This window comes from Microbacterium sp. CBA3102, assembly GCF_007954505.1.
Classification (GTDB): Bacteria; Actinomycetota; Actinomycetes; order Actinomycetales; family Microbacteriaceae; genus Microbacterium; species Microbacterium aurugineum.
The window spans coordinates 3577730-3632508 of record NZ_CP042412.1 but is presented as its reverse complement, the minus strand read 5'-3'; the positions used below and the strand labels follow the sequence as shown (position 1 = coordinate 3632508).

The 54779-nt window shown below is 68.7% G+C and carries 57 protein-coding genes and 1 tRNA gene (1 of these 58 cut by a window edge); 43 read left to right on the top strand and 15 right to left on the bottom strand.

Annotation, left to right across the window (positions count from 1 at the left end):
- Window positions 1-13 precede the first annotated feature (13 nt).
- The 5 genes from FGL91_RS17505 (at window position 14) to FGL91_RS17485 (ending at window position 5664) form a co-directional block, all read left to right on the top strand.
- Entirely contained in the window at window positions 14-1261 is a 1248-nt protein-coding gene (locus FGL91_RS17505) for a class I SAM-dependent RNA methyltransferase (RefSeq protein ID WP_153244491.1), read from the top strand.
- 41 nt (window positions 1262-1302) lie between these two features.
- Complete coding sequence (locus FGL91_RS17500; protein WP_131492669.1) at window positions 1303-1962, top strand: response regulator transcription factor; 660 nt, start codon at window positions 1303-1305, stop codon at window positions 1960-1962.
- Entirely contained in the window at window positions 1952-3187 is a 1236-nt protein-coding gene (locus FGL91_RS17495; protein WP_131492667.1) for an ATP-binding protein, read from the top strand. Before FGL91_RS17500 ends, FGL91_RS17495 begins: the two co-directional genes overlap by 11 nt.
- Window positions 3184-4191 carry a hypothetical protein gene (locus FGL91_RS17490; RefSeq protein WP_227991712.1) on the top strand — a complete coding sequence of 336 codons (1008 nt, stop codon included), beginning with the start codon at window positions 3184-3186 and terminating at the stop codon, window positions 4189-4191. Before FGL91_RS17495 ends, FGL91_RS17490 begins: the two co-directional genes overlap by 4 nt.
- A gap of 273 nt (window positions 4192-4464) precedes the next feature.
- The gene (locus FGL91_RS17485) at window positions 4465-5664 is read left to right on the top strand and encodes an ROK family transcriptional regulator (protein ID WP_153244784.1); all 1200 of its coding nucleotides are present in this window, start codon (window positions 4465-4467) and stop codon (window positions 5662-5664) included.
- 39 nt (window positions 5665-5703) lie between these two features.
- Here the strand turns inward: FGL91_RS17485 and FGL91_RS17480 are convergent, their stop codons facing one another.
- The 4 genes from FGL91_RS17480 to FGL91_RS17465 form a co-directional block, all read right to left on the bottom strand.
- Complete coding sequence (locus FGL91_RS17480; RefSeq protein WP_047523627.1) at window positions 5704-5898, bottom strand: acyl-CoA carboxylase subunit epsilon; 195 nt, start codon at window positions 5896-5898, stop codon at window positions 5704-5706.
- Between the two features lie 44 nt (window positions 5899-5942).
- The gene (locus FGL91_RS17475) at window positions 5943-7532 is read right to left on the bottom strand and encodes an acyl-CoA carboxylase subunit beta (RefSeq protein WP_372491404.1); all 1590 of its coding nucleotides are present in this window, start codon (window positions 7530-7532) and stop codon (window positions 5943-5945) included.
- Window positions 7533-7620: 88 nt separating this feature from the next.
- A complete protein-coding gene (locus FGL91_RS17470) occupies window positions 7621-8619 on the bottom strand; it encodes a hypothetical protein (protein WP_227991709.1) in 999 nt (332 codons plus the stop codon).
- Between the two features lie 83 nt (window positions 8620-8702).
- Window positions 8703-9395 carry an NTP transferase domain-containing protein gene (locus FGL91_RS17465; protein ID WP_047523569.1) on the bottom strand — a complete coding sequence of 231 codons (693 nt, stop codon included), beginning with the start codon at window positions 9393-9395 and terminating at the stop codon, window positions 8703-8705.
- A gap of 248 nt (window positions 9396-9643) precedes the next feature.
- Here FGL91_RS17465 and FGL91_RS19185 point away from each other — a divergent pair, with 248 nt between their 5' ends.
- From FGL91_RS19185 to FGL91_RS17450, 3 genes are read left to right on the top strand one after another with little or no spacing between them, the layout of a single operon-like run.
- Window positions 9644-11602 (top strand): ABC transporter ATP-binding protein, encoded by a 1959-nt coding sequence (locus FGL91_RS19185; protein ID WP_227991707.1) that lies wholly within the window; start codon window positions 9644-9646, stop codon window positions 11600-11602.
- The gene (locus tag FGL91_RS17455; RefSeq protein WP_153244489.1) at window positions 11578-13143 is read left to right on the top strand and encodes a hypothetical protein; all 1566 of its coding nucleotides are present in this window, start codon (window positions 11578-11580) and stop codon (window positions 13141-13143) included. The genes FGL91_RS19185 and FGL91_RS17455 overlap by 25 nt, the downstream gene beginning before the upstream one ends.
- Window positions 13144-13183: 40 nt before the next feature.
- Window positions 13184-13450 (top strand): DUF3039 domain-containing protein, encoded by a 267-nt coding sequence (locus tag FGL91_RS17450; RefSeq protein ID WP_026049764.1) that lies wholly within the window; start codon window positions 13184-13186, stop codon window positions 13448-13450.
- 2 nt (window positions 13451-13452) lie between these two features.
- Here the strand turns inward: FGL91_RS17450 and FGL91_RS17445 are convergent, their stop codons facing one another.
- Window positions 13453-14778, bottom strand: coding sequence for a nicotinate phosphoribosyltransferase (locus FGL91_RS17445; protein ID WP_153244488.1), 1326 nt, complete (start codon window positions 14776-14778; stop codon window positions 13453-13455).
- Between the two features lie 63 nt (window positions 14779-14841).
- Between FGL91_RS17445 and murI the strand changes: the two genes are divergently transcribed.
- From murI to FGL91_RS17420, 5 genes are all read left to right on the top strand, one after another.
- Window positions 14842-15672 carry a glutamate racemase gene (murI, locus tag FGL91_RS17440; RefSeq protein WP_153244487.1) on the top strand — a complete coding sequence of 277 codons (831 nt, stop codon included), beginning with the start codon at window positions 14842-14844 and terminating at the stop codon, window positions 15670-15672.
- A 53-nt stretch (window positions 15673-15725) separates the two neighbouring features.
- Window positions 15726-16469, top strand: coding sequence for a ribonuclease PH (gene rph, locus FGL91_RS17435; RefSeq protein ID WP_153244486.1), 744 nt, complete (start codon window positions 15726-15728; stop codon window positions 16467-16469).
- Window positions 16466-17059: an RdgB/HAM1 family non-canonical purine NTP pyrophosphatase gene (gene rdgB / locus FGL91_RS17430; RefSeq protein WP_153244485.1), complete on the top strand. Its 594-nt coding sequence runs from the start codon at window positions 16466-16468 to the stop codon at window positions 17057-17059. Before rph ends, rdgB begins: the two co-directional genes overlap by 4 nt.
- A gap of 62 nt (window positions 17060-17121) precedes the next feature.
- Entirely contained in the window at window positions 17122-17700 is a 579-nt protein-coding gene (locus tag FGL91_RS17425) for a dihydrofolate reductase family protein (RefSeq protein ID WP_153244484.1), read from the top strand.
- A gap of 85 nt (window positions 17701-17785) precedes the next feature.
- Window positions 17786-18706, top strand: a complete 921-nt coding sequence (locus FGL91_RS17420) for a cation diffusion facilitator family transporter (RefSeq protein ID WP_153244483.1) — start codon at window positions 17786-17788, stop codon at window positions 18704-18706.
- A gap of 22 nt (window positions 18707-18728) precedes the next feature.
- Here FGL91_RS17420 and ligD read toward each other — a convergent pair whose 3' ends face one another.
- Window positions 18729-20687 carry a non-homologous end-joining DNA ligase gene (ligD, locus tag FGL91_RS17415; RefSeq protein WP_153244482.1) on the bottom strand — a complete coding sequence of 653 codons (1959 nt, stop codon included), beginning with the start codon at window positions 20685-20687 and terminating at the stop codon, window positions 18729-18731.
- Between the two features lie 58 nt (window positions 20688-20745).
- Here ligD and FGL91_RS17410 point away from each other — a divergent pair, with 58 nt between their 5' ends.
- Complete coding sequence (locus FGL91_RS17410) at window positions 20746-21555, top strand: Ku protein (protein ID WP_047524296.1); 810 nt, start codon at window positions 20746-20748, stop codon at window positions 21553-21555.
- Between the two features lie 36 nt (window positions 21556-21591).
- On the opposite strand, the gene FGL91_RS17405 is transcribed toward FGL91_RS17410, so the two are convergent.
- Window positions 21592-22356 carry a DedA family protein gene (locus FGL91_RS17405; RefSeq protein WP_153244481.1) on the bottom strand — a complete coding sequence of 255 codons (765 nt, stop codon included), beginning with the start codon at window positions 22354-22356 and terminating at the stop codon, window positions 21592-21594.
- 97 nt (window positions 22357-22453) lie between these two features.
- Window positions 22454-22535, bottom strand: a tRNA-Leu gene (locus FGL91_RS17400).
- A 141-nt stretch (window positions 22536-22676) separates the two neighbouring features.
- Here FGL91_RS17400 and FGL91_RS17395 point away from each other — a divergent pair.
- The 3 genes from FGL91_RS17395 to FGL91_RS17385 are packed head-to-tail and all read left to right on the top strand — an operon-like array spanning window position 22677 to window position 25662.
- Entirely contained in the window at window positions 22677-23873 is a 1197-nt protein-coding gene (locus FGL91_RS17395; protein ID WP_153244480.1) for a CpaF family protein, read from the top strand.
- Window positions 23870-24727, top strand: a complete 858-nt coding sequence (locus tag FGL91_RS17390; protein ID WP_153244479.1) for a type II secretion system F family protein — start codon at window positions 23870-23872, stop codon at window positions 24725-24727. The genes FGL91_RS17395 and FGL91_RS17390 overlap by 4 nt, the downstream gene beginning before the upstream one ends.
- The gene (locus tag FGL91_RS17385) at window positions 24715-25662 is read left to right on the top strand and encodes a type II secretion system F family protein (RefSeq protein WP_227991705.1); all 948 of its coding nucleotides are present in this window, start codon (window positions 24715-24717) and stop codon (window positions 25660-25662) included. The genes FGL91_RS17390 and FGL91_RS17385 overlap by 13 nt, the downstream gene beginning before the upstream one ends.
- A 22-nt stretch (window positions 25663-25684) precedes the next feature.
- Here the strand turns inward: FGL91_RS17385 and FGL91_RS17380 are convergent, their stop codons facing one another.
- Complete coding sequence (locus FGL91_RS17380) at window positions 25685-26830, bottom strand: FAD-dependent oxidoreductase (RefSeq protein ID WP_153244477.1); 1146 nt, start codon at window positions 26828-26830, stop codon at window positions 25685-25687.
- A gap of 113 nt (window positions 26831-26943) precedes the next feature.
- On the opposite strand from FGL91_RS17380, the gene FGL91_RS17375 reads away from it, so the two are divergent.
- The 5 genes from FGL91_RS17375 (at window position 26944) to FGL91_RS17355 (ending at window position 28941) form a co-directional block, all read left to right on the top strand.
- Window positions 26944-27402 (top strand): GbsR/MarR family transcriptional regulator, encoded by a 459-nt coding sequence (locus FGL91_RS17375; protein WP_047524307.1) that lies wholly within the window; start codon window positions 26944-26946, stop codon window positions 27400-27402.
- 95 nt (window positions 27403-27497) lie between these two features.
- Window positions 27498-27677, top strand: a complete 180-nt coding sequence (locus FGL91_RS17370) for a hypothetical protein (protein ID WP_047524308.1) — start codon at window positions 27498-27500, stop codon at window positions 27675-27677.
- A 1-nt stretch (window position 27678) separates the two neighbouring features.
- Window positions 27679-28080 (top strand): TadE/TadG family type IV pilus assembly protein, encoded by a 402-nt coding sequence (locus FGL91_RS17365; protein ID WP_131492645.1) that lies wholly within the window; start codon window positions 27679-27681, stop codon window positions 28078-28080.
- A complete protein-coding gene (locus FGL91_RS17360) occupies window positions 28049-28504 on the top strand; it encodes a TadE family protein (RefSeq protein ID WP_153244476.1) in 456 nt (151 codons plus the stop codon). The genes FGL91_RS17365 and FGL91_RS17360 overlap by 32 nt, the downstream gene beginning before the upstream one ends.
- Complete coding sequence (locus FGL91_RS17355) at window positions 28501-28941, top strand: pilus assembly protein TadG-related protein (RefSeq protein ID WP_153244475.1); 441 nt, start codon at window positions 28501-28503, stop codon at window positions 28939-28941. Before FGL91_RS17360 ends, FGL91_RS17355 begins: the two co-directional genes overlap by 4 nt.
- Before the next feature lie 18 nt (window positions 28942-28959).
- Here FGL91_RS17355 and FGL91_RS17350 read toward each other — a convergent pair whose 3' ends face one another.
- Window positions 28960-30234 (bottom strand): MFS transporter, encoded by a 1275-nt coding sequence (locus tag FGL91_RS17350; RefSeq protein WP_153244782.1) that lies wholly within the window; start codon window positions 30232-30234, stop codon window positions 28960-28962.
- A gap of 119 nt (window positions 30235-30353) precedes the next feature.
- On the opposite strand from FGL91_RS17350, the gene prfB reads away from it, so the two are divergent.
- A complete protein-coding gene (prfB, locus tag FGL91_RS17345) occupies window positions 30354-31463 on the top strand; it encodes a peptide chain release factor 2 (protein WP_047524313.1) in 1110 nt (369 codons plus the stop codon).
- 65 nt (window positions 31464-31528) lie between these two features.
- On the opposite strand, the gene FGL91_RS17340 is transcribed toward prfB, so the two are convergent.
- Both FGL91_RS17340 and FGL91_RS17335 read right to left on the bottom strand, forming a co-directional pair.
- The gene (locus tag FGL91_RS17340; RefSeq protein ID WP_153244474.1) at window positions 31529-32533 is read right to left on the bottom strand and encodes a DUF2510 domain-containing protein; all 1005 of its coding nucleotides are present in this window, start codon (window positions 32531-32533) and stop codon (window positions 31529-31531) included.
- A gap of 25 nt (window positions 32534-32558) precedes the next feature.
- On the bottom strand, window positions 32559-33443 hold the full coding sequence (locus FGL91_RS17335; RefSeq protein ID WP_153244473.1) for a DUF2510 domain-containing protein: 885 nt from the start codon (window positions 33441-33443) through the stop codon (window positions 32559-32561).
- A gap of 181 nt (window positions 33444-33624) precedes the next feature.
- Here FGL91_RS17335 and ftsE point away from each other — a divergent pair, with 181 nt between their 5' ends.
- From ftsE to smpB, 3 genes are all read left to right on the top strand, one after another.
- Window positions 33625-34731 (top strand): cell division ATP-binding protein FtsE, encoded by a 1107-nt coding sequence (gene ftsE / locus FGL91_RS17330; RefSeq protein WP_153244472.1) that lies wholly within the window; start codon window positions 33625-33627, stop codon window positions 34729-34731.
- Complete coding sequence (gene ftsX / locus FGL91_RS17325) at window positions 34728-35642, top strand: permease-like cell division protein FtsX (protein WP_153244471.1); 915 nt, start codon at window positions 34728-34730, stop codon at window positions 35640-35642. The genes ftsE and ftsX overlap by 4 nt, the downstream gene beginning before the upstream one ends.
- Before the next feature lie 63 nt (window positions 35643-35705).
- Window positions 35706-36182 carry an SsrA-binding protein SmpB gene (smpB, locus tag FGL91_RS17320; RefSeq protein ID WP_047524317.1) on the top strand — a complete coding sequence of 159 codons (477 nt, stop codon included), beginning with the start codon at window positions 35706-35708 and terminating at the stop codon, window positions 36180-36182.
- A 10-nt stretch (window positions 36183-36192) separates the two neighbouring features.
- On the opposite strand, the gene FGL91_RS17315 is transcribed toward smpB, so the two are convergent.
- Window positions 36193-38058 (bottom strand): S9 family peptidase, encoded by a 1866-nt coding sequence (locus FGL91_RS17315; protein WP_153244470.1) that lies wholly within the window; start codon window positions 38056-38058, stop codon window positions 36193-36195.
- Window positions 38059-38248: 190 nt separating this feature from the next.
- Here FGL91_RS17315 and FGL91_RS17310 point away from each other — a divergent pair, with 190 nt between their 5' ends.
- Window positions 38249-39196: a methylenetetrahydrofolate reductase gene (locus FGL91_RS17310; RefSeq protein WP_153244469.1), complete on the top strand. Its 948-nt coding sequence runs from the start codon at window positions 38249-38251 to the stop codon at window positions 39194-39196.
- A 21-nt stretch (window positions 39197-39217) separates the two neighbouring features.
- The gene (metE, locus tag FGL91_RS17305; protein ID WP_153244468.1) at window positions 39218-41527 is read left to right on the top strand and encodes a 5-methyltetrahydropteroyltriglutamate--homocysteine S-methyltransferase; all 2310 of its coding nucleotides are present in this window, start codon (window positions 39218-39220) and stop codon (window positions 41525-41527) included.
- A gap of 145 nt (window positions 41528-41672) precedes the next feature.
- Here the strand turns inward: metE and lexA are convergent, their stop codons facing one another.
- Window positions 41673-42359 carry a transcriptional repressor LexA gene (gene lexA / locus FGL91_RS17300; RefSeq protein WP_047524321.1) on the bottom strand — a complete coding sequence of 229 codons (687 nt, stop codon included), beginning with the start codon at window positions 42357-42359 and terminating at the stop codon, window positions 41673-41675.
- A 287-nt stretch (window positions 42360-42646) separates the two neighbouring features.
- On the opposite strand from lexA, the gene FGL91_RS17295 reads away from it, so the two are divergent.
- The 6 genes from FGL91_RS17295 (at window position 42647) to FGL91_RS17270 (ending at window position 47031) form a co-directional block, all read left to right on the top strand.
- Complete coding sequence (locus FGL91_RS17295) at window positions 42647-43015, top strand: LysM peptidoglycan-binding domain-containing protein (RefSeq protein ID WP_153244467.1); 369 nt, start codon at window positions 42647-42649, stop codon at window positions 43013-43015.
- Between the two features lie 44 nt (window positions 43016-43059).
- Entirely contained in the window at window positions 43060-44154 is a 1095-nt protein-coding gene (locus tag FGL91_RS17290; protein WP_194239267.1) for a histidinol-phosphate transaminase, read from the top strand.
- Complete coding sequence (gene hisB, locus FGL91_RS17285) at window positions 44151-44768, top strand: imidazoleglycerol-phosphate dehydratase HisB (RefSeq protein ID WP_153244465.1); 618 nt, start codon at window positions 44151-44153, stop codon at window positions 44766-44768. Before FGL91_RS17290 ends, hisB begins: the two co-directional genes overlap by 4 nt.
- Window positions 44765-45400 carry an imidazole glycerol phosphate synthase subunit HisH gene (gene hisH, locus FGL91_RS17280; RefSeq protein ID WP_153244464.1) on the top strand — a complete coding sequence of 212 codons (636 nt, stop codon included), beginning with the start codon at window positions 44765-44767 and terminating at the stop codon, window positions 45398-45400. The genes hisB and hisH overlap by 4 nt, the downstream gene beginning before the upstream one ends.
- A 103-nt stretch (window positions 45401-45503) precedes the next feature.
- Window positions 45504-46250 carry a bifunctional 1-(5-phosphoribosyl)-5-((5-phosphoribosylamino)methylideneamino)imidazole-4-carboxamide isomerase/phosphoribosylanthranilate isomerase PriA gene (gene priA / locus FGL91_RS17275; protein WP_047524326.1) on the top strand — a complete coding sequence of 249 codons (747 nt, stop codon included), beginning with the start codon at window positions 45504-45506 and terminating at the stop codon, window positions 46248-46250.
- Window positions 46234-47031: an SseB family protein gene (locus FGL91_RS17270; RefSeq protein ID WP_153244463.1), complete on the top strand. Its 798-nt coding sequence runs from the start codon at window positions 46234-46236 to the stop codon at window positions 47029-47031. The genes priA and FGL91_RS17270 overlap by 17 nt, the downstream gene beginning before the upstream one ends.
- A gap of 28 nt (window positions 47032-47059) precedes the next feature.
- Here the strand turns inward: FGL91_RS17270 and FGL91_RS17265 are convergent, their stop codons facing one another.
- Window positions 47060-47458, bottom strand: a complete 399-nt coding sequence (locus FGL91_RS17265; protein WP_047524328.1) for a DUF1844 domain-containing protein — start codon at window positions 47456-47458, stop codon at window positions 47060-47062.
- A gap of 232 nt (window positions 47459-47690) precedes the next feature.
- Here FGL91_RS17265 and infC point away from each other — a divergent pair, with 232 nt between their 5' ends.
- The 9 genes from infC to FGL91_RS17220 form a co-directional block, all read left to right on the top strand.
- Window positions 47691-48335, top strand: coding sequence for a translation initiation factor IF-3 (infC, locus tag FGL91_RS17260; RefSeq protein ID WP_081997100.1), 645 nt, complete (start codon window positions 47691-47693; stop codon window positions 48333-48335).
- A gap of 73 nt (window positions 48336-48408) precedes the next feature.
- Window positions 48409-48603: a 50S ribosomal protein L35 gene (gene rpmI / locus FGL91_RS17255; protein ID WP_017828564.1), complete on the top strand. Its 195-nt coding sequence runs from the start codon at window positions 48409-48411 to the stop codon at window positions 48601-48603.
- Between the two features lie 33 nt (window positions 48604-48636).
- On the top strand, window positions 48637-49023 hold the full coding sequence (gene rplT, locus FGL91_RS17250; protein ID WP_047524330.1) for a 50S ribosomal protein L20: 387 nt from the start codon (window positions 48637-48639) through the stop codon (window positions 49021-49023).
- Between the two features lie 117 nt (window positions 49024-49140).
- Window positions 49141-49953, top strand: coding sequence for a TrmH family RNA methyltransferase (locus tag FGL91_RS17245; protein ID WP_153244462.1), 813 nt, complete (start codon window positions 49141-49143; stop codon window positions 49951-49953).
- A 34-nt stretch (window positions 49954-49987) separates the two neighbouring features.
- Entirely contained in the window at window positions 49988-50659 is a 672-nt protein-coding gene (locus FGL91_RS17240; protein ID WP_047524331.1) for a response regulator transcription factor, read from the top strand.
- A 3-nt stretch (window positions 50660-50662) separates the two neighbouring features.
- Window positions 50663-52039, top strand: a complete 1377-nt coding sequence (locus tag FGL91_RS17235) for a sensor histidine kinase (RefSeq protein ID WP_153244461.1) — start codon at window positions 50663-50665, stop codon at window positions 52037-52039.
- A complete protein-coding gene (locus FGL91_RS17230; RefSeq protein ID WP_227991703.1) occupies window positions 52036-53001 on the top strand; it encodes a TAXI family TRAP transporter solute-binding subunit in 966 nt (321 codons plus the stop codon). The genes FGL91_RS17235 and FGL91_RS17230 overlap by 4 nt, the downstream gene beginning before the upstream one ends.
- 256 nt (window positions 53002-53257) lie before the next feature.
- A complete protein-coding gene (locus FGL91_RS17225; protein WP_194239376.1) occupies window positions 53258-54004 on the top strand; it encodes an amino acid ABC transporter ATP-binding protein in 747 nt (248 codons plus the stop codon).
- Between the two features lie 56 nt (window positions 54005-54060).
- Window positions 54061-54779, top strand: partial view of a glutamate ABC transporter substrate-binding protein gene (locus FGL91_RS17220; RefSeq protein WP_047524335.1) — the 5' portion only. The gene runs 187 nt beyond the window's last position; only the first 719 of its 906 coding nucleotides appear in the window; the start codon lies at window positions 54061-54063; the stop codon falls past the right edge of the window.

Here is a 54779-nt window from a genome sequence, read left to right as displayed (position 1 = left end):
GTATCCTCGAAGGATGACTTCCTCCGCAGCCGACGTGCTCGAGCTCGACATCACCGGCATCGCACACGGGGGCACCTTCATCGCCCGCCACGAGGGGCGCGTGGTCTTCGTCTCGGACGCGGTCCCCGGGGAGCGCGTCCGTGCGCGACTGATCGCCCCGCAGGACGGGGCCGATGCCTCGACCCGCAGCTTCTGGCGAGCGGAGACGATCGAGGTGCTGGAGGCGTCAGAGCATCGGCGACCGCACATCTGGGCCGAGGCCGACGTCTCGAGGGATCCCGCGGACCGCCCCGGCGGAGCCGACCTCGGGCACATCGCGCTCGACCACCAGCGCGTGCTCAAGCGCCAGGTGCTGACCGAGGCGCTCGACCGTTTCGCCGGGGAGGGACTCGTCGCCCCGGAGATCGAGGCCGTCGAATCCGGAGACGGCACCGGGTGGCGCACGCGCGTGACCCTGCACGTCGACGACACGGGCGCGGTGGGGCCGTTCGCCGCACGCAGCCACCGGGTCATCCCCGTGTCTTCCCACCCGCTCGCTCGCCCGGCGATCGCGGAGGCCGCGCTCGCGCTCCGCGGTGAGGCTCCCGGTCGGATCGAGCTCGTCGAGCCCGCCGACGGTCGCGTGCGCATCATCCGCCGCGAGGAGACGGCGCGTCCGGCCAAGGTCGCGCGAGGCTTCCGGCGCCGTCCGACTCCCGAGACGATCCAGGAACTCGTCGGAGACCGGCCCTTCCAGCTGGACGCGACGGGATTCTGGCAGGTCCATCCGCGGGCGGCCTCCGTGCTCGACGCCGCGGTGTACGGCATCCTCGACGGACACGTCGACGAGGCGAAGACGCACTACGACCTGTACGGCGGCGTCGGTCTCTTCGCCGCGACACTCGCCGATCTCGGCGGCACCGACATCGTCACGGTGGAGTCGAGCGCACGGGCCACTGCGCACGCGGCTGCCAACCTCGCGCCGCTCGAGGTCACCGCGGTCACCGCGCGGGTCGACCGCTTTTTGTCCACGCGCCGGAGCAGCGGTCGCACGGGGGCTGTGATCCTCGACCCGCCTCGCGCAGGAGCGGGCCGTCAGGTCGTCGAGGCCGTGCATGCGCTCGCGCCGGAGGCCGTCGCCTACGTCGCCTGCGATCCGGTCGCCCTCTCCCGTGATCTCGGGACCTTCCGGGCGCTGGGGTGGAACGTCGATCGTCTTCGAGGTTTCGATCTGTTCCCGCACTCGCACCACTTCGAGGTCGTCGCGCTGCTGACGCGCTGAGCCGTCGGCGACCGTCTGCGCGGACTCACTAGGCTGGGTGGATGAGCAGGGTCGCACTCATCGACGATCACGAGTCCGTTCGCCTCGGCCTCGAGGCCGCGTGCGCGCGCGACTCGCAGACGGTGGTGTTCTCGGGGAGCACGGTCGTGTCGTACCTGGAATGGCGGGCCTCGGCGTCTGCCGCTCCTGCCGACGTCGTGGTCCTCGACCTCACCCTGGGCGACGGCAGCACCGTGACCGAGAACGTGTCATCGCTCGTGAACGACGGGGCGAGCGTGGTCATCCACAGCGTCGCCGACCGTCCCGCGGCTGTGCGTGAGGCTCTGTCCGCCGGGGCCGCAGGGGTCGTCAGCAAGTCGTCCGCTCTCGATGACGTGATGGACGCGATCCGGACCGTCGCTCAGGGCGAAGCGCTCAACAACGTCGAATGGGCCAGCGCCGTCGACGGTGACCGGGCCTTCGCCGACGCGCAGCTCTCCAGCCGCGAGCGCGAGGTGCTCCGGTTGTATGCCACGGGCCTTCCGTTGAAGGCGGTCGCCGAGCGGCTCGGCGTCGCCTACTCGACTGCCAAGGAGAACATCACGCGCGTACGCGTCAAGTACGTCGAGGTCGGTCGGCCCGCACCAACGAAGGTCGATCTCCTCCGTCGAGCGATGGAGGACGGCATCGTCGCGGCAGACGGGGCGTCGAGTGCCCGCTGATCCGCTCAGCATCCGCGATGCCTGGAGCAAGATCCCGTCTCCGGGCAGCACGGAGACCGAGTTCGAGCGATTCACGGGCAAACGCATGGAGCGGATCCTCGCGATCGTCGTCGCGATCGGATCCTCCGCCTTGGGCGCCCAGGCGCTGTTCGCCGCGGTGAACACCCTGTCCCAGGCCGATGTGGTGCACATCGTGATGGTCGTCGTGGTGTTCGTCCCGCTCGCGGCGATGCTGGTCGCCTGCCTGGTCGGCCGCGGCGTGCGCACCTTCTCGGGCCTCTTCGCCGTGGTCTACCTGCTGGCGCTCGCCGCGTGGCCGACGGTCGTGGACCCCGCCGACAAGAGTGCCGGCGATCAGCCCTGGATCTTCTTCCTCGTGAACGTGGGGGTGGTCGCGGCGATGCTCGCGTTCCCCCTGCGGCTCCAGTTCGCGTGGGCGGCCGTGATGCCGTTCGTCTACGGTTACGTGCGTCTCGTGCAGGGCGAGTTCTCTCGGGAGTTCTGGGTCACGACCGCCTTCGATGTCTCCTTCACGCTCATCCTCGGCGTGGTGATCATCTCGCTCGGCTGGATGTTCCGCTCCGTCGCGGCCGGCGTCGACGAGGCACGAGGGCAAGCCGTCGCCTCCTACTCCACCGCAGCCGCTGCCGCCGCGGCCGAGGAGGAACGCGTGGCGATGTCGGCGCTCATGCATGACAGCGTCCTCGCGGCGTTGATCGCCGCCGAGCGGGCGGAGGGGGAGCGGGCGGAGGAGCTCGCGGTCGCGATGGCACGGGAGGCTCTCACACGTCTCGCGAACACGGAAGCCGCCGTGTCCCAGGAGGGCACCGACGAGCCCGTGGGGATCGCGCAGATCGTGGTCGAACTCCGCCGTTCGCTCTCGGAGCTCGGCGCCGACGCGATCGTCGAGGAGCGCGGCGGGATCGGAATGATCCCCGGACGGGCGGCGCGAGCCCTCGTGCTGGCCGCACGGCAGGCGATCGGGAACGCCGTGTCCCACGCGAACAGCCGCGGGTTGCACATCATCGTCGAGGCGTGTGGTGACCAAGGGATCTCCGTGACCGTGTCGGACACGGGGCCGGGTTTCGACATCACAGCGATCGGCGCCGACCGGCTCGGGATCCGCGCCTCCATCTTCGCCCGCATGGCCGGAGTCGCCGGCACCGCGGACATCCGATCCGATGAGCAGGGCACGACCGTCGTGCTGGGGTGGGAGCGCTCGTGAACCGGACCGTCCGCAGCGTCGCCACCTCGCTCGCCGTGGGGTTCGCGCTGTACTTCGCCGCGCGCGCGATCTGGTGGATCGAGCAGCCGACGGCGCCGTTGTTGATGATCGTCGCGATCGGCATCTACCTCGTGGCCGTGAACATCGCGATCCTGGGCGACGCGACGTCTGTGCGGATGCCTCTGTGGTCGGCGGTGCTGGCCCTGCTCGCGAGCGCCCTCATCCCCGCCCTGGTCACGTTCTCTCTGGAGCCCGCCGACCGCACCGCCCCTTTCGCCACCTGGTACATCGGCGGGCTCGGGCTCCTCGGTGTCGTGTGCATCGTCCGCCGTCGGTTCCTGATCGGCTGGCTGACGCTCGCGGTTCTCGTCGCGGCCTCCTCGGCATACCTCGGGGTCGGCGTGGCGCTCACCCTCGGCCTGGTCGGCTCGATCATGTGGATCGTCGTCGCCCGACTCCTCGTGATGTTCTGGGATCGCGCGGTGCGCGACACCGAACGGCTCGCCGAGATCCAGCAGGCGGTCTCGGCCTGGCACGCCACCCAGAGCGTGCGCCAGCGGGAGAGGCGTCTGCGCACGCAGTTCGCCCTGGCGGTCGCCGGGCCGGTGCTCGGTCGTGTCGTCGCCTCCCGTGGCGCCCTCGACGACCGGGAGCGACTCGAAGCGCGCCTCGCCGAGGGGCGGCTGCGCGACGAGCTGCGCGGAGCGGATCTGCTCAACGATGCCGTGCGCAACGCGATCGACGCCGCCCGTCTGCGCGGCGCCGTCGTCACGGTCTTCGACGAGGGCGGATTCGACGGCATCGACGAAACGCGACGCAGCGAGATCCGGGACGAGCTCGCCTCCGTGCTCATGCAGGCGCAGAGCGCGCGGCTCATCATCCGTTCGGCTCGCGATGCCCGTGTCGCGGTGACCGTCGTCGGACGTGCGGGGACGCGTGCCTCGGGCGACGATGACGCGGTCGACCTGTGGCATGAGATCGCTCGGGAGGCGGAAGCCGTCTGAAGACGCCGCGCTCCCGACGGGGTGAGGAGAGTGGGCGAGGGGCGGCGTTATCGCCAGCCCCTCGCCGTGCGGACAGTTACCCGAAAACCGTCCGCTGGTGGCCGATCAGCGTCTGTCTACCCTGGGACAGAGAGACCAGCCGAACGCGAAGCGTCTCCTCCAGTCTGGGGGTTCTTCCATTCGTTGTCTGTAGGTATTTTGGGGGACACGATTTCTCGCTCGATGAGGGATCATAGGACGATGGGAACGCGTCGGGGAACCAACCTTCCGCGGATGGGGGACTTCAATCAGTCCGTTGTCCTGGAGGCGATCCGACAGTCCGGGGAAGGGCTGAGCCGCATCGAACTCGCCTCCGCCACCGGGCTGTCCGCACAGACGGTGACGAACATCACCCGCCGACTCCTCGACGACGGATTCATCCGTGAGGCGGGGCGCACCATCAACGGTCCGGGCAAACCCCGCGTGACCCTGCGGCTCGTCCCGGACAGTCGCTTCGCGGTGGGGGTACACCTCGACCCCGCCATCATGACCTTCGTCCTGCTCGACCTGTCCGGCGCCGTCGTGCATCGGAAGAGCATACGCACCCCGGCGAAGGAACCGCGGTGGATCATCTCCGCCATGGCGGCCACCATCGACGCCTTGATCGCCGAGGCGGACGTGGACCGCGACCGGATCGCCGGAGTGGGAGTCGCCGCCCCCGGGCCTCTCGATGCGGAGAAGGGCACGGTGATCGACCCGCCGAAGCTGCTCGGCTGGCACCGGGTACGGCTGCGTGCGGTGCTCGCCGAAGCGACCGGTCTTCCCGTGCTGCTCGAGAAGGACACGACTGCCGCCGCGTCGGGCGAACTGTGGACGCGACGCGCGTCGGCCGACGATTCGTTCGTCTTCATCTATCTGGGTACCGGGATCGGGGCCGCCCTCGCCAGGGAGGGGGAGGTCGTGCCCGGGAGCACACGCAACATCGGAGAGGTCGGGCACGTGATCGTGGATCCTGACGGTCCGCGGTGCACCTGCGGTTCTCGGGGATGCGTCGAGGTCGTCTGCACGCCACAAGCCATCGTCGAACAGGCGGAGCGTGCGGGGGTGTTCCAGGACGATCGCGAGGCGAGCGATGTCGAGTCCGTCGACGAGCGCTTCGGGGAGCTCTGCGAGCGTGCCGGCCGCGGCGACGTCGCCGCTCTGGCCGTGCTGCGGCAGGCGGCTGTGCACATGTCCGTCCTGACCGCCGCGCTCGCGAACATGCTCGACGTGGACCGCGTCGTGTTCGGCGGCCCGTTCTGGTCGCGGCTCGCGGAGGTGTACCTCAGCGAGATCCCCGGTCGCCTCGATCGGGCGAGCGCGACACGGGCGGTGCGCAAGCTGCCCGTCGACGGGACGGTCGTCGGCGACGACGTGGGCGCGGTGGGCGCCGGCTGCGTGGTGCTCGACTCCGTGCTCAGTCCCCGCGCCTCGGGGCTCCTGCTCGACGGCTGAGCTCTCACCGCCTGACGCACGAGGCGCAGGCCGGGGGCGTCACCCGGAGAAGCGCCCCCACGGGATGTCACGGCGCAGCGGACGCCGGAGCGGACGCTGCGTGCGGGTCCAGGCGGACACGGTCGGCTCATCGGCCACGGCGTCCGCCGCTTCGGACGCATAGGCCTCGCTGATAACCGCGATGAGTGCGGCCAGCTCTTCTTCAGTGGCTGAACCGCGCGTGATCGTGAGCATCGATGCCGCCTGCTCCGATGCGTCGACCCCGGCCTCTCGTGCGGTCACAGCGGGATGTTCCCATGCTTCTTCGGCGGAAGCTCGGCGCGCTTGCCCCGCAGCGCACGCAGTGCCTTCGCGATCGACACGCGCGTGTTCGCCGGCTCGATGATGCCGTCGAGCTCTCCGCGCTCCGCCGCGAGGAACGGTGAGGCGACGTTGTACGTGTACTCGTTCGCCAGGCGGGTACGCACGGCGGCGACGTCTTCGCCGGCGTCCTCGGCCTTCTTGATCTCGCCGCGGTACAGGATGTTCACGGCACCCTGCCCGCCCATGACGGCGATCTCCGCCGTCGGCCAGGCGAGGTTCACGTCGGCGCCGAGCTGCTTCGATCCCATCACGATGTACGCGCCGCCGTAGGCCTTGCGCAGGATCACCGTGACGAGCGGGACCGTGGCCTCCGCGTAGGCGTAGAGGAGCTTCGCGCCGCGGCGGATGACACCCGTCCACTCCTGGTCGGTTCCCGGCAGGTAACCGGGGACGTCGACGAGGGTGACGATCGGGATGGAGAACGCGTCGCAGAACCGGACGAAGCGGCTCGCCTTCTCGCCGGCTTCGATGTTCAGCGTTCCGGCCATCTGCGACGGCTGATTCGCGATGATGCCGACGGAGCGGCCTTCGATGCGGCCGAACCCGATCACGATGTTCGGGGCGAACAGCGGCTGCACCTCGAGGAAGTCGCCCTCGTCGACCACATGCTCGATGACGGTGTGGATGTCGTACGGCTGGTTCGTGGAGTCGGGGACGATCGTGTTCAGCACACGGTCGGCGTCGGTGGTCTCGAACTCGAAGGTGCTCTCGTACGAGGGCAGCTCCGCCATGTTGTTGTCCGGAAGGAAGCTCAGCAGCGTGCGCGCGTAGTCGATCGCGTCGTCTTCGTCCTCGGCGAGGTAGTGCGCGACGCCCGAGCGCGTGTTGTGCGTGAGTGCGCCGCCGAGTTCCTCCATGCCGACGTCCTCGCCGGTCACGGTCTTGATCACGTCGGGACCGGTGACGAACATCTGGCTGGTCTTGTCGACCATGATCACGAAGTCCGTGAGCGCGGGGGAATACACGGCGCCACCGGCCGCGGGGCCCATGATGATGGAGATCTGAGGGATCACGCCGGAGGCGCGGGTGTTGAGGCGGAAGATCTCGCCGTACTTGCCCAGGGCGACGACGCCCTCCTGGATACGCGCACCGCCTGAGTCGAGGATGCCGATGCAGGGCATCCCGCCGGCGAGGGCGAACTCCATGATCTTCACGATCTTCTCGCCGGCGACTTCGCCGAGTGAGCCGCCGAAGGTCGAGAAGTCCTGCGAGTACACCGCGACGGTGCGCCCGTTGATCGTGCCGACACCGGTGACGACCGAGTCGCCGTAGGGGCGGGAGCGGTCCATGCCGAAGGCGGTGGTGCGGTGGCGCACGTACTCGTCGAACTCGACGAAGCTTCCGGGGTCGACGAGCAGTTCGATGCGCTCACGGGCGGTCATCTTGCCCTTGGCGTGCTGCTTCTCCTTCGCCTTGGCTTCTGCGTCGACGACGGCTTCGGTGTAGCGAGCGCGCAGATCCGCGATCTTGCCGGCGGTGGTAAAGAGGTCGGGCTTGTCCGTCACGGATTCCACCCTAGCGTCGGGTCGGCCCGGTCTGTTGGATGCTCGGCACAACGGGGCGGCCGATCCTTTGGCGACCTACGTGCAGTGCTCAGTGTGCGGCGTCCGCATCCGCTGCCGTCGGGGCGTCGTTCTCCCGCTTCACGTCGGTGGTTTTCGCGGGATCGTTCTCCTCCAACTCCGGGTCCGACTTCGGGGAACGGCCGAGGGAGAGGGCCTTGCGACCGACCCAGCCGACTCCGCGGACGGTCGTTCCTGCCGCACCGGCCACGGCGTTGCCGGCATACCGCGCGCCGCGGAGCATCCGCAGCTCGAGCTTCTCCGCTCCCGGCACCGGTTCGAGCTCGAGCGGCAGATCGATCGGAGCCGCACCGAAAGCCTTGTGCGAGGTCGTGAGCACGCGACGGCCGAGGATGTTGTTCCCTGCCCCGCCGATGGCTGCGCCGACGCCGAACGGGAGGGCCTTGCCGATCACGGAGGCGCCGCCCTTCGCGGCGAACTGCTTCACGAACATGCTCTTGAGCTGATCGACCAGGGGGCCGACGGCGGCGCGGGGGAGCGACTTCGTGACGAGTTCACCCCAGTACGACGATCTGCTCCCGCCGCGTCCGGCGACCTGCCCGGCGAGCTGACCGACCAGATCGACGCCCTCCTTGCCGAGCATCAAGGTCATCACCAGGGCGCGCGCACGGTCGGGGTTGGCGACCGCGATGCCGTGCACCTCAGCGACCGACTGCGCGAACAGGGCCGTCGACTCCACGAAGCCCACGGTCTCGACACCGGACAGCGCGAGAGTCACGCCGGTGCCGATGCCGGGAACGACGGCGGTCGCGCCCACCGCGGCGCCACCGGTGGTCACGGCGGCGAGATAGCGGCGTTCGAGGATCCGGATGATCTCGGTGGGCGTGGCCTGAGGGTTGCGAAGACGGATGCTGCGGATGTGCGCGAGCACGAGCGGGCGCTGGATCGAGAGCACGCGGTCGAGGCCGCGCACCATCATCGGGTGCTCGGAAGACCCGGAAGGGGGCACACCCTTGTCCCACGGAGCGTCATCCGGCAACGAGTGGATCTTGTGCACCTGGCGAGCCATGGAGCGATCTTACGAAGCTCGGCCGCGAAAACGCCGAAAGCCCGGTCCCTCGAGGGAACCGGGCTCTCGCACGACGGATCGGATCAGACGAAGAGGTTCGCCCGCTCGAGGTCTTCCGCGAAGTCGACCTCGACCGCGTACAGGTCGGAGACATCCATCGGCTCGAGCAGCAGGGCGTCTTCCGCGATGGCGAGCTCGAGGCCGCGCTCGAAGTAATCCTGGTCCTCGACGCGCTGCAGCTGGCGCATGAACGCCTTCTTGTGCGTGGACGAGATGTAGTTGATGCCGACCGCCTCACCGAGTCCGCCCTTGACGGTCTTGGAGAGCTCCTTGATGAAGCCTTCGGCCGTGACCGTGTACTTCACCTCTTCGTCGCTGACCTTCGAGGTGTTGACGGTCACGAACGACTGGTCGCGCTCGATGTAGGCGGCCGCACGGCCGAGGATCATCGGGTCGAAGACCACATCGCCGTTCATCCACAGCACGCCGCCCTTGCCGGTGGCGCCGAGAGCGCGCAGCAGGCTCTTCGACGTGTTCGTCTCGTCGTAGCGCTCGTTGTGGACGTAGTTGACCTGGGGGAAGGCTTCGATGATGGTCTCTGCGCGGTAGCCGACCACGGTCGTGATGCGCGCGTCGGACCCGAAGGCGGCGCGGATGTTGTCGTGCTGCTGGCCCATGATCGTGCGGCCGTCGCTCAGTTCGGTGAGCGGCTTCGGCAGCGCGCGGCCGAGGCGCGAGCCCATGCCGGCGGCGAGGATGACGGTCTGAAGAGTCACGAGTGCTCCTAAAGGAAGTTGTGTTCACGGTCGGTTCACCGACCAGACACTTCGTCGTGCCGCGTTCATGGTAGCGATTCAGGCTGGGAAGCTCGGGGTGCGAAGGCTCCCGTTGCCATTTCGTGACCGAGTACACACCGGACGCACAGGCTCGCACACGGAGCGCGATCGCCCCGGATCGCGGGGATCCGGCGGCGGTTTATTGCGCGGCGGCTTGGCTTGCGCCCACCCCTTGATACCGTAGGACGGTGACTTCCTCCCCTGACGACCGCACCGCCCAGGTGGACGATACCGAAGCCTTCCCCCGGGACACGTCGGTGAGCAGTTCGGCATCGTCCACGCAGGCCTCGGAGGCGCCGACGGATGCCGAGAAGCCCGCGCCCAAGAAGTCCGCGCCCACGAAAGCCGCGCCCAAGAAAGCTGCGGCCAAGAAGCCCGTGGCCACGGAGTCTGCCGCCAAGAAGCCTGCCGCCAAGAAGTCGGCGGCCACGAAGCCGACGACCGCACGTACCTCGGGGACGACGCCGACGAAGACCAGCACGACGAAGGCCGGCACGACGAAGACCGGCACGACTAAGGCCGGCACGACGAAGAAGCCCGCGACCTCGAAGACCGCCGCGAAGACTTCTGTGAAGGCTCCCGCGAAGTCCACGACGACGAAGGCTGCGGCGGAGAAGGCCGCACCGACTGCCGAGGTCGTGGTCGAGCCGTTGCCGAAGGCGATGGACGAGCAGCCCGCGAAGACGACCAGCACCGCGCGAACCGCAGCGGACGCGCGGAAGGCAGCGGCGAAGAACACCGCTTCGCGAGCTGCCGCGACGAAGTCCTCCGGATCGACGGCTGCCTCGGACCGCGCCGCGGCCGTGCGTGTCGCCGCACCGCGGGCCGCCGTCACTGGGACGAAGGCCGCTGCGCCGAAGGCTGCGGGAAAGACGCCCGCGACGAAGTCCACGGCCGCGAAGACGGCGGCGGCGAAGACCGCAGCCGCCAAGTCGGCCGCCACCAAGTCCACCGCCCGCGCGGCGACCGCGAAGACGGCTGCAGCGAAGACCACGGCAGCGAAGAAGTCGGCGGCGGCGAGGGCGGCTGCGGCGAAGGCGAAGGCCGAGGCCGATGACGTGAAGGCCGCGCAGGCCGATGCCGCGCTCGTGATCGAAGACTCGCCGGTGACCGAGTCTGCTCCGGTGACCGAGTCTGCTCCGTCGTCCGAGCTCGAGTCCGCCCCCGAGGCCGAATCGGCAACGACGGATGCCTCCGTGGCTGCGGTTCCAGCCGTGGACGACCAGGAGGCACCCGGAGCGGAGAGCGGTGAGGACGGTGCCGAGCAGACGCTCGTCGCCGAGGCCGACGCAGCCGACGAGGTGACGACGCTCGAAGTCGTCGAGGCTGTCGCCGACTCCGATGATGCGGTGGTCGACGCCCCGGGACGGACCGACGCGACGTCCGCCGGGGAAGCGGTCAGCGTCCGCGGCCTCGTCAAGCAGTTCGGAGACAACCGGGCGGTCGGCGGGATCGACCTCTCGGTGCCTGCGGGGTCGTTCTACGGAGTCGTCGGTCCCAACGGTGCGGGCAAGACGACCACGCTCTCGATCGTCGCAGGCCTCCTGCGGGCCGATGAAGGCAGCGTCACGATCTGCGGTGTCGACCAGGCCGCGCAGCCGCAGGCCGCGAAACGGCTCATGGGCGTGCTGCCCGACCGGCTGCGGACGTTCGACCGGCTCACCGGACGCCAGCTCCTCTACTACTACGGACTCCTTCGAGGGCTCTCCGCCGACGTGATCGAGAAGCGTGCGGCCGATCTCGCCCGCGCATTCGACCTCGGTGACGCTCTCAGCCGGGTCGTCTCGGACTACTCGGCAGGTATGACGAAGAAGATCATGCTCGCCGGCGCGATGATCCACTCGCCGCGCGTCCTGGTGCTGGATGAGCCGTTCGAGTCGGTCGACCCGGTCTCCTCCGCGGTCATCCTGGACATCCTGCGCGCCTACGTCTCGCACGGCGGGACCGTGATCCTCTCCAGTCATGGGATGGATCTGGTCGAGCGCGTCTGCTCCCGGGTGGCCATCATCGTCGGCGGTGAAGTGCTCGCCGAGGGCACGATCGACGAGGTGCGCGCGGGGCAGACGCTCGAAGCGCGCTTCGTCGAACTTGCCGGCTCCAGCGGTGAGGTGGAGGGGCTCGAGTGGCTGCACACGTTCTCCGACTGAGGCTCGCTCTCCTTCTCGGGTCGCTCCGCGGCGAGCGTCGGCTTCGGACGCTCCTCGTGTTCGCGGCCGTCATCGCCGTCACGACCGTGGTGTGCATCGCCGTGTTCACGCTGTCGGGTGCGCCCGTCCCGGTCGCGCAGGCGGTCACGGTGCTCGGTGGAGCCGCGCTGCTCCTGGGTTTCCTCGTGGGCCCGATCCTCGTCGGCGCGGTCGACCCGCTCGACCCGCGACGCTTCGCCGTGTTCGGTGTGGACGAGCGCCGGATGCCGTGGGTGCTCACGCTCGCCTCATTCGTCAGTGTGCCCAGTCTCGCCCTCGTCGCCGTCTACACGAGCGTCTGCATCGTCGCGATCGGAGACGGCACGCCCTGGCCCCTCGCGGTGCTGATGACGATCATCGGCATCCTCACGACCGTGCTCATATCGCGGATCGGCATGGCCATCAACGCCCTGCTGCTGCCGGAGCGTCGGTCCCGGGAGCTCACGGCGTTGTTCGCCCTCGCTCTGCTCGTGATCGCGTTCCCCGTGGCGGTGTTCCTCGGCTCCCTGCGCTGGGATGGGCTCGTGCCTGATTCCCTGTCGACGCTGTCGACCGTGCTCGGGTTCACCCCGTTCGCGGCGTCGCCCGCCTTCCTCTTCGCATCCGCGGCGGGCGAGACCGCGGCTGCCTGGGTCAGCGGCATCATCGCCGTCCTCACCGTCGGTCTCCTCTGGGCGGCCTGGACCTGGCTCGTGCGACGCCTGCTCACGACGACTGAGCGTCCCGTCGCCTCGCGAGAGCGCACCGGACTCGGCTGGTTCGGGCTGCTGCCGTCCAATGCGTTCGGTGCGATCGCCTCGCGGAGCCTCGTGTACTGGCTCCGGGATCGCCGCTACATCATGAACATCATCGTCGTCCCGGTCGCCGGTGTGCTCACCATGCTGCCGCTGATCGTCGCCGGCGTGCCGATCGAGATCGCCGCGCTCGTGCCGGTGCCGGTGATGGCACTGTTCTTCGGATGGCTGCCGCACAACGACGTCGCCTACGACTCGACCGCACTGTGGACCCACGTCGCGAGCGGCGTGCGTGGGCTTCCCGATCGCCTCGGTCGACTGGTTCCCGTGCTGCTCGTCGCGATTCCGGTCCTCGCGATCGCGGTACCGCTCTCGCTGCTGCTGATCGGAGACTGGAGGCTGCTCCTTCCGCTCGGCGGCCTCGCAGCGAGCCTGCTCTTCTCCGCCCTGGGCATCTCGAGCATCGTCTCGGTGGTCGCGCCGTACGCGGTCTCCCGTCCCGGCGACAGTCCGTTCCAGCAGCCGCAGCGGCCGACGTCGCGCGGAGCGTACGGGCCTGCTGCAGCGTTCCTCGGCGCGATCGTGCTCAGCGTCCCGACGATCTGGCTGTTCGCGGCCACGATCGTCGAGGGTTCGGCGTATGCGCCGGCGACGTTCTGGGTCGGCCTTCTCATCGGCCTCGGCGTCCTCGCCGCGGGTGCGGTCATCGGCGGTCGCATCTTCGAGCACAGCGGTGAGCGGCTGATGGAGTTCGTCGAGACCGCGTGACACCCGCCCGCGAGGGGCTCGACGCCGCTAGACTCACGGGATGAGTACTCCGCTGGACAGCCCCGATCAGGGCGGCGTGGCAACGCTTGATCGCGAACTGGAAGAGCTCCTCCGCGAGGAGAATCTCGAACCGGGCGACCATGAGCGCTTCTCGCATTACGTGAAGAAGGACAAGATCCTCGAGTCTGCGATCACCGGCAAGCCGGTGCGCGCGCTGTGCGGCAAGAAGTGGACGCCGGGTCGTGACCCGGAGAAGTTCCCGATCTGCCCCACGTGCAAGGAGATCTACGAGTCGATGATCGGCTGACCTCAGTCGGCCTCGACGTACACGGTGGGAATCGCCGGGTCGGACTTGCTGAGCGCGAGAGCGCGTACGGGAAGCTCCTCGCGCACCCGCAGGTGGTGCGTCCGCGCGGCCGCCGTTCCCTCCGTCCCCTCGTGTGCGGTGTCGATGTCGCCCGCCTCGACGAACGTCACCTGCAGCGGGCGGCCGTCGGGATGCTCCGATGGCGTGTCCAGCTCCTCGAAGCCGTCGGAGACCACGACCGTCTCCGCGGTCGCGACGCCGTCGACGAGCGTCCGGAACGCGGCCTTGCGTCCGCCGTACGAGGCCTTGTCCGCGGACGCCTTGGCGACCGCGATCCAGGCCCCCGCCGCGTCCTGCCGTGCCACGAGCTTGTAGACCATGCTCGCGGTCGGGTATCCGGAGCCGGTGACGACCGATGTCCCGACACCGTAGGCGTCGACCGGCGACGCGGCGAGTGCCGCGATCGCATACTCGTCGAGGTCGCTCGTCACGGTGATCCGCGTGGACGTCGCCCCGAGTTCGTCGAGCTGCACCCGCACATCACCGGCGACGATCGGGAGATCGCCCGAATCGATACGCACGCCGCCCAGGTCGGTGCCCGCGACGCGGATCGCGGTCTCGACCCCGTTCCGGATGTCGTACGTGTCGACGAGCAGCGTCGTGCCGACGCCCATGCTGTCGACCTGTGCGCGGAACGCCTCTTCCTCGGTGTCGTGCAGGAGCGTCCAGGAATGAGCGGCGGTGCCCATCGTCGGGATGCCCCAGCTCCGCCCCGCTTCGAGGTTGCTGGTGGCGCTGAACCCTGCGATGTACGCGGCGCGTGCGGCCGCGACCGCGGAACGTTCAGCAGCACGGCGCGAGCCCATCTCCGCCAGCGGACGCTCGCCCGCGGCGATGCTCATCCGCGATGCGGCCGTGGCCACGGCGGAGTCGTGGTTGAGCACGCTCAGAGCGAGTGTCTCCAGCACCACGGCGTCCGCGAACGTTCCCTCGACGGTGAGGATGGGGGAGCCGGGGAAGTAGAGCTCGCCCTCTCGATAGCCCCGGATCGTGCCCGTGAAGCGGTACTCCTCGAGGTGCTTCAGCGATGTCGCGTCGACCACATGCTCGTCGCGGAGGAATCGCAACTCGTCGTCACCGAAGCGGAACTCGCGCAGCAGTTCGAGGAATCGTCCGGTGCCTGCGACCACTCCGAATCGGCGGCCGCCGGAGAGTCGGCGGGAGAAGAGCTCGAAGACGCTCGGGCGGAAAGCCGTCCCGTCGCGGAGCGAGGCAGCGAGCATCGTCAGCTCGTAGCGGTCGGTGAGCAGCGCCGTCGACGTGGTCATGCGCTCAGCTTACTGAGCGTGCTGATGCACGCGGAGGTGCGCACGCGGGTAGGCTGGGGAGTCATGAACGACGCGCCCATCGGGATCTTCGACTCCGGTGTCGGCGGGCTCACGGTGGCGCGGGCCATCCGCGCCCAGCTGCCCCGTGAGTCGTTCGTCTATATCGGCGACACCGCCCATTCCCCCTACGGCCCCAAGCCCATCGCCGACGTGCGTCGCTATTCCCTCGAGGTGCTGGACACACTCGTCGAGCAGGGCGTGAAGATGCTCGTGATCGCGTGCAACACCGCGTCGTCGGCCATGCTCCGCGACGCACGCGAGCGCTACGACATCCCGGTGGTCGAGGTGATCGGCCCCGCCGTCCGCCGCGCCGTCTCCACCACGAGGAACGGGCGCGTCGGCGTGATCGGCACGGTCGGCACGATCGGATCGCGCGCGTACCAGGACATGCTCGAGGTGAACGAGCGGCTGCAGGTCTTCACGGCCGCCTGTCCGCGATTCGTCGAGTTCGTCGAAGCGGGGATCACCGGTACTCCCGAAGTGCTCGCCGTCGCCGAGGAGTACCTCGCCCCGCTGCGGGACGCCGGCGTCGACACCCTGGTCCTCGGCTGCACGCACTATCCGTTCCTGCGCGGTGCGATCAGCTACGTGATGGGGGAGGGCGTGACGCTCGTCTCCAGCGACGATGAGACCGCCGGCGACGTCTACCGTCAGCTGGTGCGGGGAGATCTGCTCGCACCGCCCGATGCCACGGCCACCTATGTCTACGAGGCCACCGGCGTCTCGGCCGATGACTTCACCGCGCTGGCCAATCGCCTGATGGGCCGGGAGGTCCGCGACGTGCAGCTCGTCCAGACCGGCGTGATCACCCTTCCCGAGCACACCTTCGAGTAACACCGTGTCGAGCCATCCCGACTCGACGCATCACCCTGACCCGAGAGAAGCACATGACCGACATCGTCCGCGTCGACGGCCGTTCCACCGATCAGCTGCGTGAGATCACCATCGAGCGCGGCTGGAGCGCACAGGCCGAGGGTTCGGCCCTGATCAGCTTCGGCGGCACGAAGGTGCTGTGCACCGCCTCGTTCACCAACGGCGTCCCGCGCTGGTTGACCGGCAAGGGCAAGGGGTGGGTCACGGCCGAGTACGCCATGCTCCCGCGCGCCACGAACAGTCGCAACGACCGCGAGAGCGTGAAGGGGCGCATCGGCGGACGCACGCACGAGATCTCCCGGCTCATCGGTCGCGCCCTTCGCGCCGTGGTCGACACCAAGGCGCTCGGTGAGAACACGATCGTCATCGACTGCGACGTGCTGCAGGCGGACGGGGGCACGCGCACCGCGGCCATCACCGGCGCGTACGTCGCGCTGGCCGACGCGATCGAGTGGGGGCGCGAGAAGAAGTTCATCGGCAAGAACTCCACGCCGCTGCTCGACTCCGTGGCCGCGGTGTCGGTCGGGATCATCGACGGCGAGCCCATGCTCGATCTGGCATACGTCGAGGACGTGCGCGCCGAGACCGACATGAACGTCGTGGTCACGGGCCGCGGACTGTTCGTCGAGGTCCAGGGCACAGCCGAGGGGGCGCCGTTCGACAAGCGCGAACTGGATGCGCTGCTCGAGCTCGGAGTGTCCGGATGCGACGAGCTGAAGGGCAAGCAGCTCGCCGCGTTGGCGGGGGAGCGACGATGAAGGTCGTCCTCGCGACGCACAATCCGCACAAGGTCGCGGAGTTCCAGCAGATCGTCGCGCAGGCACGACCGGACCTCGAGGTCGTCGGCTACGACGGCCCGGAACCGGTCGAGGACGGCGTGACCTTCGCCGAGAACGCACTGATCAAGGCGAGGGCGGCGGCGACGCACACCGGGCTCCCCGCTCTGGCCGACGACTCCGGTATCTGCGTCAACGTCCTGGGCGGTTCGCCCGGGGTCTTCTCCGCGTACTGGGCGGGCCAGAAGAAGGATGCCGGGGCGAATCTCGCGCTCCTGCTCGATCAGCTGCGCGACATCGCCGACCCGCATCGGACCGCGCACTTCACCTCGACCATCGCCCTGGTGATGCCCGACGGCCGGGAACAGGTCGTCGAAGGCCGGTGGCCGGGGCGTCTGTCACACGAGGCGTCCGGTGGCGGTGGTTTCGGCTACGACCCGATCTTCATCCCCGACGGTCAGCCGCACGGCGAGGAGCGTACGGTGGGCGACTTCAGTGCGGAGGAGAAGCAGTCGCAGTCGCATCGTGCGCGTGCGTTCGCGGAACTGCTGCCGTTGCTCGCTGCACTCTGAGGTCCGAAGAAGCGTAACCACTACGGTTGACGTACTTCACGTGTAGTGCTTATCGTGAGGGCATGCGTGAACTGACCTATTACATCGGTGTCTCCCTCGACGGCTTCATCGCGGGCCCCGCGGACGAGGTCGACTTCTATCCCGTCACCCCGGCGTTCGCCGAGTCGCTCGGCACGGAGTTCGCCGACGTGCAGCCGACCTTCGCCCGCGCGGGGCGCGGAGGGGCAGACGCTCCGGTGACGCAGTTCGACACGGTGCTCATGGGGCGCCGGACCTACGAGCCGGCGTTGCAGGTGGGGGTGACCGACCCGTACGCGCACCTGCGCACCATCGTGTTCAGCGGCACGCTCGCCGATCCCGCGGATCCGAACGTCGAGATCGTGCGCACCGATCCGGTCGAACGCGTGCGGCAGGTGAAGGCCGAGGACGGGCTGGGGATCTACCTCGCCGGAGGCGCTCTGCTCGCCGGAGCGCTGATCGACGAGATCGACCGCCTCATCGTCAAGAAGTATCCGGTGATCGCGGGAGACGGGATCCCGATGGCGAGGTTCGCGTTCGCGCCGAAGTCGTTCGACCTCGAGGAAGCCCGGACCTTCGACAACGGATGCGTCGTGCTCACCTACGTGCGCACCCGTCGGTGAACTGCTGGTGACGCTGAGAATCGTTACCCTTCCCGACTAGGGCGAACACGCCTTCCGGCTGTGATTCCCGGTCTAGCCTGGGGGCATGCACGATCACGCACCCGCCGCCGGCGGCATCCGTTCGGCCAACAGTCGACGCCTGCTGGCGATCTCGCTGACGCTCACGGCGACCGTGATGGTCGTGCAGGTCGTCGGTGCGATCCTGACCGGCTCGCTCGCCTTGCTCGCCGACGCCGCGCACATGTTCACGGACGCCTCCGCGCTCGTGATCGCGCTCATCGCCGCGACCGTGGCCGCGCGACCAGCCGATGATCGACGGACCTTCGGGTATCAACGCGCCGAGGTGTTCGGCGCGTTGATCAATGCCGTGATCCTGATCGCCCTGGCCACGTGGGTGGCGATCGAGGGCATCGGCCGCCTGCTGAACCCCGGCGACGTCGAGGTCGCCGGCGGGCTCATGCTCGTGGTCGCCGTCGTCGGCCTGCTGGCGAATGCCGTCTCGATGTGGTTGCTCAGCCGTGCGCAGCGCACGAGTATCAATGTGCGCGGCGCTTATCTCGAGGTGATGGGAGACCTGATCGGGTCCGCCGCGGTCATCGTCGCCGCGATCGTGATCCTCCTGACGGGATGGATGCCGGCCGATGCGATCGCCTCCCTGTTCATCGCGGCGATGATCATCCCGCGAGCGATCGCGCTGCTGCGCGAAGTGTTCTCGGTCCTCGCCGAGTCGGCGCCCAAGGGGACCGCCGTCAGTGACATCCGCACCCACCTGCTGGGGTACGACGGTGTGGTCGGCGTGCACGATGTGCACGTGTGGCAGCTCACGCGGGGCGCGCCGGTGTTCACGGCGCATGTCACCGTCGAGCCGCAGCTGTTCGCCGACGGGAGGTCGACGCAGCTCCTCTCCGACATGCAGGCGTGCTTGGCCGATCACTTCGATGTCGAGCATTCGACCTTCCAGATCGAGCCGGCTGAGAAGTCGGACTGCGAGCCTCATCACGCCTGAACGCTCCGGTGCGGGGGAGTGGTCAGCGCTCCACGACGATGTCGCCCGGCTCCTTGTCGGGCCGCAACCCTCGCCATCGTGCGTGTCGGAGCACCCCATCGGGGGTCCAATTGGCGAACTCGACTTCGCCCACGAGCTCGGGATGCACCCAGAGCGCGTCGGACGCGTCGGGCGCGGGCACGCCGTCGAGGGGCGCTGTCTCCCTGCGCAGCGGGTCGAGGCGTGCGAGCAGATCGCGGAGGATGCGGTCGGTGAATCCGGTTCCCACCCTCCCGACGTAGCGCAACGGCGCTGATCCGCCTCGGCCGCCGGAGCGGTCGGGCACCGCGAGCAGGAGCGAGCCGAGTGTGCTCTCGCGATCGCCTTTGCCCGGCCGGATCCCGACGATCACGGCCTCCTGCATGCGCGTGTGCTTGAGCTTCAGCCAGGACGGGCTGCGCTGCCCCGGGCGGTAACGGGACTGCGGGTCCTTCACCACGACGCCTTCGAGACCGAACTCCCTGCTGGCAGCGAGGGCCGCGTCGACGTCGTCGAAGACAGGAGGGATCTGTATCGGGGCGTCGAGGCCTGCGACGACGTCTTCGAGCAGGATGCGGCGCTCGCGCAGCGGCATGCCCGTGAGATCGTGCCCGTCGAGGCTCAGCAGGTCGAAGAGCATGTACACGATCGGCGTGCGGACCACCTCCCGCTCGATCTCGCGCGGACGGGTCAGATGCATGCGGTTCTGCAGCAGGGAGAAGCTCGGGCGTCCCTGGCCGTCGAACGCCACGATCTCCCCATCCACGATCGCGTCGGCGACGGGCAGGAAAGGGGCGCCGTCGGCGGTGAGTTCCGGATAGCGGGTCGTGATGTCGGTGCCGCGCCGCGCGTGCAGGAGCATCCGTCCGTCGGCCCAGGTGCCCAAGGCTCGGATGCCGTCCCATTTCACCTCGACCCAGGACGGATCGCTCAGCGCCCGCGTGACCCCGGCGGTGCCGTTCTCGGCGAGCATCGGCGCGAGGGGCGCGGCCGTGGCGCCCCGTGAAGGGGCCGAAGCGCCCCGCGGGTGACGGGGCCGGTGAGCCGGGGGAGGTGTTGGGGCCGACGAGGCCTCCTGCGGGCGGAGCCCGGCGAGCGGATCGATTCCCGCGGCTGCGCGGGCGAGTACCTCGTCGAGGTCGAGCTGGGCCAGATCCGGGTCATCGAGTTCGTCCCAGGTGCGCGGAGCCGCGACCCACGGCTGTGCCCGCCCCCGGAGCGAGTACGGCGAGATGGTCGTCTTCTTGCCGTTGTTCTGGCTCCAGTCCAGGAACACCTTCCCGCCTCGCTCGGCCTTCGACATGACGCTCGTGGCCAGATCGGGATGGTCGTTCTCGATCAGGCGGGCGAGTTCCTTCACGACCGCCGAGATCTCGTCGCTCGTCTGCTCCCCGGGGAGGGCCGCATACAGGTGCAGACCCTTGCTCCCGCTCGTGACCGGGAGCGGATCGAGCCCCATGTCCGTCAAGATGACGCGTGCGAAGCGCGCGACTTCGGCGCACTGTGCGAGTCCGACACCGGGGCCCGGGTCCAGGTCGAGAACGAGGCGATCGGGGCGACCCGGGCTCCCGTCCGGAGCGAAGCGCCACTGCGGCACGTGCAGTTCGATCGCGGCGACCTGAGCGAGCCACACCAGCGTCGGCACGTCCTCGACGAGGGGGTACTCCTTCGGGCCGTCCGAATGCTGGATCGCCTGCCGCGGGATCCAGGCCGGTGCCCCCGGTTCGAGCTGCTTCGTGAAGAACGCATCCGCGGGAGCGTCCCTCGTCCCGACGCCTTCGACCCAGCGCTTGCGCGTGACCGGGCGTCCGTCGAGGAGGGGCAGGATGAGCGGGGCGATCGCGCTGTAGTAGGCGATGACCTCGCCCTTGGTCGTGCCGGTGTCCGGGTAGACGACCTTGTCGAGATTCGTCACGCGCAGTCGGCGACCGTCCACCTGCACGATCTGCCCTGGTCCGACCATGCAGCCAGCGTAGTCAAGGGACTGGTCGCGACGGCTTCGACTGGTGTTCACTGGTGTCATGAGGACGATCTGGAAGGGCGCGCTGACATTCGGGCTCGTGAACGTGCCGGTGAAGGTGTACTCCGCCACGGAGGATCACGATGTGCCGCTGCATCAGGTGCATGAGAAGGACGGCGGCCGCATCCGGTACCAGCGCACGTGCGAGGTGTGCGGCGAGACGGTGGCCTATGCCGACATCGATCGCGCGTACGTCGACGACGGGCAGACGGTGGTGCTCACCAAGGACGACTTGGCCGCGCTGCCGGCCGAGAAGAGCCGGGAGATCGACGTCGTCGAGTTCGTGCCGTCCGACCAGGTCGATCTGCTCACCCTCGACAAGCCGTACTACCTCGAGCCGGACTCGAAGTCCCCGAAGGCGTACGTGCTGCTGCGCAAGACCCTGGAGCAGACGGATCGCACCGCGATCGTGCGCTTCACACTGCGGCAGAAGACCAGGCTGGCCGCGCTGCGGGTCCGGGGGAAGGTGCTCGTGCTGCAGACCCTGCTGTGGGCCGACGAGGTGCGCGAAGCGGAGTTCCCTGCACTGGACGAGGACGTGCGGATCTCGAAGAAGGAGCTCGAGCTCTCCGCCTCACTCGTCGACAGCTATTCGGCCGACTTCGATCCCGAGGACTTCGTCGACGAGTACCAGAAGGAGCTTCGCACCCTCATCGACGCGAAGATCGAGGCGGGGGACACGTTCGACGTCGCCGAGACGTTCGGGGAGGCCGAGAAGGCTGCGGAGGGTGGCGAAGTCATCGACCTCATGGAGGCACTCCGCGCCAGCGTCGCGCGCACCAAAGAGGAGCGCGCGAAGAACGCAGGCTGACCTCGTCCGCCGAGGGCTCGGCGCACGAGGTCAGGATCAGTGCTTGCCGTCGCCGTCCAGGTCGGGGGCGCGGTCGAACACGTCGGCATCCAGGACGAGTTCCTGTGCCTCCTCGGCATCGGTCACGACGTCTTCGCCTGCCGCCGCGGCCTTCTTCGCCTTGTGGCGCTCTGAGAAGTAGTGCCACAGGGTGACGAGGGCGGTGCCGCCGACGGCGATCAGCAGGATCACGTCGATGTACTGAACCACGAGTAGGCGCACCCACGGGATGTAGGCGATGAGGTATCCGACCATCGTGAGGCCGAAGCCCCAGATCATGGCGCCGATGAAGTTGTAGAGCGAGTAGCGGCGCCACGGCATGTGTCCCACACCGGCTGCGACGGGCGCGAAGGTGCGAACGATGGGGACGAAACGGGCGAGGATGACCGTGAGACCGCCGAAGCGCTCGAAGAACGCGTTCGTGCGCTCGACGTTCTTCTTGCTGAAGAGGCCCGACTCCTTGCGCTCGAACACCGCCGGTCCGCCCTTGTGACCGATCAGATAGCCGACCTCGCCGCCGATGAAGGCCGACAGCGCGATCAGGAGCGAGACGACCCAGATGTTCACGCCGAACACATTGCTGGTGTGCGTCAGGAGCCCGGCGATGATGAGCAGGGTGTCGCCGGGGAGGAGGAACCCGACCAGGAGACCGGTCTCGGCGAAGACGATGAAGCACACCACCAGAAGCGCCCAGGGGCCCGCCGCGCCGATGATCGTCTGGGGGTCGAGCCAGGGGATGAGGGCGGTGGGAGCGTGCAGCATGGATTCGAGCACTGGCGGGATTCCCGTCGGTCGTGAGTGGTCGGCGTCAAAGCGGAGCGACGTCAGGGTGGTCTCGCGACGGCACCATCGTCTCTCGTGCGGAAGGTGGGACTTGAACCCACACGCCCTGGGGCACAGGAACCTAAATCCTGCGTGTCTGCCAATTCCACCACTCCCGCGCGGTGGAATCAGTCTACTGACCGGCGAAACCCGCTGTCTGAGCATCAGCCCGCAGTTCATCGCCCCCCCGGAGCGGCTGGGAGCGGCGTGCCTGTGGATAACTCCGACGCGGGGGAACCGATCGTTGCGAGGATGCCGGGGTGAGTCATCCGTCTGCCCTGGTCACCGAGCAGGTTCGGCGTCGCCTGCGCACGGAAGGGGTGGATCCCACGATCGATCCCGACGCCGCGCGGCGCATCGCGCACGCGGAGGTCCGTCGTCACGATGACGCTGCTCTCGCACGCGGCGGCGGCCTCATCGAAGACGAAGCGGCCTGTGTCCGTGACGTGCTGGCGTCGCTCAGCGGGTTCGGAGCGCTGCAGCCTCTGCTGGACGATCCCGAGATCGAGGAGATCTGGCTCAACGGCACCGGACACGTGCATGTCGCGCGCGAAGGCGTGGCGGAGCGGACCGGACTGCGCCTCAGCGACACGACGGTGCGCGACCTCGTCGAGCGGATGCTGCAGGCCACCGGTCGACGGGTCGACATCAGTCAGCCCTTCGTCGACGCCTCGCTGCCGGACGGCTCTCGTCTGCACGTCGCGATCGCCGACGTCGTGCGCGGGTCCTGGGCGGTCAACATCCGGAAGTTCCTCCCGAAGTATCGGTCGCTCGAGGCTTTGACGGCCCAGGGGATGATGCCCGTGGCGGTGGCTGAGCGGTTGCGGGCGGCGATGAACGACGGTCGCACGGTGATCGTCTCCGGCGCGACCCACGCCGGGAAGACGACGGTGCTCGGTGCGCTGCTGGCCTCGTGCGCCGACTCGCAGCGCATCGTCACCGTCGAGGAGACCTTCGAGCTCGTGATCGAGGGTCCTGATCTGGTCGCATTGCAGGGGCGCCAGTCCAGTCTGGAAGGCACAGGGGAGATCACCCTGCGTCGATTGGTGAAGGAAGCGCTCCGGATGCGGCCGGACCGCCTGGTCCTCGGTGAGGTGCGTGATGCCGAAGCGCTCGACCTCGTGCTCGCGCTCAACACCGGAGTGCCGGGAGCGTGCACCGTGCACGCGAACTCCGCGACGGAGGCCCTCGAGAAGCTCAGCATGCTGCCGCTCCTGGCCGGCCGCAACATCGATCGCGGTTTCATCGCGCCGGCGATCGCCACGTCGATCGACCTCGTCGTCCATTGCGTGCGCGACCGCTCGGGCCGCCGCTTCGTGCAGGAGATCGTCGCGCCCACCGGAGAGATCGTCGAGGGACGCATCCGTACAGCGCGGGTCTATCTCGACGGCTCGACGACGCAACGGCGTGCCGACATGGATCGTGGCCCCGTTCACCGGATCGGGGTGGACTCGTGACGGTGCTGCTCGGGGCCGCGCTCGCCGCAGGTGTGCTCCTGTGCGTCTCGCCGTGGATGTGGCCGCCTCGTGCGAACGCGCAACCGGCCGGCAGAGACGGACGACTCACGCGCTTGATCGAGGAAGCGGGCCTCGTCGCGCTCGTGCCGCGCGTGCTCATCGCGGTGATCGTGGCCGCGGGGATGCTGGCCGCTTCTGTGGTCTGGCTCCTGAGCGGACTGCCGGTGCTTGCCCTGCTGGCCGGAGCGGCGGGGGCGTCTGCGCCGATCCTGTTCCTGCGCGGTCGGCGGCTTCGGCTGCTTCGCGCGCGTCGGCAACTCTGGCCGGACATCTGCGACCTCCTGATCGCCTCGATCCGCGTCGGGCTCTCGCTCCCCGACGCGGTGGCGAGCCTGGCCGAGTCCGCGCCGACCATGCTCCGACCCGCATTCGTCGTGTTCGCCCGAGACCTCCGGGCGAGCGGCAGATTCGAGACGAGCCTCGACCGGTTGAAGTCGTCCCTCGCCGATCCCATCGGCGATCGGATCGTCGAGACTCTGCGCATGGCCCGTCAGGTCGGCGGTACCGAGTTGATCAGTGTGCTCCGCGCGTTGTCGGCGTCCGTCCGTGCAGATGCCGCGCTTCGGGGAGAAGTCGAGGCGCGGCAGTCGTGGATCCGCGGTGCGGCGATCCTCGGGGCCGTCGCGCCGTGGATCATCCTCGGACTGCTCGTCATGCGGCCGGAGGGGGCTTCGGCATACGGCACGCCCGAGGGGGTTCTGGTGATCTGCGTCGGAGCCGCGATCTCGGTCGCTGCCTTCCGGATCATGGTCCGCATCGGTCGACTTTCCGAGCCGCGGCGGTGGTTCGGGTGACGGAGGTGTCGGTCGTCGCGGTCGCGGTGCTGGTCGGTGGCACGTTCTCCGCCGGTGTGCTGAGCGTCCTGTTCGTGCTTCCGCGCTGGCGGGCAGCATCCCTGATCGTCCGTATCGGGCCCTACGTCCGTGACGTCGTTACCGACGAGCGGCTGCCCCCAGGCATCCTGCCTTCCTCCGGCGTGCTTCCCGCGCGTTCTCGAGCGTTGTGGGACGCCGTTCGAGAGACGTTCGAGCGTCTGCTCGGCGGGGGAGCCGCCCTTCGACAGCGACTGTCCCAAGCCGGAGTGGCGATCGAACCGTCCGTGTTCCGAGGCAAGCAACTGGGGTGGACGCTCGCCGGGATCGGCGGAGGTGCCATCGTGGTCATCCTCCTCGCACTGGCAGGGCGGATGTCGGTGCCCACGAGTGTCATCCCGGTGGTGTTCGGGGCGCTCGCCGCCGTCGTGTACGACATGCAGCTCTCCGCACGGGCCAGGGCTCGCCGGGTGCGTCTCGCCGACGAGCTTCCGACGACGCTGGAGTTTCTGGCGCTGTGCCTTGCCGCCGGCGAAGGGTTCCTCGACTCCCTCCGACGTGTCGCCGCCGTCGGCACCGGTGAGCTGACAGCCGAACTCCGTCAGGTCGTCCTCGCGGTCGGGACCGGGTCGCCGTTGGCTGACGCGCTGAGCGAGACGGCGCGACGTCTGCAGCTGCCCGGGCTCTCGCGTGCCGTCGACCAGGTGATCGCCGCTCTCGAGCACGGAGCGCCGCTCGCCGCGGTGCTGCACGCACAGGCCGGCGATGCGCGCGAGGACGCGAAACGCACGCTCATCGAGCAGGCAGGGCGCAAGGAGATCCTGATGCTCTTCCCGCTGGTCTTCCTCATCCTGCCGCTGTCGGTGCTCTTCGCGGTGTATCCGGGACTGTTCATCCTGCGGCTCGGCATCGGCTGACCGCCTCGCAGGGAGAGGGGTCTCAGCCCTTGATGTACCGCCGCGTCATGTAGCTGCGGACGAGAGGGAAGGAGGCGAGGCGGAGGGGCAGCATGCTCAGCCAGAGGGTCAGGGGATGGGCGGGGGCGTAGATTCCTTTGACCCGTCGTCCGAGCCTCTGCTTGCGTTCCGCTTCGGGGCGGATCGTTGTCTCCCACGCCTGCAGAGCGGCCGGGATGTCGTCAGACCTGGCGGTGAGTTCTGCGACGAGCCGGTCCGCTCCGCCCACGGCCAGAGATGAGCCGTAGCCGGCGAACAGCGTGACACACCACGCGGAGTCGCCGAGGAGCGCGACTCGACCCTTGCTCCAGGACGGCACCACCACTTGGCTGACGGTGTCGAAGTAGACGGAGTCGGCTTCCTGGAGGCCGGTGAGTACTTCGGGGATGATCCAACCGAGATCGCCGTAGATACGTCTCAGCTCGGCGTGCACGTCGGCGCCCGGGCGCGCGTGATCGGCGCGGTAGTCGAAGAAGGCGACGTTGCGACCGTCGCCGGCACTGATGACGGCGGCGGTGCGACCGCGCGAGGAGTGCGTGGCCGTGGTGCCCGGTGCGATGGATGCGGGGCGCCGATCGAGCATGGACACGGCGATCTTGTGTTGCAGGTCGACGAGGAAGTCCTCCTCCGGGCCGAACAGCAGGGTGCGCGTGGTCGAGTGCAACCCATCCGCGCCGATCAGCAGATCAGCCGTCTCGACGGTGCCGTCGGTCAGTGCGACGCGGACCTCTCGGTCGTCCTGCTCGAAGGAGGTGAGCGTGGTGCCGAAGCGGATGGTCGTGTGATCCCGGAACCTTTCATACAGGACCGACTCGAGGTCGCCCCGCAGGATCGTCAAGGAGCGCGCGCCGGTGGTGGCAGCGATCGTGGCGCGATCCAGAGCGAAGAGGCGTGAGCCGTCGGACCGGTGATAGCTGAGCTCCGTGGTCTCGAACGAGCGGGCCTGGAGATCGCTCAGGATTCCGATTCGCTCTGCGGCGTCATACCCGATGCCGCCGAAGGTCACGGCATAGCCCCCGTCGCGGCGTGCGGGTGCGCGTTCGACGAGGAGAGTCTCCCACCCGGCCTGGTGCAGGCGGAGGGCGGTGGAGAGTCCGGCGATGCCGGCTCCGATGATGACTGCGCGCATGGATGTCGTCCTTCCTCGCGTCGTGGTCGAGATGACGCGCTTCCGACAGTATCGGAGTTTCAGGAATTATTGAACAGTCATGATGTTTGATATCGTGCTGCCTGGAGGGTGAGATGACCGACAGGCACACGCAGTGGCAGACCGCCGAACGACTGGCGCTGACGCTGACCGAGGGTGGGATGCAGCGGATGGCTGCGCGCACGCTCGCCGTCTTCCTGTTCACCGACCAGGAGACGGTCACAGCGGGTGAGATCGTCGAGCGGCTGGATGCCAGCGCCGGCGCGGTCTCCAGTGCGATCAAGTCGCTGCTCTCGGTGGGTCTCATCGAGCGTCTGCCCGCTCCCGGGAGTCGCCGCGAGCACTTCCGACTTCGCGACGATGCCTGGGCGACCCTGTTCACCGGCCAGAACACGATCATCGACGCCATGCTCCAGGTCGCCTCGGAAGGCGTCTCCGTCACCGGTGACGATGATCCGGCTCATCAGCGCCTGGCGCAGATGCACGCGTTCTATGAATTCCTGCGGGGCGAGATCCCCGCTCTGCTGCACCGCTGGCAGGAGCGGAACGGCTGACGCGAACTCTCTGGCAGGGGAGGCGCGGACGGCGGCGTCCTGCGGGCTGTGGATAACTTCCGCGCGGGTGATCTCACCCCGGGCAGACTGGCCGCATGATCACACGCCTGCGCTCGTTCTTCCGCGCTCTGTCGGCCGATGAATCCGGTGACGTTCCCGGCTGGGTGCTCGTGACACTGATGACGGCCGGGCTGGTGGTGCTGATCTGGGCGGTCGCAGGACCCGCGCTGACCGCGCTGTTCGAACAGGCGATCCAACGGGTGTCGGGGCTCTGACATGGCGGAGGGGCCCCGGTTCGCGGATGAGCGCGGTTCGAGCCCGGTGGAGTTCCTGCTGGTGGGAACGCTGCTCACGGCGCTCACACTCGCCGTCCTCCAACTCGCGCTCGCCGTCTATGTGCGAAACGTGGTCCACGATGCAGCGGTCGAAGGCGCGTATCACGCTGCTCTCGCCGACACGAGTCCGGCCGAAGGAGTCGAACGCACCCGCGAGGTGATCACGCGTGCGATCGGCGCGGGATATGCCGAGGACATCCGGATCGGCACCTCGGGACTCCCGGAGGAAGAAACCGTCGACGTGCGAGTGCGCTCGACCTTCCCCCTGCTGGGCCTGATCGGAATCCCGTTCGCGATGGAGGTGGAGGCCCATGCACCCGTGGAGACGTTCGGTGGCCGGTGAGGAAGGATCAGCGGCGCTCGAGTTCATCGCGGTCGGCGTCATCCTCCTCGTACCGATGGTCTACCTCGTGATCGCCCTCGGCGGCATCCAGGAGCAGACGCTCGGCGCAGAGGCGGCGGCGCGGCACATGGCGCGCGTCATAGCGCGGGCTCCGGACGCCGCCTCCGCGACCGAACGCGGCGATGCCGTGCTGCGCGGTGTGATCGACGAATACGGACTGGATGCCGACGCGGTGGACGTGACGCTGACATGCACTCCGTCGGGCGTCGAATGCCCATCGTCGGGAGCGACCGTCTTCGTCACCGTCAGCGCCCGGGTGCGGTTGCCCCTGGTGCCGGAGCTCTTCGGGCTCGACCGTTCCACCGCGGTCCCCGTCCAGGCCACTTCGGCGCAGAAGGTGTCGCGGCTGTGGGGTGCGCGATGACGCGCGCCGGCCGGTCAGCGGACACAGCAGTGCCGGACCAGGAGGAGGGCAGCGTCCTCCTGCTGACGCTCGGCTACGTGCTCCTCGCGCTCGTGGTGATCTACGTCTGCGTCTGCGCGACGGATCTCTACATCGCCCAGAAGAGGCTGGACGCCCTCGCGGACTCGGCGGCGCTCGCCGGGGCGGACGGCTTCATCCTCGCGGTGACGGCCGACGGCGTTCGCGCCGAGTTGACGGATTCCGGGGTCGAGGAGCAAGCGGCAGCCCTGGTCGAAGGGGTGCCGGGCGAGACGGACCTCGTCGCGGCGGGAACGCCCGACGGGGTGTCGGCACGTGTGACGGTCGGCGTCGACTGGCGTCCGCCCTTGCTGTCGCCCTTCGTCCCGGACGGCGTACGCCTGGAGTCCATGGCCACGAGCCGCACGGCCCTGTGGTGACCTACCGCACGGGGGCGCTCAGTTGCCGTCCGGCTCCGGCCCCGGCTCCGACTCCGACTCCGGTTCCGGCTCCGGGCGCGATCTGGGTATGAACTTCGGGATCCACCGCAGGAATCCGGCTGCCCCGACGAGGCCGATGACGCCCATCGCTGCGGCCGCGAAGGGGAGCGCCGAGAAAGCGGTGATCGCCGACACCAGCAGCGGAGCGATCGCACCTCCGGCGTCGGTGAGCGTGCGCCAGGACCCGAGGAAGGCGGCGGGCTCGCGCTTCGGGGCGACATCCGCACCGAGGGTGAGCAGGATCCCGCTCGACAGGCCGTTGCCGACGCCGAGCACCGCGGCGAACATCCCGAACCACAGCACCGCCGCATCGAGCTCGTGCGTGAACGACAGCGCGAGGAAGCCGGCGCCCATGAGTACCATCGCGGGCATCGCCGCCCACAGTCGTCCGAAGCGGTCCATCACCTGCCCACTGGCGTAGAAGAGCGCGAAGTCGATCGCCCCGGAGACGCCGACCACGAGGGCGATCGTCGAGGCGTCCAGCCCCAGGGAGAGCCCCCACAGCGGGAGGACGACCTGCCGCGCGGAGCGCACCGCCGACAGCGACGCCGCGGCGAGTCCGAGACGCCCGAGCACCGCGCGCTGTCGCCACATGGTCTGGAAGATGCCCGTGCGCTCGACGGTCGGGATGGATCCGCTCACCGCCTCGCCGGAGTCCTCCATAGAGCGCTCGGCCGGGGTGAGCGGAGCGGGAGGTGTCGTCTTCTCCGGATCGGGGCCGAAGAGCACGAGAATCACCATCACCACGAGGCAGCCCAGGAAGAACCAGATCGCGGCGCTCTCGGTGCCGAACAGCTGCAGCAGACCCGCTGCCACGAACGGGCCGATGAAGATGCCGAGGCGGAAGCTGCCGCCGAGCAACGAGAGCGAGCGCGCGCGGAAGGCGACCGGAACCCTGGTCGTCATGAACGCGTGACGGGCCAGGCCGAAGGCGGCCGCGCACACGCCCAGGACGAACACTGAGGCCGCCAGCACGCCGAGCGTCGGGGCGAAGACCATTCCCACAGCCGACAGGATCGCGATCACGCCGGCGATCACCATCGTGAACCGCTCGCCGATCCGCCCGACCGCCCATCCGGCGGGGAGGTTTCCGCAGAGCTGGCCGATGACGAGCGCGGAGGCGACGAGGGCCGCGAAAGCGACGTCGGCGCCCATGGCGGCTGCGAGTACCGGGATGAGCGGGATCACGGCGCCCTCGCCGAGGGCGAAGAGGACCGTCGGCAGATACACCATCGGTCCGAACTGCCGAAGGACCGTCGATGCACTGCTCACGCCCTCACGCTACTCCCCGCAGGGAGGTGCTCCTGGACCCGGTCCCCGCGTGGGCAGACGGCACGTTAGGCTGAGGTGTCATGCTCGAACTAGATCTCTCCGCCGAAATCCAGGCGCTCAGGCACACCTTCGGCGACATCAGCGAGGTCGTCGATGTCTCCCGTCTCCGCGACGACATCGCGCGTCTCAGCGAAGAGGCCGGTGCTCCCGACCTCTGGGACGACACCGACAACGCGCAGAAGGTGACCAGCGCGCTCAGCCACCGTCAGTCCGAGCTCGCCCGCATCACCGGCATCGCGCAGCGCCTCGACGACCTCGAGGTGCTCGTGGGTCTCGCCAACGAGATGGACGACGAGGATTCCGCGCAGGAGGCGCGCACCGAGCTCGCGGCACTCACCGACCTGATCAACCAGCTCGAGGTGCAGACGCTCCTCGACGGCGAGTACGACGACCGGGCAGCGATCATCACGATCCGCTCCGGCGCGGGGGGCGACGATGCCACCGACTTCGCCGAGATGCTGATGCGCATGTACCTGCGCTGGGCAGAGCGCCACAAGTACCCCGTCAAGGTGATGGACACCTCGTACGCGGAGGGTGCGGGCATCAAGTCCGCCACCTTCGAGATCGATGCGCCCTACGCCTTCGGAACCATCTCGGTCGAAGCCGGCACGCACCGCCTCGCGCGTATCAGTCCGTTCGGATCCGCCGACAAGCGCCAGACGTCGTTCGCCGCGGTCGAGGTCATCCCGCTCATGGAGGAGGCGACCGAGGTCGACATCCCCGAGAGCGACATCCGTGTCGACGTCTTCCGCTCGTCCGGCCCCGGCGGACAGTCGGTCAACACGACCGACTCCGCGGTGCGTCTCACCCACCTTCCGACCGGCATCGTCGTGTCGATGCAGAACGAGAAGTCGCAGATCCAGAACCGGGCAGCCGCCATGCGCGTGCTGCAGACGCGGCTCCTGCTGCTCCAGAAGGAGCAGGAAGCAGCGAAGAAGAAGGAACTCGCCGGCAACATCACCGCGAGCTGGGGAGACCAGATGCGCTCCTACTTCCTCTACGGACAGCAGCTGGTGAAAGACCTCCGCACCGGCCAGGAGTCCGGGAACCCGGCCGCCGTGTTCGACGGCGATCTCGATGACTTCATCTCGGCGGGAATCCGCTGGCGCAAGCGCAAGATCGAGGACTGAGACAAGAAGAAGGGCCCCGGAGTGATCCCGGGGCCCTTCTTCTTGTCTCGGCGACAGCGCAAGAGTCAGTACGCGGCATCTTTCAGCGTGCCGGTCACGTCCTCATAGCTGTAGAGGATGCAGTGCACGGTGCGGTCGTCGCCACGGACCCAGGACGACTCCGTTGGCTGATACGTGTAGTAGTCGAGCACCGAATCCATGTAGGACGTGCCCACGTAGGCCTCGAATTCCGACAGGCAGCCATCCCATGCCTGGTCTTGGAGGGCGCCGTCACCGGGGAACTCCTCGCCTTCGAGGTCGTAGATGAAGAAGACCTCGTCCGTGTGGGGGTCGGCGCAGGGCACCACGGGGAGTTCGTAGATGTTCCCCTCTTCGTCGGAGTAGTCGACGAACGGCAGGCAGTCGCCCACGCGGAGATCGGCGAAGCTCACCATCTCGGCACCCTCGATGGCGCCCGAACCGTCGTTCGTCGAGGGGCGCTCGGCCGGGGCTCCGCTCGGAGAGCCGGCTCCTCCCGCTGCGGACGCGACTCCCAGCAGGACGAGCGACACGGCGACCGCGAGGACGGCGCCGATCGCCGCCACCACCATCCCGGTGATGCCCGGCCACTTCCGACCCCGCAGGAAGAGCGAGACGAGCGACAGGATGAATCCGATGGCGAGCAGGCTCCAGCCCGCGATCGCGATCACGGGGACGCAGGCGCCGATCACGCCGACGACCACCGTCACCAGGCCGATGATGCCGAGCACCGGCGTCCCGGTCGCGGCAGGGGGAGCGGCCGGGACCGCCCACGGATCACCGACGACGCCGGAAGCGCCCGGATAGCCGGTCATGGTCGGGCCCGCGACGGGTGTCGGATCCGCAGGCGCCATCATGTACGGCGGAGCGAACGGAGCAGGTTCCGGCGTGGCGGGGACGGGATCACCGTCGGGAGCGGGAGCGGGAGCAGGCTCGGGAGCAGGCTCGGCGGGCCGCGGGGGAGCGGCCACGACGTGCTCGGTCCATTGCTGTCCGTCCCACCACCGCTGGTTCCCCGAACCGTCGTCGTACCACCCCGCAGGCGTAGTCATCTCGCGCTCCCGCTGTCGTGCCGTCTCAGGAGACGAAGCAGGCGGTGATGGCCTCGGTGTCCCCGAGGACCTCGGCCAGACCGTTGATCGCGTCGAGATCCGTCAGAGTGCCGTCACTCTCGGCGATCGCACGCAGCGTGGCGTTGTCGAGGTCGGAGACGACGAGCAGGTCGGCGAGGCACAGGACCTGTTCCTCGGTGTACCCCTCGGTGCCGTCCAGCATGAGGATCGCCGTCAGTCCTGCGGCCACCTCGGGCGTGGTCGGGCGGGTGCCGTCGTCGGCACCGTCCGTCTCGCCCGGGTCGGTCGCCTCGCTCGACGGGGAGGTGCTGGGAAGGTTGTCGAGCTCTTCGCTCGCCGTCTGCGCGACCGCGAAGACGAACACGAAGAACATCACGACGCCGATGATCGTGCCGACGACGGCGAGGATCAGGCCCGCGATGCCGGGCCACTTCTTGCCCTTCAGGAAAAGCGAGATCAGCGAGACGATGAAGCCGGCGCCGAGCAGGATGAACCCGAAGAACCCGATCACGGGGATGAAGGCGAGGATCGTTCCGACCGCCGCGAGGCCGAGGCCGACGAGTCCGAGGATCGAGATCTTCTTCGGAGCGTCCTGGCCGGGCTGAGCGTACGGCGAAGCGGCGGGGTAACCCGACGGCGACGTCGTGTATCCCGCAGGGTAGGTCGGGGCGGAACCCGGGTAACCGGCGGCCGGCTGAGCCGGGGAGCCGTATTCGGGGACCTCGGCGGCGGGGACCTCGGCGGCTGACGGAGTCTCAGCCGCAGCGGGGGCCTCGGACTCGACCGGGGCCGCGGCCTCGGGAGCGAAGTGCTCGGTCCACTGCTGGCCGTCCCACCAGCGCTGGCGTCCGGATCCGTCGTCGTACCAGCCTGCTGGTGTCGTGGTCATGATTCCCCCTTGATGAATGCGATCGCTCCCTGGTGCGGCGACCCCTTCATGTATAGCAGTGGGCGGTGACCGGAGTGAGGCCTCCGGATGGGGAATAGTCCCCATTTCGTCCGCACAGGGACACGGCGTGCGGGGTGTCGCTCGCGACCAGCCGGAGGGGCGCGCTTAGGCTCGAATCGCCATGATTCGGTTCGAGAACGTCACCAAGCGCTACAGAGGGACGAAGAAGCCCGCTCTCTCCGGTGTCGACTTCGAAGTGCAGCGCGGGGAATTCGTCTTTCTCGTCGGTGCCTCGGGGTCCGGGAAATCCTCCTGTCTGCGCCTCATCCTGCGTGAAGACGTGCCGACCTCGGGCCGCGTCGCGGTCCTCGGCCGGGATCTCCGCTCGCTCGCCAACCGCAAGGTGCCGTACTTCCGGCGCCACATCGGCTCGGTGTTCCAGGACTTCCGCCTCCTCCCTTCGAAGACCGTCTATCAGAACGTTGCTTTCACGCTGCAGGTCACCGGATCCTCGCGAGGATTCATCCAGCAGGCCGTACCGGAGGCACTCGCTCTCGTCGGACTCGACGGCAAGCAGAAGCGCATGCCGCACGAGCTCTCCGGTGGGGAGCAGCAGCGCGTCGCGATCGCCCGCGCTCTGGTGAACCGCCCCCAAGTGCTGCTGGCCGACGAGCCCACCGGCAATCTCGACCCCGCGACCTCCGTCGACATCATGCAGCTCCTCGCCCGCATCAACGCGGGAGGGACCACCGTGCTGATGGCCACGCACGAGGCCGGCTTCGTCGACCAGATGCAGCGTCGCGTGATCGAGTTGCGCGACGGGGAGATGGTGCGCGACGAGGTGCACGGCGGCTACGGCGACACCTCGAACATCCCGCGCCTCGTGCCGGAGGAGGTGCGCGGTGCCGCTGCGGCCGCCGCCCTCACCGCGGTGCAGGAGGTGCAGCGCCAGACGGCCGACCTCTCGGTGGTGCGCGCTGCCCTCGCTGAGGAGCTCGCCGCGCAGCGGACCGCGGCCGCGGACCGAGGCCCGGATGTCGAAGCCGAGCCGTCCCCGCGGACGGTCGAGCCTCCGCAGACCGTCGAACCTCCGGAGCAGGCCTTCACGCCGGAGGCGGACGAGGCCGCGCGGATCGTCGAACCGCCCGCCGTGGTGGAGCCACCCGCCGTCAACCGGCCCCGCACGCATCCGATCACCCTCCCGAACGTGGATGTCGCAGAGCTCGGAGTCGCTGACCGCCTCGGCCTCTCCGACGAAGACGACGAGGAAGTGGGCCCGACCTCATGAGAATCGGACTCATCCTCGCCGAGGCCCTGGGCGGCCTCCGGCGGAACATCTCGATGGTGATCTCCGTCGTCCTCGTGACCTTCGTGTCGCTGACCTTCGTCGGCGCAGCGATCCTGATGCAGGGGCAGATCGGTGTCATGCGCGGGTACTGGGCCGAGCGCGCCCAGGTCGCCGTGTACATGTGCTCGGAGGTCTCCGAGTCGGAGACCTGTATCGACGGTGCGGCCAGCGAGGAGCAGGTCGCCGCGGTCCGCGCCCAGCTCGAGGGCGAGGCCCTGGCGCCGCTGATCAGCTCCATCACCTTCGACACGAAGGAGGAGACCTACGCCAAGCTCGTCGACCAGCTCGGCGCGGAGCAGGCGAGCGTTCTCACGCCGGACCAGGCGTTCGAGGTGTTCTTCGTCACGATGAAGGATCCGGGCCAGTCACAGGTGCTCGCCGAAGCCTTCAGCGGCCAGGCGGGGGTCGAACAGGTGACGGATCAGCTGCAATACCTCGATCCGCTGTTCTCGGCACTGACCGTCGCCACCTACATCGCGGTCGGCATCGCCGTGTTGATGCTCATCGCTGCGACGCTGTTGATCGGCACGACCATCCGGCTGTCGGCGTACGCCCGACGGAAGGAGATCGGCATCATGCGTCTGGTCGGTGCGTCGAACCGATTCATCCAGACACCCTTCGTCCTGGAGGGCGTCTTCGCGGCGTTCCTCGGCTCGGCGCTCGCCAGCGCTGCGGTCGTCGCCGGTATGCACTTCGGCGTCGAGGGCTACCTGAGAGGTCGGGTCCCCTTCATCACGACCTGGGTGACGATGCAGGATGTGGTTCTCGTCGTGCCCGTGCTGATCGGCATCGGGGTGGTGCTGGCCGCTCTGTCCGCCGGGTTCGCGATCCGCCGCTGGCTCCGTACCTGATAGCCTGAAAGGCTGCTCGGCCGGAAAGATCGATCGAGCTCATCACGGCAACAGGAGAGCATCATGCCCAGGGAACGCGGAGAGAAGGTCGTCGCGACCAATCGTCGCGCACGTCACGACTACACGATCGAGAAGTCGTACGAGGCGGGGATGGTGCTCACCGGCACCGAGGTCAAGTCGCTGCGTCAGGGACGCGCCAACCTCAGCGATGGCTACGCGTTCGTCAAGGGGAACGAGGTCTTCCTCGACTCCGTGCACATCCCGGAGTACTCGCAGGGGCACTGGACCAATCACTCGGCCAAGCGCGTCCGCAAGCTGCTGCTGCATCGCGAGGAGATCGCGAAGATCGCGCATGCGGTTTCGGCGGGCGGCTACACGCTGATCCCGCTGAAGCTCTACTTCTCGGACGGCCGCGCGAAGGTCGAGATCGCCCTCGCGAAGGGCAAGCGCGAGTACGACAAGCGTCAGACCCTGCGAGAGCGTCAGGACACGCGCGAGGCCGAGCGCGCGATGCGCCTGCGCAACCGCGTGGGGGAGTAGCGCCCCGCCCTCAGCGGCGTGGTTCGAACCCGAACACCCGGCCGAGGAACGCGAGTTCGCGTTCGAGGGAGTCGACGATCGTCTCCGCACTGCGGAAACCGTGGCCCTCGCTCGGGTACAGCACGTACTCGTGATCGACGCCGCGCGCTGCCAGGGCATCGCGGATCGACTCCGACTGCGACGGCGGGACCACGCGGTCCTCGCCGCCCTGGAGGAGCAGCACCGGAACGTCGATGCGGTCGGCGTGGGTCAGCGGCGAACGCTCGATGTACACGTCTTCGTATTCGGGGAGGGGGCCGACGAGTCCGTCGAGGTACGTCGCTTCGAAGTCATGGGTCTCCGCGGCCAGCAGCCGCAGATCCGCCACGCCGTAGCGGCTGATCCCTGCGGCGAACGCCCCGCCACGGACCAGCGCCGACAGGACGGTCCAGCCTCCGGCCGACCCTCCGCGGATGGCGATGCGGGCGGGGTCGGCGAGTCCCGCGTCGGCGAGACCGCGGGCGGCGGAGATCACGTCATCGACGTCGACGACGCCCCATCGCCCGTCCAGGCGCTCGCGGTAGGCCCGGCCGTAGCCCGTGGATCCGCCGTAGTTCACGTCGAGCACGCCGATGCCCCGGCTCGTGTAGTAGGCGATCGCCGTCGAGGAGGCGCCGGAGACGTGCGCCGTCGGCCCCCCGTGCACGAGCACGATGTACGGCGGGAGCTCGTCGTCGGGTGCGCTCGCGTCCGGGTTCGCGGGAGGATACGCGAAGGCGTGCACCTCGCCATGCGCACCATCGACCTCGATCGGCACCGCGCGCGGCATCCACCGTGCGTCCACGGGCTCCCCGCCGCGCACCGTGACGGTCTCTCCGGAGTCGACGTCGACGACCCACAGGCCCGGTGTGACGTGTGAGCCGTTCCCGGAGAGCAGCACCCGGGTGCCCTCTGCGTCGTCCACGCTCACATGCCCGTCCCCGGGGACATCGATCGGACGTGCGGCGCCATCCGCATCGATCACGACCACCAGGTCACGGCCGTTCGTCCGCACGGCCACGATCCGCCCGTCGTTCAGCGGCTGGTACCAGCGGTTGCCGAGCACCCAGAGCCCGTAGCCCGTGTCGGCGTCCGCCGGTGCGAGCGGCTGCGGCTCGGCGCCCGGGACGTCGCCGTCGAGAGCGACGCGGTGCAGCCCCCATCGGCCGGCGGAGTCATCGGCGAACACCAGTTCCGCGTCGCCGAGCCACTCCGGTTGCAGAGCCGCTCGCGAGGGCACGGTGTGCACGTCGCCTGCGGGGAGAGCGACGAGCCGAACATGTGCCTCTTCCCACGGCATCCGGCCGGTGTCCCACTCGACCCAGGCGATCCGCTCGCCGTCGGGGGAGAGCGCCGGATGGGCGACGAAGCCCTCACTCTCCCGGATCACCCGGATCGCGCTCGCGTCGTCCGCCGCCGAACCGTCGACCGGGATCTCGATGATCGATCGGGTGTGCGGGGTCGTCGACAGGTCTTCACGCACGGCCAGCAGACGCCCGGCCTGCACCCGCAGGCCTCCGTGCGCCGCGCCCTGCGGGGTGAGGGGGACAGGCTCGGTGCCAGGGACGAGTCGACGCACCCGCTGATCGGCCGCATCGACGAAGTAGAGCGTGCCCTGGCGATCGGCTGTCCACGCGCCGCCCCCGTACTCGTGCACCCGCGAACGTGCGCTCCAGGGGGCGGGAAGGATCTCGTCCCCGGACGAACTCCGCACCGTCACGCGCCCCTTCTCGGACGGGACGGATTCCCCCCACCAGATCTCGGAGCCGACGAAGCGGGCGCCGTCGATGCGCGGGGACGAGACCGCCACGGATGCGGCGGAGAAGGGCGAGGGCCAGGAACCGTAGGGGGACGACATGCTTCGAGCCTATGGGCCGATGACACACGGCGTCACACACGAGCGGCGACCCGACAGGGTGATCTAGGTTTCTGGAAACGCACCGGTTCGCCCCGGAGCGTGGAGCGACAGCCGAGCCCGGCACCCGCCCGCGAACGACGTCCTCTGTGTCGTGCGCGGCCCCCGGCCCGACTTGTCCCCAGGAGAGAAGATGTCTTCCGAGACCGAGACCTCAGGCACTCCTCGCGTGCCGTTCTCCTTCGAGCTCTACCCACCGCGTTCGGCGTCGAGCGAGGAAGCGCTGCACGACACCGTCCGACGCCTCGCCGCCGCGGGGCCCGACTTCCTCTCGGTCACCTACGGGGCGGGCGGATCGACCGGTGGCCGCTCCCTCGACGTGCTCCGGTTCATCCGCACGCAGACCGATGTCGAGCCACTCGCGCACCTGACCTGCGTCGGCAACAGCTACGCGGGCGCCGCGACGCTGATCCGCGAGTTCCTCGATGCCGGCATCCTCAGCTTCCTCGCCCTGCGCGGAGACCCGCCCACCGGACAGACCGACGACGACCTCGGCGATCTGGAGAGTGCGGCCCAGCTCGTGCAGCTGATCGACCGCGTGCAGGCCGAACGGGCCCCCTACGAGGAGGCGCCCGTCCCCGGACTCCCCGGTGCCGCGAGGGTCGATCCCCGCCGCAAGGTGAACATCGCGGTCGCCGCATTCCCGAAGGGCCATCCGCGGGCCACGCACCGCACGCAGGATGTGGAGGCGCTGCTCGCCAAGCAGGCCGCCGGGGCGACCTTCGCGATCACGCAGCTCTTCTTCCACCCTGACGACTACCTGGCGTTCGTCGAACGGGCTCGCAGCGCCGGGGTCACGATCCCGATCCTGCCAGGCATCATGCCGATCACCTCACCGGCGCGGCTCACACGCGTGCTCGAGCTCACGGGTGAGGACCTGCCGAGCGAGCTCGCCATCGCGCTCGACGTCGAGCCGACCGCGGAGGGGCGTCGAGAGATCGGCATCGAGTGGGCCGCACGCCTCGCTCGCGAGGTCGTCGCCGGGGGAGCGCCGGGCGTGCACCTCTACGCCTTCAACCAACACGAGACCGTCCTCACCGTCCTCGCAGAAGCCGGAATCCTCCCGGCCCTGCGTCACTAGACCCCGCCGAAAGGAAAGATCATGACCGCATTCCCCGAGGGCACCATCCTCGGCTATCCCCGGATCGGCCGTCGCCGTGAGCTCAAGAAGGCCGTCGAGGCGTTCTGGGCGGGCCGCATCGACGAGGAGGAGCTCGAGCGGACCACCGGTGAGCTGCGCGCATCGACGCGTGAGCGCCTCGCAGAGTTGGGGCTTGGACGCAAGGACTCCGCGATCCCCGAGTCCTTCTCGTACTACGACCAGGTGCTCGATGCCGCCGTGACCGTCGGGGCCATCCCGACACGCTTCGAGGACCTCCGCGGTGCCGATGGCGCGGTGGGACTCCCCGCCTACTTCACGATCGCCCGCGGGGAGGGCGAGCGTGCGCCGCTCGAGATGACCAAGTGGTTCGACTCCAACTATCACTACCTGGTGCCGGAGATCGGCCCGGAGACGGTGTTCTCGCTTTCCAGCGACCGCCTCGTCCGGCAGGTCTCCGAGGCTGCCGAGGCGGGACTGGTCACGCGACCGGTCATCGTGGGCCCCGTCACCCTCCTCGCGCTGGCGAAAGCCTCGGATGACGCCCCGCAGGGCTTCGACCCGCTCTCGCGCCTCGATGACCTGCTCCCGGTCTACGTGGAGCTGCTCGCGCGACTTCGCGCCGCGGGAGCCGAGTGGGTGCAGCTCGACGAGCCGGCGCTCGTGAGCGAGTCGCTCCCTGCATCCGTCGCGCAGCTGTCGGATGCTGCCGCCCGAGCGCTGGACGTGCTCGGACGCGCGCCGGAACGCCCCGCCATCCTCGTCGCCGCCCCGTACGCCGACCTCGGTGAGGTCTTCCCGGTGCTCGCGGCCGCGCCGATCGAGGCGATCGCTGTGGACCTCGTGCGCGGCGGCGTGCCCGCCCCGGCTGCAGGGCTCGAGGGCAAGACCCTCGTCGGCGGGGTGGTCGACGGGCACAACATCTGGCGCGGCGACCTCTCGCACGCGTTCGACCGGCTCGAGGCCCTCCGTGCGCTCGGCGCGGCCGTGTCCGCGTCGACGTCGACGTCGCTGCTGCATGTGCCCCACGACGTGACCGACGAGTCCCGGCTCGACGAGCGTCTGGTCTCGTGGTTGGCGTTCGCCGACCAGAAGGTCGAGCAGGTCGGTGTGCTGGCCCGGGGGCTCAGCGTCGGCCGCGCGTCGATCGCCGCCGAGCTCGACGCGTCGTCCGCCGCGCTGGCGGATCGTCTCGCTGCACCGGGCGTTCGTGACGGTGCCGTCCGCGATCGTGCACTCAGCACGGCCGACTTCTCCCGCGTCGGGTACGAGGAGCGTGAGACCGCGCAGGAGGCGCTCGGCCTGCCCGTGCTGCCGTTGACGACGATCGGCTCTTTCCCGCAGACCGGTGACATCCGGCGTGCGCGCGCCCGGTTCACCCGTGGCGAGATCCCCGCCGAGGACTACGACGACTTCCTGCGTCGCGAAGTGGCCAGCGTCGTCTCTCTGCAGGAGGACCTCGGGCTCGATGTGCTGGTCCACGGGGAGCCCGAGCGCAACGACATGGTGCAGTACTTCGCCGAGAACCTCGATGGCTTCGCGGTGACCGAGCACGGCTGGGTCCAGTCGTACGGATCCCGGGCCACACGCCCGTCGATCCTCTGGGGCGACGTCTCGCGACCTGCGCCGATCACCGTGGGATGGTCCGCCTACGCGCAGTCGTTGACGAGCAAGCACCTGAAGGGCATGCTCACGGGTCCCGTGACGATCCTCGCCTGGTCGTTCGTGCGCGACGACCAGCCGCTCGGTGAGACCGCGAACCAGGTCGCCCTGGCGCTGCGCGATGAGATCGCGGACCTGGAGGCTGCCGGCATCGCGATCATCCAGGTCGACGAGCCCGCGCTGCGTGAACTCCTGCCGCTGAAGAAGGCGGATCAGCCCGCGTACCTCCGCTGGTCCGTCGACTCGTTCCGACTCGCGACCGGTGGTGCCGCTGCGGGTACCCAGGTGCACACACACCTCTGTTACTCCGAGTTCGGTGTCGTGATCGATGCGATCCGGGCGCTCGATGCCGACGTGACCTCGATCGAGGCGGCGCGCAGTCGCATGGAGGTCGTCGCCGACATCGCCGAGGTCGGGTTCGACCACGGCATCGGTCCGGGCGTCTACGACATCCATTCGCCGCGCGTGCCCACGGTCGAGGAGGTCGAGTCGCTGCTGCGTCGCGCGGTGGAGGAGATCCCGACACGTCAGCTCTGGGTGAACCCGGACTGCGGCCTGAAGACCCGCGGCTACGACGAGACGACCGCCTCGCTGCGCAACATCGTCGAGGCGACGCGCCGGGTGCGTGAGGACGTGAGCGTCCGGGCGTAGCCCACCCCGGGTCGACACCCTCGCAGCGGGTCGACACCCCCGCGCAGCGTCGACACCCCCGCGCAGCGTCGAGGCCCCCTCTCAGAAACGTATCTGGGAGGGGGCCTCGTCGGTCAGCGGGGGCCTCGACGGTCAGCGGAGCACGTCAGACCGCTCGGAGCACGGCCACGACCTTGCCGAGCACGACGGCCTCATCACCGAGGATCGGCTCGAAAGACGAGTTGCGGGGCAGGAGCCAGGTGTGCCCGTCGCGACGGCGCAGGACCTTGACGGTGGCCTCCCCGTCGAGCATCGCGGCCACGATCTCGCCGTTCTCCGCATTGTTCTGGGAGCGGACGACCACCCAGTCGCCATCGCAGATCGCGGCGTCGATCATCGACTCGCCGGAGACCTTGAGCATGAACAGGTCGCCCTTGCCGACCAGCTGGCGTGGCAGGGGGAAGATCTCCTCCACCTGCTGGTCCGCCGTGATCGGCACACCCGCGGCGATGCGCCCGACCAGGGGTACGAGCGCGGCATCGCCCACGGGGGTCGCGACATCGGCCGGGTTCTCGCCGCTCGCACCGGGCAGATCGATCAGGACCTCCATCGCGCGCGTCTTCCCGGGGTCGCGGCGCAGGTAGCCGCTGAGCTCGAGCTGTCCGAGCTGGTGCGTCACGCTCGAGAGCGACTTGAGGCCGACGGCGTCACCGATCTCCCGCATGCTCGGCGGGTACCCGTGGTGGGCGATCGAATTCTGGATGACCTCGAGGATCGCCATCTGCTTCGGGCTCAGGCTCTTGCGACGGCGGGTCCGCGGTGCCTCCGACTCGGGGGCTGAGTACTCGCTCATGGTGCTCCTTAAGTGCGTGATCCGACGTCGCTCTTCGAATGTCGGAGGCCCGTGGTGTGGTGTTCTCATCGAAACCGTATCCGAGAAACAGTCCGATCTGGAAGATCTGTTCGAGCGTGTCGGGCGAATCGCGTTTCCGGTTTCGAAGAACACTTGACAGATGTTCGAACTCGAAGATACCTTCGGAACGTAGCTTCGCATTCACGGCTCCCGGCCGAGGCGGGAATGCGAACGCTACGCCAACTTCCTCCGGGCCCATCGCCCCGAGACAGGCTAAGGAGCACGACATGAGCAGCATCAGCGTCAGCACCGCAACGATCCTCCCGGCACCCGCACGCCCCCACACGCGACTGCGGCTGACGGCACGGGGTCGCGGTGTGCTGCTGGCTCTCGCCTCCGTGCCGCTGGCCATCGGAATCGCTTTCGCGGCACTCAGCGGTGGCAGCGCCATCGCCTCCGGTGCCGATGCTCCCGCCGCGAGTGTCGAGACGCTGACGGTCCTGCCCGGGGACACCCTGTGGTCGATCGCCACCTCGATCGCGCCGAACGCCGACCCGCGCGTCGTCATCGGAGAGATCAGCCGGATGAACGTGCTCCGTGGTGGCGAGCTCCAGATCGGTCAGGAGCTCGCGATCCCGGCGCAGTACGTGGACTGAGCCCTCACCGGGATGTGCGTCATCCGCCCGACCAGCGGCCTAGCATGGGAAGGGTGACGCTCTCCCTCCACGATCTGCCACTCCGTGACGACCTTCGCGGGCTGAAGCCGTACGGTGCCCCGCAGGCCCCTCTCCCGGTTGCTCTCAATGTCAACGAGAACACTCATCCGATCCCGGAGGCGGTCGCGAGTGACATCCTCGACGACATCGCGGTGGCGATCCGCGATGTGAACCGGTATCCGGACCGGGAGTTCACGACGCTTCGCGAGGCGTTCGCGGATTACCTCGGTCATGGGCTCACCGCCGACCAGATCTGGGCGGGTAACGGATCCAACGAGGTGCTGCAGCACATCCTGCAGGCGTTCGGAGGGCCCGGGCGCACCGCCTTCGGGTTCGCGCCCACGTACTCGATGTATCCGCTCATCGCGCAGGGAACGGGGGCACGGTGGATTGCCGGCACCCGGGAGCCCGACTACTCGATCACGCCCGAGGATGCGGCCGCGCAGGTGCGCGCTGCTGACCCCGATGTGGTCATCCTCTGCTCGCCGAACAATCCGACCGGGACGCCTCTCGGTCTCGATGTCGTCGAAGCCGTCTACGACGCTGCGCGCGGCGTCGTCATCGTCGACGAGGCGTACCAGGAGTTCGCTCCGCACGACGCGCTCTCCGCGCTCACGCTCCTCGAAGGGCGGCCTCGGCTCGCGATCTCCCGCACCATGAGCAAGGCATTCGCGTTCGCGGGCGCGCGGGTGGGCTATCTCGCGGCCGATCCTGCTTTCGTCGATGCCCTCCGCCTGGTCCGACTGCCGTATCACCTCAGCGCGCTCACACAGGCCGCCGCCGTTGCTGCGCTGCGCAACGCCGATGTGATGCTCGGCATGGTCGAGGAGATCGTCGAGCAGCGCGACAGGATCACCGCGACCCTGGAGGCCCTCGGCTACACGCCGCACGAGACGTGGTCGAACTTCGTCCTGTTCGGAGGAGTCGCCGACCCTCGCGCGACCTGGCAGCAGTTGTACGACCGTGGTGTGCTGGTGCGTGACGTCGGCATCCCCGGGCACCTCCGAGTGAGCGCAGGAACCGAGTCCGAGACCACCGCATTCCTCGACGCCTTGGCCTCGATAGGATCGGCATCATGAGCAGCCCCGCACTGACCCCGCGCACCGCCAGCCGTGTGCGCAGCACGTCGGAGTCCACCGTCGAGCTCGAACTGAACCTCGACGGGACCGGTGCGAGCCGTATCGACACTTCGGTGCCGTTCCTCGACCACATGCTCACCGCCTTCGCGAAGCACTCGCTCACCGACCTGACGGTGCGGGCCTCGGGCGACACGGACATCGACGCGCACCACACCGTCGAAGACGTGTCGATCGTGCTCGGACAGGCGATCCTCGAAGCGCTCGGCGACAAGTCGGGCATCTCGCGGTACGGTGATGCGCTCGTGCCCCTCGATGAAGCCCTCGCGCAGGCGGTCGTCGACATCTCCGGGCGTCCGTACCTCGTGCACACCGGCGAGCCGGCCGGGTTCGAGCACCACCTGATCGGTGGACACTTCACCGGGTCTCTCGTGCGCCACTCATTCGAGGCCATCACCTTCAACGCCGCACTCACGGTGCACGTGCGCGTCCTCGGCGGGCGCGACCCGCACCACATCGCCGAGGCCGAGTACAAGGCCTTCGCACGCGCCTTCCGCCAGGCCAAGGCTCTGGACCCGCTGGTCGACGGCATCCCGTCGACCAAGGGTGCGCTGTGAGCAGCGCGCCCCGCGTCGCCGTCTTCGATTACGACTCCGGCAACGTCCACTCCGCGGTGAAGGCACTGGCCGAGGCCGGCGCGGATGCGGTGCTGACCCGCGACCGTCAGACGGCTCTCGAGGCTGACGGACTGCTCGTCCCCGGCGTCGGTGCGTTCCAGGCCGTCCGAGAGGCACTGCGCACCCACGGCGGCGACGAGATCATCGACCGGCGGTTGGCCGGTGGGCGACCGGTGCTGGGGATCTGCGTCGGCATGCAGGTGCTGTTCGATCACGGTGTCGAGCGCGGACACGACACCGCGGGGCTCGGCGAATGGCCGGGGGCGGTCACCGAACTGAACGCTCCCGTGCTCCCGCACATGGGGTGGAACACGGTCGAGCCCGGCGCGGACAGCGTCCTGTTCCGCGGACTCGAGAAGGAGCGGTTCTACTTCGTGCATTCCTACGCCGCACAGTCGTGGGAGCTAGATGTGATCCCGCCGTTCCCGCAGCCGGTCCTCACCTGGACGACGTACGGCGATCCGTTCCTCGCCGCCGTCGAGAACGGCCCACTCTCGGCCACGCAGTTCCACCCGGAGAAGTCGGGCGAAGCGGGCATCCAACTGCTGCGCAATTGGATCGGCAGCCTCTGACTCCTCCCGTGGACGTCATCCGTTTTGTCACCCGCCCCCGGGCGGACTACCCTCGGTTCTCGTGCCCGCTCCGGGCCGCAGAGCTTCCCGAACCAAGGAATCCATGAACGACTTCGCGCAGTCTCCCTCGCTCACGCTCCTTCCCGCAGTCGATGTCGCCGGTGGCAAGGCCGTCCGGCTGACCCAGGGGGAGGCCGGGACCGAGACCAGCTACGGCGACCCGTTGGACGCGGCGGGTGAGTGGGCGGCGCAGGGCGCCAAGTGGATCCACCTGGTCGACCTCGATGCGGCGTTCGGTCGGGGGAGTAACGCGCCGATCCTGCGCAAGGTCATCAAGCAGTTCAAGGGTGTGGACATCGAGCTGTCCGGCGGCATCCGTGACGATGCGACCCTGGAAGCGGCTCTCGAGAGCGGGGCCGCCAGGATCAACCTGGGCACCGCCGCGCTCGAGAACCCCGAGTGGGCCGCCGACGTGATCGGCCGCTACGGCGAGGCGATCGCGGTCGGCCTCGACGTGCGTGGCACGACGCTCGCCGCCCGCGGATGGACCAAGGAGGGCGGAGACCTCTGGGAGGTCCTCGGTCGTCTCGAAGACGCCGGCTGCAGCCGCTACGTGGTCACGGACGTGACGAAGGACGGCACGCTTCGCGGTCCGAACCTCGAACTGCTGCGCGAGGTCACCGCCCGCACGCCGAAGCCGGTCGTCGCATCCGGAGGCATCTCGAACCTCGATGACATCGCCGCGCTCCGTGCGCTCGTGCCGCTGGGCGTCGAGGGTGCGATCGTCGGCAAGGCGCTCTACGCCGGCGCCTTCACACTGGCTGAGGCCCTGGATGTCGCAGGAGACTGACGCGCACTCCTGCGGGCCCGAGTCGCACAACCACGGCGACTCCGCCGGTGTCCCCTGGGAGGGGCGCAGCTTCGAGTCGAACCCGCACGCGGCGGACGACGGCTCCGCGGACCCCGCCCTGCTGGCCGCTCTGCTCCGCTTCCGTGCGGGGGAGGGGAGTCAGGTCGAGGTCGTCGACGCGTTCCGTTCCGCGCGCGTGCTGATCCCGCTCATCGCCGAGAAGGGGGAGGAAGGCGTCGCGCCCAACGGCCTGGCGGTCGACAAGACGCAGGAGCTCTCGATCGTCACGGTCGCCGCTCCCGACGGGCGTCGCGTGCAGCCGGTCTTCTCGTCCGTCGAGACGATGCAGGCGTGGGATGCCACGGCGCGACCGATCCCGGTCGAGGCGCTCCGTGCCGCCTTGGCGGCTTCCGCCGAAGACACCGATCTGATCGTGCTCGATCCGACCTCCGAGACCGAGTTCGTCATCCGGCGCCCCGCCGTCTGGGCGATCGCTCAGGGGCACCCGTGGGTGCCGAGCTTCCTCTCGACTGAGGTGGTCTCCGCGCTGCAGGAGAGCGTCGCGCACGAGCTGGCGGTGATCGATGTGGCCGTCGCTGCCGGCGACCCCGACGCGCGCCTGCGTGGACCGGAGCTGGTCGTGATCCTGGAACTGGTCGATGGGCTCGAGCGCGAGGTGCTCGATGCTGTTCTCGCCCGCCTCGCCCAGCGCTGGGCGTCCGATGACCGCATCGCCGTGCTCGCCGACTCACTGACCGTGAAGCTCCGCCGCAGCGCCTGAGCGTCGCGTCTCGCTCGCGTTCCGGCTGTCAGTTGACCGGACCGGTCCACTTCTCGCCGGGTCCCTTGCCGATCGGGTCCGGGATGGAGGAGGCCTCGCGGAAGGCGAGCTGAAGCGAGCGGAGACCGTCGCGCAGCGAGCGTGCGTGCATGTCGCTGATCTCGGGGGCGCCGGCGGTGATGAGTCCGGCGAGGGCGTTGATGAGCTTGCGCGCCTCGTCGAGGTCGAGCTGGGCTGCCGCGTCCGGGTCGTCGGCGAGGCCGAGTTTGACGGCAGCCGCGCTCATGAGGTGCACGGCCGCGGTGGTGATCACCTCGACAGCGGGGACGTCGGCGATGTCTCGGGTGGCCGACGACGCGGCCTCCTCCTGACGTGCCCAGCGCTCTTCGCGCTCGCGTGCAGCCTCGTCCGATGCCTGGTTCGTCACTTCGCCTTGCTTTCTGTTAGACTTTGGCGGGCTCCGGAGCGTCATGCTCCGGATCGAAAGAGGATTCACTTCCCACCCGCGCTTGCCGTTCAAGGCTACCGGGTCTTGCACTCCACCGGCTCCGTTCGCAAAGACGGACCCGGTAGACAGGGTGCGGAGCCGGCGTCTGAATGCCGGTGGGCGGGGACGATTCCGATTTCGCCCGTGATGCAGAGAGCGTCACGGTGGCCGAATCACATCGTCTAAGGAGTTCCGCATCAGCGATCCCCGTACCAATGAGCGCATCCGCGTCCCCGAGGTCCGCCTCGTCGGCCCCGCGGGTGAGCAGATCGGCGTCGTCCGCATCGAGGCCGCGCTGCGCCTCGCACAGGAAGCCGATCTCGACCTCGTCGAGGTCGCCCCGAACTCGAAGCCGCCCGTCGTCAAGATCATGGACTACGGCAAGTTCAAGTACGAGGCCGCCCAGAAGGAAAAGGAAGCTCGCCGCAACCAGGCGAACACGATCCTCAAGGAAGTCCGCTTCCGTCTGAAGATCGAGGCTCACGACTACACGACCAAGCTCAAGCGCGCCGAGGGCTTCCTCAAGGCGGGCGACAAGGTCAAGGCCATGATCCTGTTCCGCGGTCGCGAGCAGTCGCGTCCCGAGCAGGGTGTGCGTCTGCTGCGCAAGTTCGCCGAAGACGTGGCCGAGTTCGGCACCGTCGAGTCGAACCCGACCATCGACGGTCGCAACATGGTCATGGTCGTCGCGCCGCTCAAGAGCAAGTCGGAGGCCAAGCAGGAGCAGAACGCCGTCCGCGATGCTCAGCGCGCCGACAAGAAGCAGGCTGCTCGCGACGCGAAGGCCGACGCCCCGGCCGCAGCTCCGGCGGAGTAGCTCCCGCCCCCAGAACTCCCGCACCGCGGGTTGACACCGTCGCCTGAGAAGGCGCCATACGAAGGAAGAGAAGATGCCGAAGCAGAAGACCCACTCGGGTGCTAAGAAGCGCTTCAAGATCACCGGTAGCGGAAAGCTGAAGAAGCAGCAGGCCGGGATGCGCCACAACCTCGAGCACAAGTCGAGCCGTCGCACCCGTCGTCTGAACCAGGACCAGGTGCTGTCGAAGGCTGACACCAAGGTCGCGAAGAAGCTTCTCGGCCGCTGACGCGTCCGAACGCACGAATAGGAACACAGGAAAATGGCAAGAGTCAAGCGGGCAGTAAACGCCCACAAGAAGCGCCGGGTCATCCTCGAGCGCGCCTCCGGTTACCGCGGTCAGCGTTCGCGCCTCTACCGGAAGGCCAAGGAGCAGGTCATCCACTCCCTGGTCTACTCGTACCGGGACCGTCGCAAGCGCAAGGGCGACTTCCGTCGCCTGTGGATCCAGCGCATCAACGCTGCGGCTCGCCAGAACGGCATGACCTACAACCGCTTCATCCAGGGCCTCGGCCTCGCGGGTGTCACGGTTGACCGTCGTATGCTCGCCGACCTCGCGATCAACGACGCGGCGACGTTCACGACGCTCGTCGAGACGGCGAAGAAGGCTCTGCCCTCCGACGTCAACGCGCCGAAGTCGGCTGCATAAGCACCTCTTCACACAGGGCGCTCTCCTTCGGGAGGGCGCCCTGTGGCGTTTCTCGGGGGAGGGCGGCCCTTGCGTGGATGGTGCGGGAACCGGCTGTGCGTTCCCTAGACTGTGATCGTGCTGGAGAACCCGCGTTCGCCCCGAGTCCGTGCCGTCGCCAAGCTGACCAAGCGCAGCGCGCGCACCGAGACCGGCCTGTTCCTCCTCGAGGGGCCGCAGTCCGTTCGTGAGGCGCTCACCTATCGTCCGGAGGCGATCGTCGAGCTGTTCGCGACACCGAGCGGCTGGGAGAAGCACCCGGACATCCGGGGAAAGGCTGCCGACGCCGACATCGACGTCGAGTACGTGACCGAGTACGTGCTCAACGCGATGGCCGACACAGTGACTCCGCAGGGGCTGGTCGCGGTCGTCCACCAGACGCCGACGTCGGTGCGTGACATCTTCGAGGCCTCTCCGCGACTCGTGGCGATCTGCGAAGAGGTCCGCGATCCCGGGAATCTGGGCACGATCATCCGCGCGGCCGACGCCGCGGGTGCCGATGCGGTCGTGCTGACGGGGCGAACCGTCGACCCGTACAACCCGAAGGTCGTCCGTGCCACGACCGGTTCGCTGTTCCACCTCCCCGTGTCGGTCGGGGGTGATCTCGCCGACGTGGTCCGCCGTGCGCACGCGGCAGGTCTCCGCATCCTCGCGGCAGACGTGAAGGGTGACGACCTGCTCGTAGCCCGAGCGGAGGGCACTCTCGCCGAGCCGACCGGCTGGCTCTTCGGCAACGAGGCCCGTGGTCTCGAAGACGATGCGCTCGCGCTCGCCGATCGGGTGCTGAAGCTGCCGATCTTCGGTCGCGCCGAGTCTCTCAACCTGGCGACCGCCGCCAGTGTGTGCCTCTACGAGAGCGCCTTCGCTCAGCGGGCGGACTCCGCCGGCTGAGCGAAGCACACGAAGGAAGCGGGAAGCCGAGTCGATGAGGATTCTGATCGTCGAAGACGACGACCGGGTCGCCGGCGCGCTCGAAGCGTTCCTCGCCCGCTCGGGCTACGCCACGGTTCGTGCCGCGGACGGCGCGGCAGCGCTGGAACTCCTCGGTGCGGACACCGAGGTCGTCCTCCTCGATCTGGGGCTTCCCGACGTCGACGGCATCGATCTGTGTCGCCGCATCCGCGGGCGGTCGGAGGTGCCGATCGTGATCGTGACGGCGCGCAATCAGGTCGCCGAGCGCATCAAGGGACTGCGTGCGGGCGCGGACGACTTCGTGGTGAAGCCGTATGACGTGCATGAGCTCCTCGCCCGGATCGAGGCCGTGACCCGACGATCGCGTCCGATACGCCCGGAGTCCGACGCGCGGGTCCTGCTGCACGGCGGTGAGCTGCAGATCGATCTCGTGGCACGTCAACTGTCGGTCGACGGGGTGCCGATCGACCTGACGCGCAAGGAGTTCGACATCATCGCCGTGCTGGCGCGGTATCCGGGCGTCGCCGTGCCGAAGGAGCGTCTGATCCGCGAGGTGTGGAACACGGACTGGCGGGGCTTCGGCCACTCGCTCGAAGTGCACGTCGGGGCGATCCGGAAGAAGAGCGGGGCCCGGGGTCTTATCGAGACGGTCCGCGGAGTCGGCTACCGGCTGGCGGGCTCCTGAGCCATGCGCCGGCGTCTGGTCATCGTCTTCCTCGTGCCCCTCGTGGCGATCCTGGTCGCGCTGGGAGGCGCCGCGGGATGGAGCGCTGCGCGCAGTGTCCAGCAGGCCTTCTACACGCAGCAGCTCGGTGATCTCGGCTACTTCGTCACGAGCGCCCGGCAGGCCCTCCGCTCCGGCAGCGCCGCGGTGATCGAGGCGGAGGCGGCGAGGTTCCGGGAGGTCTACGGGATCGAGGTCACGGTGTTCGACCTGGCTGGGAGTATCTGGGCGGCGGGCGACGACAGCCCAGGGGTGCTCGCGGAGGAGGACGCGGAACGAGTCAGACTGGCGCTGTCCGGCCGGCGCGCGGAGCAGCCCGCGGCGGTGTACCCGTGGACGGTCGCCGATGCCGCCCTCGCCGAGCCGGTGTTCGACGACGGGGATGTGATCGGGGCGGTGCTGGTCGCCGGTGACGCCGACGCGCCGCGCGCGGCGATCCTGCAACAGCTTCTGCTCATCTCCGCCATCGCGCTGGTGCTGATCGCCCTCGGAGTGCTGCTGGTGTTCCGCCTCGCCCGGTGGGTCCTCTCGCCGGTCGGGCGGCTCGACGAGGCGATGGCGGCGATCGAGCGCGGCGAGATGGATGCGCGTGTCGCGGAGGATGCCGGTCCACCGGAGCTGCGTCGCATGGCCAGGGTGTTCAACGGGATGGCCGACCAGATCGAGCGGGTGATGACCCGGCAGCAGGAGTTCGCGCTCAACGCCTCGCACGAACTGCGCAACCCCCTCAACGCTCTCCTCCTGCGCGTCGAGCACCTGGCGACCGGACTCGGACGCGAGTGGGACGACGACGTCGAGGAGACGCGGGAGGAAGGACGCCGGATGACGAGGATCCTGGAGACGCTGCTCGGCCTCGCCCGAGGCGGACGCACCGATTCGACCATCTCCGCGGTCGACCTGGCGACGCTGGCAGCCCGTCGTCTCGACGCCTGGCGGGACGTGGCAGGACAGCGGGGGATCTCGTTGCAGACGTCAGGGGAGTCGTGCGTCATGAGCGTCACCGACCGGACGATCGTGGAGAGCGCATTGGATGCCGTCATCGACAACGCCGTGAAGTACTCGCCGGAAGGCTCCGGGATCGAGATCGGTGCGGAGCGCTCGGGTGACGTCTGCCGGGTCACGGTCCGCGATCACGGGCCCGGGCTGACGCCGGAGCACGCGGCCGTGGCGACGGACCGGTTCTGGCGGAACGCCGACACTCAGGACACGCCCGGTTCCGGTCTCGGGCTCGCGATCGCAAACGACCTGCTCGAGACCGTGGGCGGGGAACTGACGGTCTCGTCGGCCGAGGGCGGCGGTCTCCTCGTCTCGCTGCTGCTCCACGACAGGACGAGGCCATGACCGCGCCGGTGCTGCGGCGACTCACCGTCGGCCTCCTCTCGTTCCTCCTGGTGGGAGCGTTGGCCGCGTGCAGTCAGCGCGCGAACGAATGGAACGCCGGGGAGTACGTGATCGCCGCCGGCGGGTCCACCGGCGTCTACTACGACTACGGCAGTCATCTCGCCGAGGAGCTGTCGGGCTCGCTGGACATCGCGATGTCGGCCGACGAGACGGCCGGATCCGTCGACAACCTGTTGCGCGTGAGCTCCGGAGAGGCCGTGATCGGGTTCGCCCAGGGCGACGCGGCCGCGGATGCCGTGGCGGGAACGGGCGCGTTCGATGACCCGCTCCCGGTGCGCGCTCTCGCCCGTCTGTACGACGAGTACGTGCAGATCGTCGTGCGCGGGGACTCGGAGATCGACGACATCGGCGACCTGGCGGGTCGGACGATCTCCCTCGGGGCGGAGAACTCCGGGGTGACGGTGATCGCCGGACGCGTGCTGGACGCGGCCGGCGTCGACATCGCCACGATCCGGAACCCGCAACTCGACCTCAGCGAGTCCATCGACGCGATGGGGCGGGGAGAGATCGACGGCTTCTTCTGGGTCGGCGGATTGCCCACACCCGGTGTGGCGGAACTCGCCGACACCTCCTCCGTCCGGTTGCTCGCGATCGAGCAGGAGTGGGTGAACGAGGTGAACGACCGATACTCGCACGCGTACCGACCCGCGGAAGTGCCGGCGGGGACCTACGGGCTCGTCGCCTCCGCGCCGACCATGGCGGTGCCGAACTATCTCGTCACGGCGTCTGCCACCCCGGACGCCGTCGCGAGGGACATCCTCGCAGGGCTGTTCGAAGCACGCCTGCGTCTCGCAGCGGAGGTGCCCACGGCCGCGTTGCTGGACCGTCGCTCGGCGATCTTCACCGCCCCGGTCCCGCTGCATTCCGGCGCGATCGACTACTACCGGGACTTCCGCGGCTGACGGCTCAAGAAATCCTCAAGAAGTCTGACACCGGGCTCGACGCTCTGCCAAGGTGAGGTCGATCGCACACGATCGGATCCTGCTGCTCAGCTGTCGTTGGGGGGCGAGGCGGCAGGACCATCCCGCGGCCCGTGGGGGCGGGCCGTGGGGTACCCATGCAGAGCTGCATTGGTGCCGCGATCAGGTGATTACGAACGTGTAAATCTCACCGATGACCCTGGAACCCGGGGTACGACGTGGCTAGCTTGGAGAAATGATGACCTCTGATACCCCGCTCGTCGTGGTCGAGAACGTCCAGAAGCACTACGGCGAGTTCCAGGCGCTCACCGACATCGACCTGAGCGTGAACCCGGGAGAGGTCGTGGTCGTGATCGGCCCGTCCGGCTCCGGCAAGTCGACGCTGTGTCGCACGATCAACCGCCTCGAGACGATCACCAGCGGCAGCATCCGCATCGACGGCAAGGAGTTGCCCGCCGAGGGCAAGGGGCTCGCTCACCTGCGGGCGGACGTCGGCATGGTGTTCCAGTCGTTCAACCTCTTCGCCCACCTCACCATCCTCGAGAACGTGACCCTCGGTCCGATCAAGGTCCGTGGGCTCAAGAAGGCCGATGCCGAAGCCGAGGCGATGCTCCTGCTCAAGCGCGTGGGCGTGGAGCAGCAGGCGTCGAAGCTCCCGGCTCAGCTCTCGGGTGGTCAGCAGCAGCGCGTGGCGATCGCCCGTGCTCTGGCCATGCAGCCCAAGGTCATGCTGTTCGACGAGCCGACCAGCGCCCTCGACCCGGAGATGATCAACGAGGTCCTCGACGTCATGGTCGAGCTGGCCCAGGACGGCATGACGATGATCGTCGTCACCCACGAGATGGGCTTCGCTCGCAAGGCCGCCGATCGCGTCGTCTTCATGGCCGACGGACGGATCGTCGAGGAGGCCAAGCCCGAGGAGTTCTTCACGAACCCGAAGAGCGACCGCGCCAAGGACTTCCTCTCGAAGCTCCTCACGCACTGACGGCCCCCACACCGACCACACAGACCCTGCACACACAGCACACGAAGGAGACGCACATGCGACGCACACGGACACTGGCGGGCATCGGAATCGCGGCGACAGCACTGCTCGCGCTCACGGCCTGCAACAGCGGCAGCCCGTCGACGCCCGGTGGCACCGATGGCGGTGACGCCGGAGAGGACAGCACCTGGTTCGAGGTCGCGACCGACGTCCAGCTCGAGGGCAGCCCCACGTTCGACAACATCAAGGACCGCGACCAGGTCGTCATCGGTGTCAAGGAAGACCAGCCCGGTCTCGGCTACCTCGACGTGACCACCGGTGAGCGCACCGGATTCGATGTCGACATCGCCCGCTGGATCGCCGCCTCGCTCGGCTACGACGAGGACAAGATCGAGTTCAAGCCGATCGCCTCCGCCAACCGCGAGCAGGCCATCGTGAACGGCGACATCGACTACTACGTGGGCACGTACTCGATCACCGACAAGCGCAAGGAGCAGATCGCCTTCGCCGGCCCGTACTTCATCACCGGGCAGGGACTGCTCGTCGCGGCCGACGACGACACCATCAAGAGCGAGGATGACCTGAACGCTGACACCACCGTGTGCTCGGCCACCGGCTCCACGCCCATCCAGAACATCCGCGAGAACTACCCGGATGTCCCCACCAAGGAGTTCGACCTGTACTCGGCCTGTGTCGAGGCGCTGCTCTCCGGCGAGGTCCAGGCGGTCACGACCGACCAGGCCATCCTCATCGGCTACGCGGCTCAGGACCCCGA

Excerpts from the sequence above, each read along its gene's own strand:
- FGL91_RS17505 (WP_153244491.1), top strand. The coding sequence starts at position 14 with ATGACTTCCTCCGCAGCCGACGTGCTCGAGCTCGACATCACCGGCATC.
- FGL91_RS17500 (WP_131492669.1), top strand. The coding sequence starts at position 1,303 with ATGAGCAGGGTCGCACTCATCGACGATCACGAGTCCGTTCGCCTCGGC.
- FGL91_RS17485 (WP_153244784.1), top strand. The coding sequence starts at position 4,465 with ATGGGGGACTTCAATCAGTCCGTTGTCCTGGAGGCGATCCGACAGTCC.
- FGL91_RS17480 (WP_047523627.1), bottom strand. The coding sequence starts at position 5,898 with ATGCTCACGATCACGCGCGGTTCAGCCACTGAAGAAGAGCTGGCCGCA.
- FGL91_RS17470 (WP_227991709.1), bottom strand. The coding sequence starts at position 8,619 with ATGGCTCGCCAGGTGCACAAGATCCACTCGTTGCCGGATGACGCTCCG.
- FGL91_RS17450 (WP_026049764.1), top strand. The coding sequence starts at position 13,184 with ATGAGTACTCCGCTGGACAGCCCCGATCAGGGCGGCGTGGCAACGCTT.
- FGL91_RS17445 (WP_153244488.1), bottom strand. The coding sequence starts at position 14,778 with ATGACCACGTCGACGGCGCTGCTCACCGACCGCTACGAGCTGACGATG.
- murI (WP_153244487.1), top strand. The coding sequence starts at position 14,842 with ATGAACGACGCGCCCATCGGGATCTTCGACTCCGGTGTCGGCGGGCTC.
- rph (WP_153244486.1), top strand. The coding sequence starts at position 15,726 with ATGACCGACATCGTCCGCGTCGACGGCCGTTCCACCGATCAGCTGCGT.
- rdgB (WP_153244485.1), top strand. The coding sequence starts at position 16,466 with ATGAAGGTCGTCCTCGCGACGCACAATCCGCACAAGGTCGCGGAGTTC.
- FGL91_RS17425 (WP_153244484.1), top strand. The coding sequence starts at position 17,122 with ATGCGTGAACTGACCTATTACATCGGTGTCTCCCTCGACGGCTTCATC.
- FGL91_RS17420 (WP_153244483.1), top strand. The coding sequence starts at position 17,786 with ATGCACGATCACGCACCCGCCGCCGGCGGCATCCGTTCGGCCAACAGT.
- ligD (WP_153244482.1), bottom strand. The coding sequence starts at position 20,687 with ATGGTCGGACCAGGGCAGATCGTGCAGGTGGACGGTCGCCGACTGCGC.
- FGL91_RS17410 (WP_047524296.1), top strand. The coding sequence starts at position 20,746 with ATGAGGACGATCTGGAAGGGCGCGCTGACATTCGGGCTCGTGAACGTG.
- FGL91_RS17405 (WP_153244481.1), bottom strand. The coding sequence starts at position 22,356 with ATGCTGCACGCTCCCACCGCCCTCATCCCCTGGCTCGACCCCCAGACG.
- FGL91_RS17380 (WP_153244477.1), bottom strand. The coding sequence starts at position 26,830 with ATGCGCGCAGTCATCATCGGAGCCGGCATCGCCGGACTCTCCACCGCC.
- FGL91_RS17375 (WP_047524307.1), top strand. The coding sequence starts at position 26,944 with ATGACCGACAGGCACACGCAGTGGCAGACCGCCGAACGACTGGCGCTG.
- FGL91_RS17370 (WP_047524308.1), top strand. The coding sequence starts at position 27,498 with ATGATCACACGCCTGCGCTCGTTCTTCCGCGCTCTGTCGGCCGATGAA.
- FGL91_RS17365 (WP_131492645.1), top strand. The coding sequence starts at position 27,679 with ATGGCGGAGGGGCCCCGGTTCGCGGATGAGCGCGGTTCGAGCCCGGTG.
- FGL91_RS17360 (WP_153244476.1), top strand. The coding sequence starts at position 28,049 with ATGCACCCGTGGAGACGTTCGGTGGCCGGTGAGGAAGGATCAGCGGCG.
- FGL91_RS17355 (WP_153244475.1), top strand. The coding sequence starts at position 28,501 with ATGACGCGCGCCGGCCGGTCAGCGGACACAGCAGTGCCGGACCAGGAG.
- FGL91_RS17350 (WP_153244782.1), bottom strand. The coding sequence starts at position 30,234 with ATGGTGTATCTGCCGACGGTCCTCTTCGCCCTCGGCGAGGGCGCCGTG.
- prfB (WP_047524313.1), top strand. The coding sequence starts at position 30,354 with ATGCTCGAACTAGATCTCTCCGCCGAAATCCAGGCGCTCAGGCACACC.
- FGL91_RS17340 (WP_153244474.1), bottom strand. The coding sequence starts at position 32,533 with ATGACTACGCCTGCGGGGTGGTACGACGACGGTTCGGGGAACCAGCGG.
- FGL91_RS17335 (WP_153244473.1), bottom strand. The coding sequence starts at position 33,443 with ATGACCACGACACCAGCAGGCTGGTACGACGACGGATCCGGACGCCAG.
- ftsE (WP_153244472.1), top strand. The coding sequence starts at position 33,625 with ATGATTCGGTTCGAGAACGTCACCAAGCGCTACAGAGGGACGAAGAAG.
- ftsX (WP_153244471.1), top strand. The coding sequence starts at position 34,728 with ATGAGAATCGGACTCATCCTCGCCGAGGCCCTGGGCGGCCTCCGGCGG.
- smpB (WP_047524317.1), top strand. The coding sequence starts at position 35,706 with ATGCCCAGGGAACGCGGAGAGAAGGTCGTCGCGACCAATCGTCGCGCA.
- FGL91_RS17315 (WP_153244470.1), bottom strand. The coding sequence starts at position 38,058 with ATGTCGTCCCCCTACGGTTCCTGGCCCTCGCCCTTCTCCGCCGCATCC.
- FGL91_RS17310 (WP_153244469.1), top strand. The coding sequence starts at position 38,249 with ATGTCTTCCGAGACCGAGACCTCAGGCACTCCTCGCGTGCCGTTCTCC.
- metE (WP_153244468.1), top strand. The coding sequence starts at position 39,218 with ATGACCGCATTCCCCGAGGGCACCATCCTCGGCTATCCCCGGATCGGC.
- lexA (WP_047524321.1), bottom strand. The coding sequence starts at position 42,359 with ATGAGCGAGTACTCAGCCCCCGAGTCGGAGGCACCGCGGACCCGCCGT.
- FGL91_RS17295 (WP_153244467.1), top strand. The coding sequence starts at position 42,647 with ATGAGCAGCATCAGCGTCAGCACCGCAACGATCCTCCCGGCACCCGCA.
- FGL91_RS17290 (WP_194239267.1), top strand. The coding sequence starts at position 43,060 with ATGGGAAGGGTGACGCTCTCCCTCCACGATCTGCCACTCCGTGACGAC.
- hisB (WP_153244465.1), top strand. The coding sequence starts at position 44,151 with ATGAGCAGCCCCGCACTGACCCCGCGCACCGCCAGCCGTGTGCGCAGC.
- priA (WP_047524326.1), top strand. The coding sequence starts at position 45,504 with ATGAACGACTTCGCGCAGTCTCCCTCGCTCACGCTCCTTCCCGCAGTC.
- FGL91_RS17270 (WP_153244463.1), top strand. The coding sequence starts at position 46,234 with ATGTCGCAGGAGACTGACGCGCACTCCTGCGGGCCCGAGTCGCACAAC.
- rpmI (WP_017828564.1), top strand. The coding sequence starts at position 48,409 with ATGCCGAAGCAGAAGACCCACTCGGGTGCTAAGAAGCGCTTCAAGATC.
- rplT (WP_047524330.1), top strand. The coding sequence starts at position 48,637 with ATGGCAAGAGTCAAGCGGGCAGTAAACGCCCACAAGAAGCGCCGGGTC.
- FGL91_RS17240 (WP_047524331.1), top strand. The coding sequence starts at position 49,988 with ATGAGGATTCTGATCGTCGAAGACGACGACCGGGTCGCCGGCGCGCTC.
- FGL91_RS17235 (WP_153244461.1), top strand. The coding sequence starts at position 50,663 with ATGCGCCGGCGTCTGGTCATCGTCTTCCTCGTGCCCCTCGTGGCGATC.
- FGL91_RS17230 (WP_227991703.1), top strand. The coding sequence starts at position 52,036 with ATGACCGCGCCGGTGCTGCGGCGACTCACCGTCGGCCTCCTCTCGTTC.
- FGL91_RS17225 (WP_194239376.1), top strand. The coding sequence starts at position 53,258 with ATGACCTCTGATACCCCGCTCGTCGTGGTCGAGAACGTCCAGAAGCAC.